Raw genomic sequence first — 57,671 nt, forward strand, 5'->3', positions numbered from 1 at the left:
TTTATCGTATTCATCAAGGTCTAGTGATTCATTAGTTCCTTCACCCACTTCTCTAAAGGTAATTTCTCTTAAACGACCTATTTCGTGTAAAATATTTGGAATTTTATCAGCTGTTACAAAGTAAACTTCATAATTCTTACTTTGCAATAAACGATAATCTCCTTCTTTTAAGAAAGCCATTTCTTCCAAAATTTCACTGTGATTTGCTGGTTTAGCAATTTGTTTTGGAGGTTTTGGAATTGATAACTTTGGCAAATGCATCTTATTGTCCTCTTCGTAGGCATTAGAAAGCATATAGGTTTTCTTTCTTAAGAATTCGCCATAACTTTCAATATCTTGATATTCGTTTTGTTCCGCAACTGAAATAGCTTTTCCAATACGAACTTTAATAACTCTGTTTTTTTGCGTATTTAATTCACTTGGTAGCTTAGCAGTTCTAAGCGTACTGTTGATTTTAGATAAAAAGTAAAACAAGCGGCTATTTTTAGCATGAAAATAGATGGGAACTACAGGAACTTGTGCTTTTCTAATAACTTTGATAGCACCTTCTTCCCAGGGTTTGTCCACAACTAATTTTCCGTCTTTATACGTAGAAACTTCACCAGCAGGAAATATCCCTAGTGGTTTCCCATCGCTCAAATGACGTAATGTTTCTTTAATTCCTACCACACTAGACTTAACATCCTTATGATTTTCAAAAGGATTCACCGGCATTATGTAAGGCTTAAGTGGCTCAATGCGATGTAGTAAAAAATTAGCTATAATCTTGAAATTGGGCTCTTTTTCAAGCATTAATTTCAATAACAAAATGCCATCAATTCCTCCTAATGGATGATTTGAAATGGTAATATAAGCACCGTCTTTCGGTAAACGTTTTAAATCTTCTTCTGGAATTTCGAACTTAATCTGTAAATCGTCTAAAATTGCATTCAAGAAAGCCACATCTTTTAAATGTTTGTGTCTGTCATACAATTTATTTAACGCAGAAATTTTAAGTACTTTCATCAATAGCCAGCCAGAAAAAGTTCCGAAAACTCCGTATTTATCAGCGTTAATCGCCTTTGCAACTTCTTTAGCAGTAACTAAACCCATTTATCAATTATTTTTGAGCAAGAAACAAAGATAATAATTATGTTGAATTGTTGGCTATAGGAACTCACAATTAAAAAGTCAATTTTATTATATTTTTTATTTTATTGATATCTAATTTGTTATAAATTCTATGATTTCAGGTTTTAGTATTCCATTCCTTTTTAGTACTTTTGGTCGAAAGCTAGAAAAAAAGATGAAAATTATATCCTATAATGTAAATGGAATTCGCGCAGCTATTACTAAAGGTTTTTTAGAATGGTTGCAACAAGCGAATCCTGATGTTATTTGTTTGCAAGAAATTAAAGCTAACGAAGATCAAATTCCAACCGAAGCGATTACTGCAGCGGGTTATCCGTACCAATATTATTTTTCTGCGCAAAAAAAAGGATATAGTGGTGTTGCGGTATTGTGTAAAACAGAGCCTAAAAACATTGTTTTCGGAACTGGAATTCCTCATATGGATTTTGAAGGACGAAATTTACGAGTAGATTTTGAGAACCTTTCTGTAATGAGTTTATATTTGCCTTCTGGTACGAATATAGATAGATTAGAACATAAGTTTACGTATATGGATGATTTCCATAATTACATTAATGAGTTAAAAATCGAAGTTCCAAATTTAGTAATTTGTGGCGATTATAACATTTGTCATGAAGCCATTGATATTCACGATCCTATTAGAAATGCAAAAGTATCTGGGTTTTTGCCCGAAGAACGTGCTTGGTTAGATGTTTTTATGAAAAATGGATTCATCGATACGTTTCGTATGTTCAACAAAGAGCCACACAATTACAGCTGGTGGAGTTACAGAGCGAATTCTCGAAACAATAATAAAGGATGGAGAATTGACTATTGTTTAGTAGCTGAGTCACTCAAAAGTAAAGTTCAAAGAGCATTAATTCTGCCCGAAGCGAAACATTCCGACCATTGCCCGGTTTTAGTGGAAATCAGTAATTAAGGGCTAAGCATAATCAGTAAAAAATAAAAATCATAATCTATTTCAACGTCAAACTTGAAACAAAACAAACCTGAAACAAAAAATCAAATGATCAGAAAAATTGCCCTAGCCTGCTTAGTTTTAAGTTTAACTACCTCTTGTGTTTCTAAAAAAATCTATCAAGATTTAGAAGACAAATATGCGGATTTAAAGAAAGAACACAATGCTTTATCAGATGAAAACGGAACTTTAAAAACCGATAAAAATCAGTTAGAGTTAGATAGAAATAAATTACAAACTGATTTTGATACAGCAAAAGCAGAACGTGATAAGTTAGCTGCTGATTACGCGGCAACGAAAAAGAATTATGATAATCTAAAATCTTCATACGCAGCTTTAGAAAAAGATAGTAACGAAGCATTGTCAGCAAATATTAACAAAAACCGTCAATTATTAGCTGATTTAGAAGCAAAACAAAAAGCATTGACAGCAGAGCAAGACCGTTTAAATAAATTGAAAAAAGATTTAGAAGAATCTTCTTCTCGTTTAGCGGAATTAGAAAAAATGATGGCGAAGCAAGAAGCTTCAATGACAAAGTTGAAGGAAACTTTATCAAAAGCTTTAAATGCATTTGAAGGTAAAGGGTTAACTGTAGAACACAGAAACGGGAAGGTTTATGTTTCTATGGAAAATAAATTATTGTTTGATTCAGGTAGTTGGATTGTAGGTTCGGAAGGTAAAAAAGCCGTAAAAGCACTAGGAGATGTACTAGGTCAAAATCAAGAGATTTCGGTTTTAATTGAAGGGCATACGGATAATGACAAAATTACTGGAACTATCGGCGGTGGTGTTGAGAATAACTGGGATTTATCTACAAAACGTGCTACAGCAATTGTAAATATTTTAGTAGAAAATAAATCAATTGATAAGAAAAACTTAACAGCTGCGGGTCGTGGTGAATTTGCACCTTTAATGACAAACGAAAGTGCTGAAGGAAAAGCTAAGAATAGAAGAATTGAAATCATATTAACACCTAAGTTAGATGAGATTTCTAAGATGTTGAATGATATGTAATATGTTTTAGCCGAAAGGTTATCACTTCTTATAAAATTTATAGTAGAAAGGTTCAGAGTTTACTTTGAGCCTTTTTTCTTTTTTAAAAACTAACGTCTTCGTATATTTACGGTTTGAAATCTATAAAATGAACTACACAACATTACCGAATACCGATATAAAAGTTAGTGAAATTTGTCTTGGGACCATGACTTTCGGAAATCAAAATTCTGAAAGCGAGTCACATTCGCAATTGGATTTTGCCATAGAGAAAGGAATTAATTTTATTGATACTGCTGAAATGTATCCAATAGGTGGCAACGCGCAAATCTTCGGAAGTACGGAGCGACACATTGGAACTTGGATTAAGAAAATTGGTCAAGCCGAAAGAGATAAATTGGTAATCGCGACAAAAATTGCTGGACCAAATAGGGGAATGGAGTACATCCGTAAACCGTTAGATTTCTCGAAGAAAAGCATTACCGAGGCTGTTGAGTTAAGTTTGAAGAACTTGCAAATTGATACCATCGATTTGTATCAAATGCACTGGCCGGAACGTATTATGAATATGTTCCAAAAAAGAGGTGTTCAGGAATTAGATACTAATTGGCAGGAAAATATATTTGATGTCCTTACGGTTTATGACGGTTTAATCAAGGAAGGTAAAATAAAGCATATTGGACTTTCGAATGAAAATCCTTGGGGCGTAATGCGTTTTTTAATGGAAAGTGAAAAACATGGCTTACCAAGAATTAGTACGATTCAAAATCCATTTTCGCTACTAAATAGATTATATGAAGTCGGTTTGTCCGAAATTGGAATGCGTGAAAACGTTGGTTTATTGGCTTATTCTCCATTAGCTTTTGGTGTTTTATCTGGAAAATATGCAAATGGTTTACCCGAAAACTCAAGGATGAAACTATTTCCAAATTTTGTGCGTTATACAAATGAGAATTCTTTCAAAGCAACAAAATTATACCATGAGTTGGCTAAGGATAATAACTTAACTTTAACGCAAATGGCGTTGGCTTTTGTGCATCGCCAAAAATTTGTAACTTCCACAATTATTGGAGCAACTACAATGGAACAATTGCAGGAGAATATTACAGCTTTTGAAACTGTTTTGTCAGAGGAAATTATTACGGAAATTGAGAGAATTCAAGAACTAATCCCTAATCCGGCACCTTAAATATTTTTTAATAATAATTTTAAATCTTTCTTTATGTTACGTAAATTAAATTTGTCTATAATCTTTGCTTTTGTTCTTTCCTTAAACATGTTCTCTCAGACAACTTCCACCACTACTAGTGGTTCGACTAAGTTTGATATTAATCAATTTCACGGTATTGTGGCAGAGCCTAAAGGGAGTTCTGTACAAGGTTCGCAGTATTATCAGGAAGAGTTTTTAGACGCCCATATTTCTGTTGTAAATAATCAAATTGTGGCAGTAAGATATAATGTTGTTAATGATGAGATGGAATTTGAAAGAGGGGGCCAGGTTTTACAGATGTATAAAACGGATAGTTTAACTGTTAGTTTTTTGAAGATAAATAAGGTTTTCAAAGTTGTAGAGTATGATTTTAAAGGGCAAACTAATAAGGGGTTCCTAATTGCGAATACACAAAATGACAAAGTTAATTTCTTTATGAAGGAAGTAATAACTTACGTTCCTTTTAAAGATGCGTTAAGCTCTTATACACAACCTGTATCGGCTCATTATAGAAAAGATAAGAATGCATATTTCATTGAGATAAATAATAAAATAACTGAAATGCCGAACAAGAAAAAGAGCTTGTTGAAGTTATTTCCTAACAATGTTGATGCAATAGAAAAATTTTTAAAGACATATAAGACTGATTTTGATAGTAAAAGCGATTTAATTACGCTAACTAATTTTTTAAATAAACTATAGGAGCTTATTAAAAACCTATTATTTTAAAAACTATAATGTTATGAAAACATAAAACCTGACCGATTTCTAAAATTGGTCAGGTTTTCTTCTTGTCCCTTATGTCATTCTGAACTCGTTTCAGAATCTTTTATTTAATTACTCTTTAGAAACTGGAACGAGTTCAGCTTGACAAGAATAGCTTTACACTACAAATTAGAAATAACTTTATCTTTCGGATATTCGACTATGTAGGTAATTCGGTATTTTTTGGATTCTCCAGCACTTAGTTTAATATCTCAAGTTAGGATTCCAGTTTCTGTATTTACTTTTGCTTTTCCGTTGTCTGTTAAAACTATGGTGATTTCTTTATCCGTGCTAATTGGATATTGGTCTTTTAACAACAATTCAATCGCTTCTTTCTTGTTGTTTTTCACCGTAATTTCATAAGTGAATGTTTGTTCTTTTTAACTTGAGAAGAATTTAGTTCCCGATTTATCAGCAATTTTTTCACGGTTCACCGCAATTTTCTTGTCTCTTCCCATGCTCAAATTCAAAGTATCTGAAGTTTGGTTCGGATTGATGTTCGTTTTTCCAACATACATGCCTTCAAAAATAATATTAGCTTCACCTGGCAACAGATTGAATTTTGAATAATCTTTAATTTCTGCCAATAAAAAGGCTTCTTTTTCAGCTTTCGGAACGGCGTAGTATTTGTAAGTTGCAGGTAATTTTAGATTTTTCAATGCTACACTATGTGCTTTTCCATTCGATAAAATGTCATAAGGAATATCAATATCAAACGAAACATTTAGTTGATTCATTTTAAGCTGTGTTTATCTGAATTATAATTGTAAGTTTGATATGTAAAACATGAATTGTTGCTAATTTCATCTTTTATTTTACTAAATTCATGTCGATATTTAAAAAAATTCACATAAATAAATATTAATCTTAAAACTTTTTAAAAATGAAAACAAAGGCAAAATTTTTAGTTTACGGTATGATGGCTTTGGCCTTACTAATTACTTCCTGTTCCAGTGATGGCGAAACGGGGCCAGCGGGTAGCAACGGAACAAACGGAACAGACGGGGCAGATGGCGTTGCCAATGTTTACTTCTCTGATAAATTTTTTCCGGACTGGAATGAAGTAGATGAGGTGCGGTCGAAAAGAATGAAAATAACCAATCCTAATTTCTCAAAAGTAAGTCAAGGAGGCGTAGCTGTATTTGTTTATTGGTCTACAAATAATGGGACTACTTATGTTTTACCTTATACACAATACAATAATGATGGCACTGTACGATCAACCAAATCTTATTTATTAAGGGGTGGTGATCAATTATTTTTGGATATTAAAAAATTTGGAGCAGACTTTCTACCAAATGAAACGGAAGGTAAGATAGGTACTGCTATTCATAATCAGATTCGCTACATAATTGTGCCCTCTGGAACCTTAATGGGTAGATCTCAAGGAAGTGAATCCAATTTAGATTATTCTAATTTTGAAGAGGTAAAAAAGTATTATAATATATCTGAGTAAATCGGTTGTTTTTCACAAAACCTAGGCATAAAGCCTAGGTTTTTTGGGTTCTAATTAAAATTTTTGCACATAACTTAGTTATGCCTAGCAATTTAATATTTCCGTTTTGATCGTTTAACTAGGGTTAATTATGTTTAAACTTTAAAAGCCTGGAAACTTAGTAACTGCTTGAAAAAAATCATATAAAACAATGACAGTCAGTTGTTAATATACAATATGTTTTGTAACTTGGTGGTAAATAATTAAATAGATATAAATGAAAACCTGAACAATTTTGGAAATTGGTCAGGTTTTCTTCTTGTTCTTTATGTCATTCTGAACTCGTTTCAGAATCTTTTATTTAATTACTCTTGAGAAACCGAAACGAGTTCATCTTGAAAAGAATAGATTTATACTACAAATTTGAAATAACTTTATCTTTCGGATATTTCACTTTATAGCTTATTCGATATTTTTTACTTTCTCCGGCACTTAGTTTTATATCCCAAGTTAGAATTCCAGTTTCTGCATTTACTTTTGCTTTTCCGTTGTCTGTTAATTCTATAGTAATTTCTTTGTCCGTGCTAATTGGATATTGGTCTTTTAACAACAATTCAATCGCTTCTTTTTTGTTGTTTTTCACCGTAATTTCATAAGTGAACGTTTGCTCTTTATAACTTGAAAAGAATTTAGTTCCCGATTTATCAGCAATTTTATCACGATTCACTGCAATTTTCTTATCTCTTCCCATACTTAAATTCAGAGTATCTGAAGTTTGGTTCGGGTTGATGTTGGTTTTTCCAACATACATGCCTTCAAAAATAATATTAGCTTCACCAGGCAACAGATTGAATTTTGAATACTCTTTAATTTCGGCCAATAAAAATGCCTCTTTTTCAGCTTTTGGAACGGCGTAATATTTGTAAGTTGCTGGTAATTTTAAGTCTTTCAACGCTACGCTATGTGCTTTTCCATTTGATAAAATATCATATGGAATATCAATGTCAAACGAAACATTTAGTTGGTTTTCACTGATGGTTGTGTAATCTGAAATCGAAGCGCGTGCTTTATCCTTTTTAATTCCAGAAACAGAACCAGTGATTACTACTTCATTTAACTGAGTGTCGGCATTCTTATAATCATAATTTACATTATTACCATAACGTAAAAACCAAGCTTGTAAAATAGGAGCGGTGTTGTTTTGATTTGGATTGCCACTAGATAAAGTCAGTTTTACTTTTTTCCAATCAATTCCTGTATTTTGAACCACTTTTGCTTTGTACAATAAGTTGATTGGTGAATTGATATTATCAGCACGCAAATCATAGAATGGAGTCCAAGAAGCATTATTTGTAATGTAATTAATATCGAAATTTACTGAACTAGCAACATCGGTCATTACTTGTAAAACTAATTTCCCTTGTGAGGATTTTTCAGCTTTTTGTGTATTCAGTTCTAACTTGGAATTCAATCGGGTTAACTTCTCGTTTAGCTTTGTTTCCTTTTCGTATAACGTATTTACGGTATTACTTAATTCGTTTCTTTTAGTTCTATAATAATCTACCAATTTCATTAATTCTGAAACATTTAAGCCCGAATTTTCTCCTGCGACAGTTTGATTTTTATCTAATAAATCAATAGTTTTCGAATACGATACTTTTTCATTAGCGATTTTACCCAATTCTTTCTGGACTAAAATAATACTGTCGCGTACTTTTTTAATCGCTGGGTTCGTTTCATCAACTTCATATTCCGAAATAAAATTTCGTGTAAACTGAACGGAAAGCACGGTTACATTTGCAGGAGCACCAATTTGAATTGTATTTTCATTGATGTAATCAGCGATGTTTTTAATAACAACTTCACTAGTGCCAGAAGGAATTGAAACTGATGCCGAGTGTATTAATTCAGCCGAATTGCTGTAAACCGTCGCGTTTTTGATTTTAGCAGCTGTAAAAATCGGTTTTTGGGCAAGCCCAATTACCGAAAGTAATAAGAGTGTAGTTACTAGTATCTTTTTCATAGTTATAAATTTTGTCGTTTATACTATAGAGCGAAGTTTTTATAAAAAGGTTGGGATGAGCCTTAATTAAAAACCTAAAATTACTTTAGCAATCGAGAAATAAATCAAAATTCCTAAGATATCATTACTTGTCGTGATAAAAGGACCAGTGGCTAATGCAGGGTCAATTCCGTATTTATTCAATGTAATAGGCACAAAAGTCCCGATTAAAGAAGCAATAAGAATTACGGATAATAAAGCTATCGCAACGGTTATGCTAATGCTATAATCAACGCCAATAATGAAATGACTTCCAAGCATTAATATTACGGCAAGAATTAGCCCGTTGAATAAACTGAGTTTTAATTCTTTAAATAATCGGTGCCAAATCGTTCCACCTAAAGTATTGTTGGCTAAACCTTGAACAATAATTGCAGAAGATTGTACACCTACATTTCCGGCCATCGCAGCAATTAATGGTGTGAAGAAGAATAAAACCGCATAATTTTCCATCGCACCTTCAAAAGTGCGCGAAACTTTTACCGCAACAAAACTTCCTAATAACGCTAAAACTAACCATGGTAAGCGTGCTTTTGTTAAAGCTAAAATACTATCGTCAGCCTCAACGTCTTTAGAAATACCCGCTGCTAACTGGTAATCCTTATCGGCTTCTTCTTTAATTACGTCAATAATATCGTCAATGGTAATTCTTCCCACTAATCGGCCTAATTCATCTACAACAGGAATGGCTTCTAAGTCGTATTTTTGCATTATTCGGGCAACTTCTACATCTTTAGTATCTACTTTTACGTAATCTACTTTTTTGATATAAACTTCGCTAATTGGTGTTCTTGTTGAAGTTGTCAATAAGTCTTTTAAAGACAAACGCCCCGTTAAACGCCCTTCATCATCCACAACATATATCGAATGAACTCGAGTTACATTTTCAGCTTGTGCACGCATTTCTTTTACACAAGTTAAAACGCTCCAGTTTTCATTTACTTGAACTAACTCTTTTCCCATTAAACCTCCGGCAGAATCTTCGTCATAACGCAATAAGTCTACAATGTCTTTTGCGTGTTCAACATCCTCTAACTCCGAAATTACTTGGTCTTTTATGTGTTTTGTTAACTCACCGATAATATCAGCGGCATCATCAGTACTTAACTCGTCAAGCTCTTCGGCAATTTCCTTCGGTGTTAAGTTTCTTAAGATTTTCTCTCGAACCTCTTCGTCTAACTCAAGTAGAATTTCGGCAGTTTTTTCAGAATCTAACGTATTAAAAATATAACCAGCACCAAAATCATCGAGTTCCCCCATAATTTCGGCAATATCAGCAAAGTGAATGTCCTCAAGAAGCAATAATAATTCTAATGATCTGTTTTCGCTTATAAGAGTTTCTATCTGAGATAGAAATTCATTGCTGATTTTAAATTCCATCGGCTCCTATTTTGTTGGTTATTTCTATGAATTGATCGACCGTAAGTTGCTCTGGTCTCAGGTCAAAGATAGTGTCTTCTTTTAAACTATCCGAAAAACCGAAGGACTTTAGGCTATTTCTTAACGTTTTCCTTCTTTGTTGGAACGCAGTTTTTACGACGCGAAAAAATAATTTCTCGTCACAATCTAATGTATAATTTTCTTTTCGTCTTAAACGTAAAACACCAGAATCTACTTTTGGTGGTGGATTAAAAACTTCGGGTGGAACGGTAAATAAATATTCAGCTTCATAAAAAGCTTGCGTTAAAACGGATAAAATCCCATAAACTTTACTTCCTTTTTTCTCACAAATACGTTGGGCAACTTCTTTCTGAAACATTCCAGCAAATTCTGGGATTTGATGCCTCATTTCTAAGGTTTTAAATACAATTTGTGTTGAAATATTGTAAGGGAAATTTCCAATAATTGCAAAAGGTTCGTCATTAAAAACTTCATTCAAATTATATTTCAAGAAGTCTTTCGAAATAATATGATCTTCTAATTTAGGATAATGAACTCCTAAATAGGTCACCGAATCTCTATCAATTTCAATGACAAAAGTTTCAGTGGGTTTGTCCAAAAGATATTTCGTTAAAACACCCATTCCTGGACCAATTTCTAATATTTTAGAATAACCTTCCAACGATAAAGTATCAGCAATATCTTTCGCGATGCTTTCGTCTTTTAGGAAATGTTGTCCTAAATGTTTTTTTGCGTGTACTTTTTCCATGTTAGTTTTCTATATGATAAAATTCGTCCATTACTTCTAATTCTGTTCTAAAGGCTAACATTTTATCAGCAAAAAGCGCTAAACCTTCTTGGCGTAATCTCGGTGCGTGATTCAAATAATAATCTTCTAATTTAGCTCTTGAATCTGTGAAATATTGCGCAGCGTAAGTTGTGCCTCCCATTTCTTCTTCCACCATTACTTTTACTAACTTAGCTTTGATAAATAATCCCGTTTTTAAGACATCACTAATGTGTTTGTTTTGCATCCAATTTAACCAATCGGTATGGATGCTTTCGTCTACGTTTACGGTTACGTTGTATATAATCATTTTTATAAAATTTCAAGTTTAAACCTAGATTGCACTGTCGCCTCTAAGTGTTCGGTATTGTTTTCTACTTTCGGTATAATACAAACTATCTGGATGTTCTAAAACCATTTTTTCGTAGAAGGCTTTTGCTTTTACATTATCCAAAAGGAATTTGCGATAAATTTCTGCAGAAAAGAACAAAGCTTCGTCAATATAAATTCCGTCCTTATGGTTGTCTAGAATATTTTGATAATACGTTAAAGCTTTCGTGTATTCTTTTTTCTGTTCGTAAATTTCGCCCACTTTTAAAAGCGTTCCGGCTTCGATACTTTCTCCTTTGTGTTTTTCTATAATTGCTAGAAAAGATTGTAGTGCTTCGTTATTTTTCTTTTGATACAATTGCAAATCTGCTTTTGCGTAAGCTTGAAGTGCCACTCTCAAACTGTCTTCGGCTGAATTATCTTGGATTAATAAAAACATTTCAATGGCATCATTCGCAATTAATAAACTCGAAGATTGTTTTAAGATTTTCACTTGTTGCAACGTCCAGTCGAAATCCCCTTTATAGAAGTTTGCAGTGGCTAATTTCATGCTTGCTTCATGAGCTAAAACATCATTTTTTAAGTTATCTTCAACTTGAGCATAATATAAAATCGCCTGGTTGAATTTTTCGTCATACACCATGATATCAGCTAAGTCCATTTTGACTTTAGCTTGATCTCTGATGTTCAATGATAACTTCAAGGTATTTTGCAGCAGATTTTTTGCCAATTCAGGCTGTTTCAAATAGAAAGCCTGAAAATTTGCAGTTAATAACTGTAGGTCTAAAGAATAAGGAGTAATGCCGAATTTTTTTAGTAACTCTGTTAATTTGTCATTTATTATTTTGTATTCCTCGGGAAGTGCCGATTCAATTTCCATTGTCATTAAAAAATGATGAGCTTGCATTTGTAATTCCAAATCCTGCGTATTTTCTAAGACGAAAGTTAAGATGTTTGAAGCGTCTTCATTCTGTTTCTCTGCCATTGCTAATCGGGCAAGACTAACAATCGTATAAAAGCTTTCTGGGTTTCTTTTGTAAACTGCTTTTTCTTGTATAAACGCTTTTCCGTATTCTTTTTGTTGCACAAACAACCAGCTCAGCGACTGATTCCAATAGATGTCTTGTGATTTTTGAATTTTAAGCAACAAACTTTTTCTTATGGATTCTGCAAAATTTCCGGTAGCGTCATCTGCTAAAAAACGAGTTAATTGATTGTAAACTAAAGCTGTATTTTCGGGATTTTTAAAACCATAATCTAGTAATTTTTCTAGCATGCTATCTAAATTTCCTAATTGTCCCTGAAGCATTGCCATTTGATAATCGAAATTAAGCGCGGGTTTTGCTTTTTGTGCGATTTCATAGGTTTTTATGGCCCAATCTAACAATACTTTTTTCTCAAAAGAACTTGCAATTTGATAAGCATAATTGGGTTCTTTCTCTACTTCTTTGAGTGCTAATTCATATTGTTTTTTCGCTTCCGCTTCCTTTTTCTGAAGTTTGAAATTATAGCCTAATTCTATTAAAAGAATCGGTTGATTGTATTTTGTTTTTCGTTCGGTAATCGCTTTTTCAACTTTATCATATTGCTGTAGTTCTTGCTGACATTCGATGATTTTCTGAAAAAAGTAGTAGTTTGATGGTTGTTTTTTAGCGTTTTCTTCAAAAATCGATAACGCTTTTTCAAACTCACCTTCTTCAAAATAATGCAACGCCAATTGTTCGTTTTGGGCCGTAACCAAAAAAGAAGACAAGAAAATGACGATAAAAGCAATTTTTTTCAGCATAAATTAAAATGAATAATGTACTAAAGTAACACTTTTTGGTGCCAACTTAGTACATTATTTTATAAAGATTAACGTTTAGTTAATAATATCAAATCCGGTATATTTTCTTAAAACTTCAGGAACTACAATACCTTCTGGCGTTTGGTAGTTTTCTAAAATTCCAGCTAATACTCTTGGTAAAGCCAATGAACTTCCGTTTAAAGTATGTGCCAATTGGTTTTTACCATCTTTATCTTTGAAACGCAATTTCAAACGATTTGCTTGGAAGGTTTCAAAGTTAGAAACTGAACTGATTTCTAACCAACGTTCTTGTGCGGTAGAAAACACTTCAAAATCATAGGTTAATGCCGAAGCAAAACTCATATCGCCACCACATAATCTTAAAATTCGGTAGGGTAATTTCAATTCTTGCAAAATTCCTTTAACATGTTCTACCATTCCGTCTAATGCTTTGTAAGAATTATCCGGGTGTTCAATACGTACGATTTCTACTTTATCAAATTGGTGTAAACGGTTCAAGCCACGAACGTGAGCTCCATAAGAACCTGCTTCTCTGCGGAAACAAGGCGTGTAAGCCGTACAAAGAACTGGTAATTCACTTTCATTCAATAAAACATCTCTGAAAATGTTAGTTACGGGAACTTCTGCTGTTGGAATTAAATATAAATCGTCAATTCCTGCGTGATACATTTGTCCTTCTTTGTCTGGCAATTGTCCTGTTCCAATTCCTGAAGCTTCGTTTACTAAATGAGGAACTTGGTATTCTAGATAACCTGCATCGGTATTTTTATCTAAGAAATAAGTGATTAAAGCACGTTGTAATTTCGCACATTTCCCTTTATAAACTGGAAAACCCGCTCCCGTAATTTTTACACCTAATTCAAAATCAATTAAATCGTATTTTTTTGCTAATTCCCAATGAGGCAATGCACCTTCGTGTAATTTTGGAATTTCACCTTCTTCGAAAATATTTAAATTTTCTTCCGGAGTTTTTCCAACAGGAACGATTTCTGCAGGTAAATTAGGTAATTTATATAATTCGTCTTGTAATTGAGCGGTAATATTATTTAAAACTTCGGTAAGTTCTTTGTCTTTTTCACGAAGTTGTACTGATTTTTCTCTTAAGATTTCAGCTTTCGCTTTTTCGCCACCTTTCATTAAATCACCAATATCTTTGGACAGCTTATTAGATTCTGATTTAATAGTTTCTAACGCTGATTGAGTAGCTCTTTTTTTCTCATCAAGAGTAATTACTTCATCAATTGCAGCTTTGGCGTCAATATTTCTTTTCGCCAACTTTTGCACTACTTCTTCTCTGTTTTCTCTAATGTACGCTATTTGTAACATAATATATTGGATTTTAAAGCAACAAATTTAAGAAAATGGATTCAGATAATCGACATAAAACAAAAATGCTGTTAAGTTTACTAATTAATATCTATTTCTTTATAAACGCATTCAAATTATAAGAATTTTGTATTATATTCGCTAAAATTTGAGTTTAATGGAATTTATTAAATTCTTTTACTAAAAAAACCAACTATTTATAGCTAATAAACGCGCAACTAATGAAAAAAAATCTGCTTTATTTATTACTTCTCTCTTGTGCTTTTGGGTTTGCCCAAGATGACACTGATGTGTTCGAGAGAATGGTGCAATCGGAAATGAGAACTGCTTCGTCACTTCAAAATTTTGTTGCGAATGCTAATACCGCTAATTATGATATAATTTATCACGAATTGCGTTTTACAGTTGATCCTTCAGTGAATTTTATTACTGGTAAAGTAACCTCTACTTTTAAGGCATTGGCTCCAATGAATAAAGTTACGTTTGATTTGACAAAACAATTGGTTGTTAGTTCTGTAAAGTCTGCAGGCGTTATATTGAATTTTGTTCAAAATACAAATAATGAATTAGTAATTACTTTACCTCGCACTTTAGCAACTGGAAATCCGGCAACTGTAGTTATCGAATATTCTGGAGTTCCTGCAAGTGGCCAACAAGCTTTTACTAAAACAACCCATAATGGAAATCCGATTATTTATACATTATCGGAGCCTTTTGGTGCTAGAGATTGGTGGCCTTGTAAGCAAGATCTGAAAGATAAAGTTGATAGTATTGATGTTTATATTACTAGTCCATCGCCCTATATCGGAGTAACCAATGGAAAGTTAGTAAGTTCAAGCACTCTTGGCGGAAAAATTACAAGACATTTTAAACACGGCTATCCAATTCCTGCTTATTTGATTTCATTAAACGTTTCTAATTTTGCTAGTTATAATTTTCAAGCAGGATTAGGTAACGCTGAACGTCCATTTTTCCCAATTATAAATTATTTATATCCGGAATCAAATACTGCAAACGTCAGGGCTGCAATTGATGTAACAGCTCCTATTATGAATGTATTTGAAGAGAAATTTGGTTTGTATCCTTACCGAAATGAACAGTATGGCCACGTGCAATTTGGTTGGGGTGGTGGCATGGAACATACTACCATGTCGTCGATGGGAAGTTTTGGAAGAAGTTTAATTGCACACGAATTAGGACATCAATGGTTTGGAAATAAAATAACCTGTGGCAGTTGGAAGGATGTATGGTTGAATGAAGGTTTAACGGAATATGCAGCCGGGATTGTGGTGGAAGAATTAGATGGAGCCGCGTCTTTCGTTTCTTGGAAAAATAATAAAATCAATACTATAACTTCTCAAAGCGGGGGAGCGGTTTATTTAACCGACGCCGAAGCGGAAAATGTAGATAGAATATTTAGTTCACGATTATCTTATGACAAAGGTGCGATGGTGACTCATATGTTGCGCTGGGTGATGGGTGATGTAAAGTTTTTTCAAGCTTTAAAAAGTTATTTGAATGACACTAATTTAGCATTTGGATATGCGCTAACGGGCGACTTAAAGGCGCATCTGGAAGCAGCTCACGGAAGCAGTTTAACCGAATTCTTCAATGATTGGATTTATAAACAAGGTTATCCAACATACAATGTTAATGCTCAAAATTGGGGTGCAGGACAAGCTAAAATAACTGTTGGACAAACGCAATCGAATTCAAGTGTTACTTTTTTTGAGATGCCGTTAGAAATCAGGTTGAAAGGCGCAGGCGGAGCAACGCATGATGTGGTGGTAAATAACACAACAAATAATCAACAGTTTATTGTTTCAGTTCCTTTTAAGGTGACAGGAGTTACTTTTGACCCGAACAAACATATTATTTCAAGAAGTAATAGTGCAGCTTTATCTAGGGCTGCTTTTGAGGTATCACAAACAGTTTCGGTGTATCCGAACCCAGCAAATGATCAAATCCACATCATGATGCCGTCAACACTACTTATAGAAAAGATTGAAATTTATAATACATTAGGACAATTAGTTGGGCAAGAAAAAACTAGTGATTTCTCAGTAAGTGAGTTATCCGCTGGGTTACACGTGCTTAAAATTTCTACTTCGGAAGGCGTAATTCATAAAAATTTTATAAAAAAATAGGTCACACATAAAATTATGATGAAAAGTAAGGTGAATACCTTACTTTTGTCGTTTAAATAAAAGCATAGAAATGATTCAAGTAGCTCAAATATTATTTATATTATCGGTTTTAGTAATTCTTCACGAATTAGGTCACTACATAGCAGCGAAAATATTCAAAGTTCGCGTTGAGAAATTTTACTTATTTATGGACGCTGGTTTTTCTTTGTTGAAAAAGAAAATTGGTGATACAGAATGGGGAATTGGTTGGTTGCCATTAGGAGGTTATGTAAAACTTTCGGGAATGATAGATGAAAGCATGGATACGGACCAAATGAATACGGAACCGCAACCTTGGGAATTCCGTTCAAAACCAGCTTGGCAACGTTTAATTATTATGTTAGGTGGAATTACAGTAAATATAATTTTAGCTTGGTTGATTTTTACTATTATGTATTCAACTGTTGGTCAGAAATTCATTGCAACAGAAAAAATTCAAGAAAACGGATTAGCTTTTGGAGATGTTGGTCATAAAGCCGGATTTGAAAACGGAGATAAAATTGTTTCAGTTGACGGAAAGTTTCAGCCGAGTTTCAACCGTATGACTTTAGATATTTTATTAGGAGATAAAGTTGAGGTAGAACGTGATGGTAAAATCATAGATGTGATTTTAACAGACGAGATGAAAGGTGAAATCATAAGTAAAGAAGGAAAAGAATTCTTAGGACCACGTTATACAAATTCAGTAGTAGATTCAGTTGTTCCAAAATCGGAAGCTGAAAAAGCAGGCTTATTGATGGGTGATAAAATAAAATCATTAAACGGAACTAATTTTGTTTATTACGATCAATTTAAAGATGGCGTTTCAAAACACAAAAATGATAGTATTGCTTTAGTAGTTTTGAGAGGAGAAAAAACAGTTGAATTAAAAGCTAAGGTAGACAAAGAAGGGAAGTTAGGTTTTTTTAATAAACCTTTAGATAAATTAGATTTCGAAGTAAACAATCAACTTACGTTTGGGCAAGCAGTTCCTGCAGCAGTGAAGGAATCTTGGTCTTTATTAGTGTACAACGTAAAACAGTTCAAATTAATTCTAAGACCCAAAACAGAGGCTTATAAACACGTTCAGAGTCCTATTGGAATTGCTCGTCGTTTGCCAGATACTTGGAATTGGGAGTTTATTTGGAACTTTACAGCCTTGTTTTCAATTGGATTGGCGTTCATGAACTTGTTACCAATACCAGGTTTAGATGGTGGACACGCCTTATTTACAATAGTTGAGATGATAACAGGCAAAAAATTGTCTGATAAAGCAGCAGGTTATGTGCAGACTGCCGGCATGATTATCTTGCTGACCTTAATGGCTTTAACCTTTGGAAAAGACATCTACCAATTAGTAGCAGATAAACTTTTCTAATTTTTTAGTCAAAATAATTTGCGATAACAAAAAATCAGTTTATATTTGCACTCGTTAAAAATAGCAATACCTTCCTTCTTAGCTCAGTTGGTTAGAGCATCTGACTGTTAATCAGAGGGTCCTTGGTTCGAGCCCAAGAGAGGGAGCAAATTTTTAACGAAAGCACATTTACCTTTTAGGTAATTCCTTCTTAGCTCAGTTGGTTAGAGCATCTGACTGTTAATCAGAGGGTCCTTGGTTCGAGCCCAAGAGAGGGAGCAAAAGAAAAGACTTTACAGCAATGTAAAGTCTTTTTTATTTATAGTTATTTTTAATTGACTATTATTTGTTCAGTTGGTTCCAGCCCAAAGCCTGTTCCGTTTTTTTCGGGAAGAGGGAGCAAAAGAAAAGACTTTACAGCAATGTAAAGTCTTTTTTATTTTAAAGCTATTTTGAATTGATTGTTATTTTTCAAAATGGTTGGAGCCCAAAGCCTGTCCCGTTTTTACGGGAAGAGGGAGCAAAAAAAAGACTTTATAGTAATGTAAAGTCTTTTTTGTTTTAGAGCAATTTTGAATTAGTTTTTATTTTTCAAATTGATTCCAGCCCAAAGCTTGTCCCGTTTTTTTCGGGAAGAGGGAGCAAAATGAAAGACTTTACAGCAATGTAAAGTCCTTTTTTTTTTAAAGCTATTTTGAATTAATTGTTATTTTTAAAAATGGTTGGAGCCCAAAGCCTGTGCCGTTTTTTACGGAAACAGGAAGTGAAAGAAAATACTTTAAAACCAACGTAGAGTTTTTTGTTTTAATCAATCCCTTCTCAACCATCCTGTAACACTCAATCTTGCTTTATTGGTTTCTAAAACCTCGTGAACCAACTCGTCACTTTTAAAGAAAACTGTTTTTCTATTGGTTGGTGCTACTTTCTGAACTTTCTCGTCGTCATAAATACACAATTCACCACCATCTTCCGGTTGCCAATTTTGGTTTAAATACGTAATCATCGAAAACTGTCGGCTTGAATTATCTTTAAACTGATCCAAATGCTTTCGGTAAAAACTTCCCTTATCAAATAAGGCAAAATGGAATTCATAACCTGTGATTCCGGTATAACAACTGCGGTTTAAATACGACACATAAGCATCCATTTGGTCTAAAAATTGATTTTCGAATTCATTGTTATTGTTTCGCTCTAACCAATAAATTTCGTCGCTTCTAATTTCGGCATTGTGCGTTAATTTGGCAACATTGCCTATTCCTGCCGCTTTTAATAAATTTTGTTCCTTTAAAGCAAACAGACGATCTATTAAATGTTGGGCCAATTCTTCCGAAACAAAATCGGCGACAATTCCCACTTTCGTATCTAAATAACTCGAAATTAACGTTTCAAAACAATCTTCCATTTTAGTATAGTTGTAAAATATCGCACAAAGATATAATTTAATTTGGGCGTTACCACAAGGGTCGGGCTGTCCGTTTCAATCTTTATTTTATAAAATTTTTGTAATTTTATAAAATAAAGGATTTGCTCTCCCATCCCTAACGCAACCCTAGTTTTCAAATAAAAAATGTAATTTTACGAAAACCTTTCGAAATGGAAAATAAATTAGAACTTTCAAGAGACACTCAATCAATATGGCAAAAAGAAACAATCGAACACCGACTTTCATTTTTACCACAACTAGCCAAAATACTTTCAGACAATAAACAAAAATACGCGGAATGCATCACCAATGAAATGCATAAACCCATAACTCAAGCAATCGCTGAGGTGGAAAAATGTGCATTATTATGTACGTATTATTATGAAAACGCTGCTCAATTTTTGGCAACAAAACATATAAAAACAGATGCTTCTGAAAGTTTTGTTACTTATGAACCTTTAGGCGTGCTTTTGGGAGTTATGCCTTGGAATTTTCCGTTTTGGCAAGTTTTCCGATTCGCAGTTCCATCAGTAATGGCGGGAAATACCGTTTTAGTCAAACATGCAAGTAACGTTCCGAAATCGGCTAAGCTAATCCAAACTATTTTTGAAGAAGCTGGTTTTCCAAAAGGATGTTATCAAGATTTACCTATTCCAAGTGATGAGGTTGCTGAAGTTATTGCGAATCCAATCATAAAAGCAGTTTCACTAACCGGAAGTGAGCAAGCCGGAATAGCCGTTGCCACCGAAGCCGGAAAACACTTGAAAAAATGTGTGCTAGAATTAGGTGGAAACAATGCCTTTATTGTTTTAGAAGATGCAAATCTTGAAAAAACTGTTGCAATAGCCGTAAATGCACGAATGCAAAACGCGGGACAAAGTTGTATCGCATCAAAACGATTTCTACTACATGAAAACGTTGCCGATGCTTTCGTGTCTCAACTAAAAACAGCCATCCAAAAGTTGAAAACAGGAAATCCATTAGATAAAACCACAGAAATAGGCTCATTAGCCCGAGAAGATTTGGCGGAAGAATTAGAAGTGCAAGTAAATAAATCGATTGAAATGGGAGCAAAGCTAGTTTGTGGTGGCAAAAGAACAGAAGCTTTCTACGAACCTACAATTTTGACAAATGTTTCAGTAGAAATGCCTGTTTTTAAAGAAGAAACCTTTGGTCCAGTTGTGGCAGTTACGACCTTTAAAACACTCGAAGAAGCTATTGAGTTAAGTAATACTTCTGAATTCGGATTAGGTGTTTCCGTTTTTACACAAGATATTGAAAACATCAAAAAACACATCAGTTCTTTTAATGAAGGAGCCGTTTTTATCAATGAAATGGTAAAATCAGATCCAAGATTGCCTTTTGGTGGCGTAAAAAAATCAGGCTATGGTAGAGAGTTATCGGAAAACGGAATCAAAGAATTCGTAAACGTAAAAACAGTTGTGATTAATAATTAAGTTTTTTTAACTTCCCCTCCTTTGGAGGGGTGCCTGAAAGGCGGGGTGGTTTTTCTGATGTAAATAAAACAATATAAATGCAAGAGGAAATCTTAACAATAATTCATGGCATCTCAATTAAGAGAAATTTCGTTTTAAATTTACCTTATAATCCTTTATTAAAAACTAGAGCAAAGGCACTCAGGAAAGCAGGTAATTTTTCGGAAGTTGTGTTTTGGAAAGAAGTAAGGAACAAATCATTTTGGAATATCGATTTTGATCGGCAAAGAATAATTGGTAACTATATTGTGGATTTTTATGTAAAAGCTCTCGGTTTAGTTGTTGAAATTGATGGTGAAATTCATAATTCTCAAGAAGAGTATGATAAAAAAAGAGAAATGTATCTTAAGAATTTAGATTTGAAAGTTTTTAGAATTTCAACTTCAAAAATTTTATATTATGTTGAAAACGGTATGAAAGATTTAGAGCAATTTATTATTACTGAATTTAAAAGTAAGGTTAACCACCCCGCCCAAGGGCACCCCTCCAAAGGAGGTGAAAACGAATAAAAAGAAAATAAAAAACCATGAAAAAACTATCGTTATTACTTCTAGCAATATTAGCTTTCTCATGCAAACCGTGTGAGAATACAATTCAAAGAGTAGACAAACAAACAATCGCAACAATTCTTGATAACTGGCACAAAGCTGCTTCGGAAGCAAATTATAATGATTATTTCAATACAATGGCAGATGAATCTGTATTCATAGGAACAGATGCAACTGAAAATTGGAATAAAAAAGACTTTCAAACTTATGCAAAACCCCATTTTGACAAAGGGAAAGCTTGGAGTTTTAAAGCTATCGAACGCAACATCTATATAAGTGCCGCTAATAAAACGGTTTGGTTTGATGAATTACTGGATACGCAAATGAAAATTTGTAGAGGTTCAGGCATTTTAGTTTTTGAAAACGGAAATTGGAAAATAAAGCAATACGTGCTTTCCATGACCATTCCTAATCAAATATCAAAAGACGTGATTCCCTTGAAAATAGCAATTGAAGATAAAATCATACAAGAAAAGAAAAAGTAAAACCAATTATGGTAATTAAACCCGAGCAATTTGTCTCGGGTTTTTTTATGTCCAAATGTTAAAATTTAATCTTTTTTCATTTTCAGAAAACCAAGCCGTTTCATTTTGCGTAAATGCTACTAAACAAACATAAAATGAAAACAAATAAAATTTTAAAAATCGCAGGAGGAAGTGTTCTTGGAGTTTTCCTGATTCTTACTACAGTTTTAGTAGTTCATATTGCAAATGCTAAACCATTGGTTGTGGATAATGCTTCTTTGCAGATCAGCAGAATAGACTTTAAAGAATCGATTGACTCTTTAAAAGCGAAAGAAATCCACAGAAATTTAAAATCAATTCCAGGCGTAAAAACGGACCGATTGAATATGGAAACGGGTGTATTGGTTTATTTCCATGATATGAAAGTCGCGAATTCAGAATACGTTTATAATAAATTAGTAGCCTTAGGAAATTATAATGCAGAGCGTTATGTCTTACCGCAAGAATTAGCAAATAAAACCGCCTGCCCGGTTATGAGTGAAGACAGCTTTAGCTACAAGTTTTCAAGAGGCATTCAACGAATTTTTAATTAATTTACAAATACTATTACTATGAAAAATCTTTCAAAATTAGCCTACTTGGCTTTGTTTATTGCTTCAGGAACTTTCGTCACTTCTTGTAGCGACGATGATAATGCTGTTGATGCTCCAATGGAACCAACCTCTTTATATGCAAAATTAGGGGGAACCACAAAAGTTGCAGACCCTAACAATCCAGGGCAAATGATTGAACAAGGACGTTTAAGCTATCGTTCAGTGGTTGATTCAACGATTACCTTAATTGTTTCTGATGCTATTACTGATGCGCCAGGAAATCTATCAGCACACTTCGCGCCGGTTCTTTCTGAAGCCTTAAGTGGAAACACTACAAATGTTGCTATTTTAAGTAAAAACCTTACTGATTTCTTTTCTGCAAATACAGGTGGTGGTGCTACAAATACTTATTCGGGTTTAAATATGGTTAAAACGCATGACCCGGCTCAAAACCCACGTATGGGAAAAAAAATTAACGATACTGAGTATGATAAATTCATTGGATACATCGGTCAATCTGCAGGTTTAAATGGAGTTACAGATCCAATGTTGATTGGTGAGGTTGTAGATGTTTTAGAATCATTAAGAGCTCCTATAGTTCAAGAATAGTTTGTTTTTTGTTTAACGAAAGACGCCCCGATTTATCGAGGCGTTTTTTTATTTGTTATAAATGTGTTTTTTTAAATTTTCAAACATATCTACTGTCATATTTTCTAAGTCGAAATCATTTTTCCAACCCCAATCTGTTCGTGCCGTTTCATCATCAATACTTGCAGGCCAGCTGTCAGCAATTTTCTGACGGAAGTCGGGCTCGTAGTCCAATTCAAATTTTGGATAATGCTTTTTAATCTCTTCTCCAATTTGCTTTGGTGTAAAACTCATTGCGGCTAAATTGTAGGAAGAGCGTATTTTTATTTGTGCTGCTGGAGCTTGCATAATGCTAATCGTAGCTTTGATCGCATCATCCATATACATCATTGGAAGTTCTGTGTCTTCAGATAAAAAACTTGTGAATTTTCCGTCTGTAATAGCTTTGTGATAAATATCTACAGCATAATCTGTAGTTCCTCCACCAGCTTCTGTACTCCAACTAATTAAACCTGGATAACGGATACTTCTAACATCTACACCATATTGTTTGTTATAATATTCAGCCCATCTTTCACCTGTTTGTTTTGAAATTCCATAAACCGTTGAAGGTTCCATTATCGTATACTGAGGCGTATTTTGTCTTGGTGTAGTAGGTCCAAAAACGGCAATACTTGATGGCCAGAAAATTTTCTTAATCTTTCCTGCTTTGGCTAAATTTAAAACGTGAAACAAAGAATTCATGTTCAAGTCCCATGCAAATGCAGGATTTTTTTCGGCTGTAGCCGAAAGTAAAGCAGCCATTAAATAAACATCTGTAATTTGATATTGCTCAATTAAATGTTCAATTTGGTTGTAATCTAAAGCATTAACTACTTCAAAAATACCATTATTAACTACATCATTGTTCAGTTTTCTAATGTCTGAAGCAATTACATTGTTAACGCCATAAGTTGCTCTAAGCTTTGCAGTAAGTTCAGTACCTATTTGACCACAAGCACCAATAATTAAAATTTTTGTATCCATTTTATTGAATTAAATAGACAGCAAATATACCATTTTAGCCTGAGTTTTTGTGATGCAGTATTGTTATATTTTTACTAAAACAATAGTTTCAGTTCGCTTTTAATAAAAAAGAATGGATTTAGTAAGAATTCATGAAAAGCCAACGTCTTGCTTTTCAAACAACTGTTAAGAAAATATTAGTTTTACGTATTAGTTTTATAAACATTTGTACCTTTGGTTCTTTAAAATAAAAAATGAAAAGTTTTATAGCAATTGTACTGGTTTTTTCTTTAAGTCTAATGTCGTGCGAGAAGGACTCCCAACAGCAGTTAGAAGCCGAAAAACTAACTCAAAAAAACGAGGCTGTTTTTAAAAATATTTCTAAAATGTGGCAGTTCCATTTCCCTAATCCTAAGCCAGAAATTAAGGCTAATTTGAGCAGTTGGAATCAGTGGAGACAATTTGAAATTGAAATGCTTCAAAACCCAAAATCTAACTTATTGGCTTTCCAGCTAAAGACTAAAAATATTGCTGTAAAGGCTGATAGTTTAGCAATAACGGCACCATTAGAGTATCAAATACCTCAAGTTTTAAGTCGATTAACTACCTTGACTACAAAAATAAAATCTTTGGAAACTTTCATGAATTTAGAAGTTATTCCTGAAGCTAGGATTGCTAAATTGATTCCTGAAATTAACGAAGAAATCAAAGGTTTATACAATCAATGGGATGAAATTGTTATTAAAAAAGCTATTCCTAAGGAATTTGGAGAGGAGCAGATGTTGCAAGCATTAGATACTACAAGAAATGCTAGACCAAAACAAATGATAGAGAAAATGCAAATTTCAGATCAAATAAAAGACGAATAGTATTGAGCAAGTCAGACATTATTTCAATTTACGATAAGTCACCAAAAATTGCTGTTTTAGAAAGCACTTTTGCGTCACGAAAAAAATCCCATGCTAGCGGTTTGGTGGGTTCTGCATTGTCTTTTGTAATGTATTCTTTGTTTAAAAAATCGGAATTACCATTACTGATTTTATTTAGAAATAAGGAAGAAGCTGCTTATTATTTAAACGATTTAGAACAATTGTTAAATACGGAAGATGTACTTTTTTATCCAAGTTCCTACCGAAGACCTTACCAAATTGAAGAAACGGATAACGCCAATATTTTATTACGTGCCGAAGTTTTGAATCGGATTAATTCTCGTAAAAAACCCGCAATTATTGTTTCTTATGCGGAAGCGATTTTTGAGAAAGTAGTGACTCGAAAAGAATTAGAAAAAAATACGTTGAAATTAGCGGTGAGTGATAATTTATCGATAGATTTTATCAACGAAACTCTATTTGAATATAATTTTAAACGCGTTGATTTCGTTACAGAACCTGGAGAATTTTCGGTTCGTGGTGGAATTATAGATGTGTTTTCATTCTCGAATGATAATCCGTACCGAATCGAGTTTTTCGGTAACGAAGTAGATAGCATTCGAAGTTTTGATGTGGAAACGCAATTGTCCATCGAAAAGTTAAAAAAGATTTCGATTATACCGAATGTTGAAAACAAATTATTACAAGAAAACCGTGAGAGTTTCTTAGATTATATCAGTGAAAAAACTGTTATTGTAATCCAAAACACAGAAAGTTTAGGGGAACAATTAGATAAATTATTTGATAAAGCAAAGGAAGCATTTGGTGCTTTGTCTTCAGATATTAAACATGCTCCGCCAGAAGAGTTATTCGTCAATCAGAAGCAATTCTTACGAAGAGCCTTAGATTTTTCGGTAGTGGAGTTGCAAGCAAAAGCAGTTTTTAAGATTGACAAATCGGTGGAATTTCATATCCAACCTCAACCTTCGTTCAACAAACAATTCGATTTGTTGTTGAATAACCTTAGTGAGAACCATTTCAACGGCTATAAAAATTATTTATGTTGTTCAAATGAAAATCAAGCGAGTCGTTTTCATGATATTTTTGCTGACATGGACGAAGCCAATTCGGAAAGTATTCGCAAGCAATATAAAACCTTGGTATTGCCTTTGTATGAAGGTTTTATTGATGAAGAAAATCAAATAGCATGTTATACCGATCATCAGATTTTTGAGCGTTATCACAAATTTTCTATCAAAAGTAATTATTCAAAAAAGCAAACGATTACTTTAAAAGAACTGACTTCATTGTCGGTTGGCGATTATGTAACGCACATTGATCACGGAATTGGGAAATTTGGTGGTTTGCAAAAAATTCAAGTCGAAGGCAAAACGCAAGAAGCCATTAAATTGGTTTATGCTGATAACGACATTGTTTATGTAAGCATTCATTCGCTGCATAAAATTTCGAAATATAACGGAAAAGACGGAGCACCACCTAAAATTTATAAATTAGGAAGCAATGCGTGGAAGGTTTTAAAACAGAAAACAAAAGCTCGTGTAAAACATATAGCCTTCAACTTAATTCAGTTGTATGCGAAGCGACGATTAGACAAAGGTTTTCAGTTTGCACCGGATAGTTATTTGCAAAAAGAATTAGAAAGTTCTTTCATTTACGAAGATACACCCGATCAAATTACGGCTACAGCCGATGTAAAAGCGGACATGGAAAATGAACGTCCGATGGACCGATTGGTTTGTGGTGATGTTGGTTTTGGAAAGACAGAAGTTGCAATTCGTGCTGCTTTTAAAGCTGTTGATAATGGTAAACAAGTCGCAATCTTAGTTCCAACTACAATTTTAGCATACCAACATTATAGAACTTTTACCGAACGATTGAAAGATATGCCCGTTACGGTAAGTTATTTAAATCGATTCAGAACGGCGAAACAAAAATCTGAGACACTTCAGGATTTAACAGCAGGAAAAGTTGATATTTTGATTGGAACGCATCAATTGGTAAATAAAAATGTAATTTTTAAAGATTTAGGTTTACTAATTATTGATGAAGAGCAAAAATTCGGAGTAAACGTAAAAGATAAATTAAAAACGATTGCCACAAATGTGGATACTTTGACATTAACAGCAACTCCGATTCCGAGAACTTTACAGTTTTCATTGATGGCTGCTCGAGATTTATCGGTAATTACGACTCCTCCGCCAAATCGTTATCCTATTGAAACAAACGTTGTTCGTTTTAACGAAGAGCAAATTCGTGATGCTATTTCGTATGAAATTCAGCGTGGCGGACAAGTTTTTTTCATCAACAATCGAATTGAAAACATTAAAGAAGTTGCTGGAATGATTCAGCGTTTGGTTCCTGGAGCGAAAGTTGGAATCGGACACGGACAAATGGATGGCAAGAAACTGGAAGAACTGATGTTGGCTTTTATGGAAGGCGATTTTGATGTTTTAGTCGCGACAACTATTATAGAAAGTGGTTTAGATGTGCCCAATGCGAATACAATTTTCATCAACAATGCGAATAATTTCGGATTATCAGATTTGCATCAAATGCGTGGTCGAGTAGGAAGAAGTAATAAAAAAGCATTTTGTTATTTCATCACACCGCCATATTCAATCATGACAGGTGAAGCCCAAAAGCGTATTAATGCATTGGAACAGTTCAGCGAATTAGGAAGTGGTTTCAACATTGCGATGAAGGATTTGGAAATTCGTGGTGCTGGAGATTTATTAGGTGGCGAACAAAGCGGTTTCATCAATGATATTGGTTTTGATACTTATCAGAAGATTATGAACGAAGCCATTGACGAATTGAAAGAAAACGAATTTAAAGATTTATATCAGGAAGAAAATGATATCGAAACTAAAGAGTTTGTAAAAGATATTCAAATTGATACCGATTTTGAATTGTTGTTTCCAGATGAATATATAAACAATGTTGCTGAACGGTTGATTTTATATAGCGAATTAGGTCAGATTAAAAACGAAGAGACCTTACAAAAATTCGAACAGAAACTAATTGATAGGTTTGGTGCTTTGCCAAGACCAGCTATTGCTTTATTGAATAGTGTTCGGATAAAATGGAAAGCCACTTCAATTGGATTAGAACGTCTGTTGATGAAACAAGGCAAAATGATTGGTTATTTTATTGGCGATCAACAAAGTAGTTTTTATCAATCCAATCGTTTTATAAAAGTAATGCAGTTTGCTCAACACAATGGAAACATCTGTAAAATCAAAGAAAAAGAGACTAAAACAGGATTAAAATTGTTGATTACTTTCGAAAATGTAAAATCGATTAATAAAGCTTTGGAATTGATGGAAAGAATGTAAAATTATCAAATTTTGATATTTTATTATTGTAATACAATAATTTTTTATACTTTTGAATTTCTTAAATGAATCAAAATATGAAAAAATTAAATTTTCTTAAAGCGATTATAGATTTTGTTTGGATAATGGCGATGGTTACTATTCCAATTATTCTATTCTTAAGTGGTTATATTATTTTTGGATATGAATCTTTTGATCTTCCCATTAAAATCAATGGAAACGAATTGTTAGTTGTTGACTTAGAATCCAAAATTATTTTAGCTTGCTTTATGATTTCAAGCTTACTGATAATTTATTCTCTTTACCTGTTTAAAAAATTATTGCGATTATTTCAACTGAAGATCATTTTTGACTTGGAAGTAGTTCAATTGCTAAATAAAATTGGTTTGATCTTAATTTCTTCAGCTATAATTTCTGGAGTTTCAGGTTTTATTTTTAATTTCTTAAAGCGAAATATTTCGTTGAGTTTTGAGCTAAATTCAAATGTTTTATTATTTTCTTTGGGCTTGTTTTTTATAATATTAAGTGAAGTATTTATAATTGCAAAAAGCCTAAAAGAAGAAAACGACTTAACATTTTAATTATGCCAATTATCATAAACTTGGATGTAATGTTAGCCAAACGAAAAATGCGTTCTACGGAATTAGCAGAGAAACTTGGTATAACAACAGCGAATTTATCAATCATCAAAACAGGAAAGGCAAAAGCAATTCGATTAACTACATTGGAAGCTATTTGTGAAATTTTAGATTGCCAACCAGCAGATATTTTAGAATATGTAAAAGGAGAGGAGTAATTACTGATAAAATATACTAACTAAATCCACTTCAGTTAACGAATAATTATCCATAATAAACAATAAAGCCGACTAAATAATTTTAGTCGGCTTTATTATAAAATTTTGATCGTTATCTATTTGTGTAAGTTCCAATCATATTCCATGAAACTTATTTTAGCGTCTTCTGCAATTGTTGTATTTGAAAATCCGTTGATAAAAGATATAAGAGTATTAGCTCCCATAAAATCTGTAACGTTCCATTCAAAAATTTTAGAAAGTGAACACTTTTTAGCAGTTATATTGTTTTTTGTAATATCATTGATATAAACATTAGTTGCTACATTCAAATCATCCTCAATAGTTTCTGCAATGTACGCTGTATTTCTTAAAACAGGAGAAGAGATCGCTGTTGTGTATAATACAAAGTTAACTCTAGGATCATTAAGTGGTTTAAGAATCTCATTTGAGATATGATCTAGAGATATTTTTTCACCATCAAAAGAAATGAATTTCATTTGGAAAGGATCTCTAATGTAGTTTATGCTTTTCAACGGATAGTTTTCTGCGAAAAGTTTAACAACGTTAATGTTGTAAACGTTAATCCAGAATGTTTTAACTTCATTTTCTGTCCAGCTCTTGTTAGGAGAAATTTTAGAAAAATTTGAAGAGATCAAATTTATTTGGTCCATGTTTTTCAAAACCTTGTCGTAATCAACTACTCCTATCGGAGAAACGTGTTTCTTCAAGAAATCGTTACATAATTTGTAATCAATTGTCTGACTATTTGCTAAATAACTAACAAAAAATACAACTAGTAATAATTTTTTCATAATAATCTTCTTTATAAATTAATCGAAGTTCTTTTTTTAACTCCAAACGGGGCTGCAAAGATATATAAAATTTATTTTCCTATCAAGTATTTGTTAAAATTAGTTTTCAGCCAAACAATTCACTTACAACATCCTCAATCTTAGCTACTAAGATTACTTTAATTCCAGGATTTTTTACCGATATCTTATTATGCTTAGAAACCAAGATAGTGGTAAAGCCCAGTTTTTCAGCTTCTTGGATGCGTTGTTCAATACGGTTCACAGGTCGTATTTCGCCAGAAAGGCCCACTTCTCCTGCAAAACAAAATCCTTCAGGAATAGCAATATCTTCGTTCGAAGAAAGAATTGCGGCTACAACGGCTAGGTCTATCGCGGTGTCTTCTACAGAAATCCCACCTGTAATGTTTAAGAATACATCTTTGGTCCCTAATCTAAATCCGGCTCTTTTTTCTAACACAGCCAAAATCATATTTAATCGTTTGGCGTTGTATCCTGTTGTGCTACGTTGTGGTGTTCCATAAACAGCGCTACTAACTAAAGCTTGAATTTCTAACATCAATGGGCGCATTCCTTCTAAGGTAACAGCTATTGCAGTTCCAGAAAGTTGTTCGTCTTTGTGCGAAATTAATATTTCTGATGGATTATCAACTTCTCGCAATCCTGAACCTTGCATTTCATAAATTCCTAATTCAGCAGTAGATCCAAATCTATTTTTTAAGGAACGTAAAATTCTATACACGTGATTTCTGTCGCCTTCAAATTGTAAAACGGTGTCTACCATATGTTCCAAAATCTTTGGTCCGGCAATAGTTCCGTCTTTTGTAATATGTCCAATTAGTAAAACAGGTGTATTGGTTTCTTTGGCATATTTAATCAATTCTGCTGTGCATTCTCTAATCTGTGAAATACTTCCGGCAGAAGATTCAATATAATCTGTGTGCAATGTCTGAATTGAATCGATTATTACAATATCAGGTTCAATTTCTAGAATTTGTCTAAAAATATTTTGCGTTTTCGTTTCCGTTAGAATATAACAATTGTCTAAGCTTGAAGTAATACGCTCAGCGCGCATTTTAATCTGCTTCTGACTTTCTTCACCAGAAACGTATAATGTTTTATAGGGTAATTTTAATGCTATTTGTAATAAAAGCGTACTTTTTCCAATTCCAGGTTCTCCACCTAAAAGTATTAATGAACCTGGAACTATTCCACCACCTAGAACCCGATTTAGTTCATTATCTGTGGTATTCATTCGAACTTCTTGTGCAGTGTCAATTTCGCTAATTCGCAAAGGTTTTGTAGCCGCTTTTGTGGAAGTAGATGTAGTTTTCCAAGCTGCTTTCTCTTCTTTTTGAACCAATTCTTCTACTATCGTATTCCATTCTTTGCAGGCATTGCATTGTCCTTGCCATTTTGAATATTGGGTACCACATTTTTGACAAAAGAAAGCTGTTTTAACTTTACTCATTTGTGTTATTCTTGTTTAGAATTGTATTTATTCTGTTGGTGTGTCAGCCGGAGCTTCTTCAATAACATCTGCTGGTTTTTCATCTTTTCCTTTTAAAGCTTCTGCTCTGTTCATCATTAAATCTTTGGTTAATTCTCTGATAGCTTCTAGTGTGAATGATTTTTGGTATTCTTTTATCGCTTTTTTATAATTACCTGTTTTTTCAAAATACATTGCTTGGTGATAGGTTCCTAATGTAGTTTTTGGGTAAATTTTATTAGCATAATTAGACAAAGTCTGAAATTCGCCGTAAGCTTTGTTTTTCATAATTGCCGCTTCAATAGCTTTAAAATCACTTAATCTTGGTTTAATTTGTAAGCCTAATTTTGTGTTGATGTCATCGTATTTGTTAATTAAATAGTCGGTGTAACCTGATTCTAATTTTACGATTTTTGTTTGAAATTCTATCATTGAAATAGGTTGATAGCCATCGAAAATAAAATATAATGCGTTTGGAATAGCTTTTGCCACAAGTGAATAATGCGAAGCGCCTGCAAATGCATCGTTATGATATTTAAAACTCGGATTCTGAATAGCTTTAATATTAGTATCTAAAGCATCGGCGTTCTCGTTGATTTCTTGTAAATCAGCCTCGCCAGTTGCTTGATAGTAATAAAGAGGTTTCGTAATTTTAGCCAAGCGCGCTGCAACTCTTACTTCCATTTCTGGAGCCATTTCTGGAGCTAGTGAAATATAAGCGTTGAAAACCGGATTGTCTTTGTATAAATAGAAGTTTAAAAACCCTGCAGTTGTATCATGTCCAGCTATGATTCTAAAAGGTAATGTTCTGTATTTCGCTTCTATGTAAGGGTATAATTCGGCTCCTATAAATTCAAAAAAATCGGCACCAGAACCAGATGGTAAACCTGCTTCATCAAACTTACTGTCTGTGTAACGCATTTCTTCGTTTCCTTGGTTAATTGCGATAATGATCATTTCAGGTAAATCATCCCAATAGTTACCATACTTTATAACGCCTTCAAAAGGGTCTAGTAAATAGTCCCCGTCTAAGATTACCAAAGTAGGATATTTCTTGCCTGGATTCGACTCATATGATGGAGGAGTTACAACAGTAAATGTGCGTGTTCCAATTTTTTTTGTCTTAATCGACTCGGGTGATCGTTGCGCAAAAAGGCTTGTTGTAACTAATAAGATTAGTATAAATAATTTCGATTTCATCTTGAAATTGTTAGGTTAAAAAGAAGGGCAATTTACTAATTTATTTCTTATTCAAGAGTGGTAAAAATAAATAAGATAGTAAACCCAGGAAAATAGTCAAAAGTGTTTGTGATGTCCAAACTAACCAACCAAAGGCCGTTCCTACATCATCAGATATTCCAAAAAGAGAGAAAATTAATGCAATTGCTAACGGATAAGCACCTAAGCCACCATTTGTAAATCCGATGGCGAGTGTCCCAAAAATAAATCCCATAAGAACAACATCAAAGCTCATGTTTTCTGTTTCAGGTAAAGCATAAATAGTTACATAAAACATCAGTAGATAAGAAAACCAAATGAAAAAAGAATGAAATATGTAGCTCCATTTGTTTTTCATTTTCACAATGCTTTGCATGCCTTCAATTAAACCTGATAATTTCTGTTTTACTTTTAGTATTATTTTCCATTCGGCATAAATCCAAACTAAAACAAATAATACAAAGAGCACAAATCCTATAATTGTAAACCAGATTATAGTTTCAAATTGTATATTTTCATCTAGTAAAAATTGATAGAGTCGATCAAATTGAGATATAAATCCAACCGTTACAAAAAGTAAGAAAATAAGCATGTCAACTATTCTTTCGGCTACTATTGTTCCGAAACCTTTGTCAAAAGGTACGTTTTCGTATTTTTTGATTAAAGCTGCTCTTGTGATTTCGCCCGAACGAGGAATGGTTAAATTGACTAAATAGGAAACACAAACAGACATTAACGTATTGTGAAATTTAGTTTGATACCCTAAATGACGCAATGCAAATTGCCATCGGTAAGCTCGAGACCAATATCCGAAAAGCGCTATAAAAAGTGATAAGAAAACGAAAAGATAATCTGCTTTAAGGAAGCTAATTTTAATTTTTTCTATTTCGTCAGCAGTCAACGTCGTAAATTGATAATATATAATACCAATCCCAATTAGTAAGGGAATTGTAAGACTTAAGAATTTACGAAGAGACGCTTTCAAACTATGTTAAGGAGTTGTCTTTTTCATTTGGGAAAACCAAAGAAGGTTTGAAGGTTTTTGCTTCTTCAAAATCCATTAGCCCGTATGAAATGATAATGATGATATCGCCTCTATGTACTTTGCGCGCTGCAGGCCCGTTTAAAGTGATTTCGCCACTGTTTCTTGGTCCTTTGATCGCATAAGTTTCTAATCGTTCACCATTATTGATGTTTACGATTTGTACTTTTTCGCCCTCTAAAATATTAGAAGCTTCTAGTAAAGCTTCGTCAATAGTGATGCTTCCTATGTAATTCAAATCAGCACCTGTAACAGTTACTCTATGAATTTTTGATTTTACTACTTGAATTTGCATGGTGCAAAGTTAATTAATTTAGTGAAATATTGTCTATTAATCTAATATTCTCGATGAAAACGGCAACGAAACCACGATATTTCTTGTTTTCATCTTTATCCTCAGATGATAAAAGTGTTTCTTCATCTGCGATTTCAAAATATTCTAATTCGAATTCTGGATATTTTTTAAATGCTTCGGTTACAGTTTCGATTGTTTCTTTTATAGAATGGCTTTTAAAGTGGGTTTTTGCATCATTTAATATTGAAAAAATCAATGCGGACTTAGCTTTTCCTTCGGGCGAAAGCCTTTCATTTCTAGAGCTCATGGCTAAGCCACTGGTTTCTCTAAAAATGGCACAACCAATTACGGCTATAGGCATTTCGTACTTTGAAACTAATTTTTTTACAATCTGAAGTTGCTGAAAATCTTTTTCACCAAAGTAAGCTTTTGTTGGTTGGACGATTTCAAACAAACGTTTTACAATTGTTCCCACACCGTCAAAATGGCCAGGACGATGTTGTCCTTCCATTTGGTGTTCCAGTCCGTCATACTCAAAAGCTTGAGAAGTTGTGTTTCCTTCGTAGATATCTTCAACCGTTGGCGCATAAACGATTATGTTTTTGCTCACGGCGCTCATTTTTTCGACATCTTTCTCTAAAGTTCTTGGATATTTTTCCAAATCTTCGGAATTATTGAATTGCGTTGGATTCACGAAAATACTCATCACAGTAATATCGTTTTCCGCTAGCGATTTTTCAAGTAGTGACAAGTGTCCTTCGTGCAAAGCGCCCATTGTTGGTACAAATCCAATGGTTTTATTTTGGCTGATTAAAGGGCTTAGAAAAGCAGTCAAATTTGACTTTTTATTGAAAATAAGCATTTTTATAACGGTTAATTTGGGTGCAAACTTACTATTTTAGTGGTTAAATCCATAAAATTTCGTAAATTTGCAAGGTTTTTTACAAACAATAATTAACTAGAAACTTATGGAAGACAAGAGGATATTGTATGTATCATCTGAAGTGGTGCCTTATTTAGCTGAAAACGAAGTGTCGTTGCAATCGTATGAAATGCCGAAAATGATTAATGAATTAAAAGGTCAGATTCGGATTTTTATGCCTAGATATGGTAATATTAACGAGAGAAGACATCAATTACACGAAGTTATCCGTTTATCAGGAATGAATTTAGTGGTAAACGATATGGATATGCCTCTAATTATTAAAGTGGCTTCGATTCCTAAGGAAAGAATTCAAGTTTATTTTATTGATAACGATGAATATTTTAAACGTAAAGCTACTTTTTCTGATGAAGAAGGTGTGATGTATCCAGATAATGACGAAAGAGCAATTTTCTTTGCAAAAGGAGTTGTTGAAACCGTTAAAAAGTTGAACTGGGTTCCAGATGTTATTCATGTTCATGGATGGATGGCTGCTTTGTTGCCTGTATATTTGAAACAGTACTACAAAGACGAAGGTATTTTTGCAGAAACAAAAATTATTTCTTCGGTTTATGAACAAGGTTTTGATGGAGAATTGGATTCAGGATTATTGGATAAAATTTTATTTGATAACATTGATAAAAGTGCAATAGATGTAATTGAAAAGCCAACTTACGAAAACATAATGAAGCTTTCAATTATGCATTCAGATGCTATCGTTGTTGGTTCTGAAGCGCTTTCTCCAACTTTAACAAAATTTATAGAAAGTTCAAACAAACCTTTTTTACCTTTCGCACCGAAAGAAACTATCAAAGAAGCTTACACTTCGTTTATTAAAAATCACGTATTATAAAAAGGGTTATATTGTTATGAAAAGAAACTTTTTAAAGATAACAGTAGCGTTAGCTATTGTATTTACAACACTGTCTTGTGATAAAGATTATAATTCTGTAGGATCTGATATTGTCGGAGACGATCATTTTGATCTTGAAAAATATGAAGTTGAAAACCTTATTGCTTATTCAAAAGCAACAGGAGCAGTTCAATCTAATAATTTGCCAATAAATTCTTTGGGTGTTTACGAAAATCCAGCTTTAGGAACTACTACAGCTAGTTTTGTTACCCAACTTCAGCTGGCACGCAACTATGAGCGTCCGGAAACAATAATTGGAACTAATATTACAATGAAATCTACGGATTCTGTGTATTTGTATATTCCTTATTTTTCGCAAAATACGCGTGTAATTGACGAGAATACGAAGCTTAATGTTTTTAAGTTGGAATCCATTTACGGAAGTTCAGCTACTGCGTTTGATTTAAAGATTTACGAAAACGGTTATTATTTAGGTGATTTCGGTCCTTCTGACGATTTTATTAATGGTCAAAAACATTATTCTGATGAGTCAGCCAAGTTTGACAATAATATAGGGAGTCAGCTCAATACAAGTTCTGATCCAACCCAAAACACTGCATTTAAGTTTAGTGATAAAGAGATTGCTTTATACAAGTCAAAGTTGAAAGATGATGGAACTTATGTTTTTGTTGATAAAGCTGGAGTGGAATTAACTAATCAATTCGAGCCTTCTTTAAGAGTTATTAAAGAAAGAATGGATCCGGGAATGTGGATTGCTTTAGATAAGAATGTTATAAAAAGCAGGATTTTAGATGGGTCTTTAAACGGAAAATTATACAATAATAATGTATTTAAAGAGTACTTTAAAGGTTTGTACTTTAAAGCGCAACAAACTGCTGGCGGTTCTGGAGCTATGGCTATGTTAGATTTTTCTAAAGGTTACGTTGTTGTACAGTATCATTCTGATATTGCAACGACGGATAGTGAAAATGTTGTGACGATAAAAAACGAAAAACGAACTTTAAAATTGAACTTTAAAGGAAATACAGTCAATTTAATTGATCATCTAAAAAGTTCAACCTATCAAGTTGCTGTAGATGCTTCTAATAGTGTTCTTGGAGAAGAAAAATTATGGATAAAAGGTAATGATGGTTCTGTTGCTTTTATCGATTTATTTGGAGTGGATGAAAAAGAAATTAATAGTGATGACATTTTAGTTGATGTTGTTGGTGGTAATGGTGTGCCAGATGAGTTAGATGAGTTACGATTGGCTACCAAATTAAACAAATGGTTAGTGAATGATGCGTTCTTAACTTTTTATGTTGACAAGACGTCAATGAGTAATACGTCAATTTCTGAGCCAAGAAGAATTCTGCTTTTTGATGCTACTAATAACAGACCTATTTTAGATTATGTTATTGATATGAGTACAGCGCAAGATCCAAAAAACAACAAAGTTAATTTTGGTGGTATAGTAGAAGTAGAGAATGTAGATAACGGGAGAGCTGTTAAATATCAAATAAGAATTGCTAACCATATTAGAAATCTAATTAAAGGTACTGATTTGGTTGCTAGTAAAAATATTAGATTAGGACTGTGCGTTACTGAAAATATTAATATTGCAGGCAATGTTTCTTTAAAGACTCCAATCTCAATCAGCACTGATGTGGTTAAGTATATTCCGGTAGGTAATGTATTGAATCCGTTAGGGACTGTTTTATATGGTAACAACGTTGCGCCAGCAAATGAAGATAAAAAATTAAAATTACAAATATTTTTTACTAAACCTAACTAATATTATATGTGTGGAATTGTAGGTTATATAGGTCATAGAGATGCTTATCCTTTAATTATTAAGGGATTACATCGTCTAGAGTATAGAGGTTATGATAGTGCGGGAATCGTTTTATATGACGGTAACGATTTAAAATTATCTAAGACTAAAGGAAAGGTTTCTGATTTAGAACTGAGAGCTGAAAGTGATAAAAACACTTTTGGAAATGTTGGAATGGGTCATACGCGTTGGGCAACTCATGGAGTTCCTAATGATGTAAATTCACATCCTCATTTTTCAAACTCAGGAAAATTAGTAATTATCCATAATGGAATCATTGAAAATTATGAGCCATTAAAACAAGAGTTGATTAAGAGAGGTTATATTTTTAAATCTGACACAGATACAGAAGTTTTAATTAACTTAATTGAAGAAGTTAAGAAAAATGAAAACTGTAAATTAGGAAAAGCAGTGCAAATTGCATTAAACCAAGTTGTAGGTGCTTACGCTATTGCAGTAATTGATGTAGATAAGCCAGATGAAATTGTGGCGGCTCGTTTAGGAAGTCCGTTGGCAATTGGAATTGGAGAAAATGAATTTTTCATTGCTTCTGATGCTACACCTTTTATCGAATATACTTCAAATGCTATTTATTTAGAAGATGAAGAAATGGCAATCGTGCGTTTGCATAAGCCTTTAAAAATTAGAAAAATTAAAGATGATTCATTGGTAAATCCTTACATTCAAGAACTTCAAATGAACTTGGAGCAAATTGAAAAAGGAGGCTATGATCATTTCATGTTGAAAGAAATCTATGAACAGCCAAGTGTAATCAAAGATACTTACAGAGGAAGGCTCTTGGCAAATCAAGGGATCGTTCGTATGGCAGGTGTAGAAGATAATTTGGAAAAGTTTACAAACGCAAAACGAATCCTTATCATAGCATGTGGTACTTCGTGGCACGCAGGATTAGTAGCAGAGTATATCATTGAAGAATTTGCAAGAATTCCAGTTGAAGTAGAATATGCATCAGAATTTAGATATAGAAACCCTATTGTTTATAAGGACGATGTTGTTATTGCAATTTCACAATCAGGTGAAACAGCAGATACTTTAGCGGCTATTAAATTAGCTAAAGAAAAAGGTGCATTTGTATTCGGTGTTTGTAACGTCGTTGGCTCTTCTATTTCTCGTGAAACTCATGCAGGAGCTTATACTCACGCTGGTCCAGAAATCGGAGTAGCTTCTACAAAAGCATTTACTACTCAAATTACGGTGTTGACTATGTTGGCATTGCGTTTGGCAAAAGTAAAAGGAACAATGTCTACTTCAGAGCACCAGCGTTATTTGTTGGAATTAGAATTAATGCCAGAAAAAGTAGAAGAAGCTTTAGCTTCAAATGAAGTAACAAAACAAATTGCAGCAATTTATAAAGATGCTCCAAATTGTCTTTATTTAGGGAGAGGTTATAATTTCCCAGTAGCTTTAGAAGGTGCTTTAAAATTAAAAGAAATTTCATATATCCATGCAGAAGGATATCCAGCAGCAGAAATGAAGCACGGGCCAATTGCATTGATAGATGAATCTATGCCAGTTATTGTAATTGCTCCTAATAACGGACATTATGATAAAGTGGTAAGTAATATTCAAGAAATCAAAGCGCGTAGCGGAAAAATCATTGCTGTAGTTACTAAAGGTGATACACAAGTAAGAGCCTTAGCTGATCACGTAATTGAAATTCCTGAAACAAGTGAGCCGTTTACTCCGTTGTTAACTACAATTCCTTTGCAATTATTATCATACCATATTGCAGTTATGAGAGGATGTAATGTAGACCAACCTAGGAATTTAGCAAAATCGGTAACGGTAGAATAACATATTTAAAGCGAAATCGAAAGGTTTCGCTTTTTTATTATCAAAATTCGAAAAATTAATTGTGAAATTGTTTTAATAAAAACTATCTTTGCACTTTGAAGAATACATCATTTTTTGAACATTAATTAGCTATTAAATAAATACATAAGCAATGTCTAGAATCACAGGAAAAGTTGCACAAATTATCGGGCCAGTTGTTGACGTCGTTTTTAATGACTCAAATAACGTATTACCTAAAATTTACGATTCATTAGAAATCATCAAAAAAGACGGTACATTATTAGTACTTGAAGTTCAATCTCACATCGGTGAAAACACGGTACGTACCATTTCAATGGACTCTACAGACGGTTTAGCTAGAGGTGTTGAAGTTGTGGCTACTGGAGCACAAATTCATATGCCAGTTGGAGATGCAGTTTTTGGTCGTTTGTTTAATGTTATTGGTGATGCAATTGATGGTTTAGGAGATTTACCTAAAACAGGTGCTAATGGTTTACCAATCCATAGATCAGCTCCAAAATTTGAAGACTTATCAACTTCTACTGAAGTTTTATTTACAGGTATTAAAGTAATCGACCTTATTGAGCCTTACGCAAAAGGAGGGAAAATTGGATTATTTGGTGGTGCTGGAGTAGGTAAAACAGTATTAATTCAGGAGTTGATTAATAATATCGCAAAAGGTCACGGTGGACTTTCTGTATTCGCAGGAGTAGGAGAAAGAACACGTGAAGGAAATGACCTTTTAAGAGAAATGTTAGAATCAGGAATTATCAAATATGGTGACGATTTCATGCACTCTATGGAAAATGGAGGATGGGATTTATCTGTAGTAGATAAAGAATTAATGAAAGATTCTAAAGCAACATTCGTATTCGGACAAATGAATGAGCCACCTGGAGCACGTGCACGTGTTGCATTATCTGGTTTAACAATTGCTGAATATTTCCGTGATGGAGCAGGAGACGGACAAGGAAAAGACGTTCTTTTCTTCGTTGACAACATCTTCCGTTTTACACAAGCAGGTTCTGAAGTATCTGCACTTTTAGGTCGTATGCCATCTGCGGTAGGTTACCAACCTACATTAGCAACTGAGATGGGAGCGATGCAAGAGCGTATTACTTCTACAAAAACAGGTTCTATTACTTCGGTTCAAGCGGTTTACGTTCCTGCCGATGACTTAACTGACCCTGCACCAGCAACAACCTTTGCTCACTTAGATGCTACAACTGTATTGTCTCGTAAAATTGCTGAGTTAGGAATTTATCCTGCAGTAGATCCATTAGATTCTACTTCTCGTATCTTAACACCAGAAATCTTAGGAGCAGAACACTACGATTGTGCACAAAGAGTAAAAGAGATCTTACAGAAATACAAACAATTACAAGATATTATCGCGATTTTAGGTATGGAAGAATTGTCTGAAGAAGACAAATTAGCTGTATCAAGAGCACGTCGTGTACAACGTTTCTTATCACAACCTTTCCACGTAGCTGAACAGTTTACAGGATTAAAAGGAGTTTTAGTTGATATTAAAGATACTATCAAAGGATTTAATATGATTATGGACGGTGAATTAGATCACTTACCAGAAGCAGCATTTAACCTTAAAGGTACTATCGAAGAAGCAATCGAAGCAGGACAAAAAATGTTAGCTGAAGCATAATCTAGTATTCAGTATTCAGTCGCAGTGTTCAGAACTGAGACCGTAAACTGAAACTGTAAACTAATTAAAAGTATGATTTTAGAAATAGTATCACCAGAAGCTACATTATTCAAAGGAGAAGTTACCTCAGTAATTGTTCCGGGTATAAATGGTGAGTTTCAAATGCTAAATAATCACGCGGCTATTGTTTCATTATTAACAAAAGGAAACGTGAAAATCACTGCTCAAAACATTAAAATTGATAAAGATTTTCTTCCTCAATTCACTAAAGTAAACGAGCAAACCTATTGGTTACCTGTAAATTCAGGAACAATAGAAATGAATGAAAATAAAGTTATTATTTTAGCCGACTAAAGTAATACAACTTCATAAAAAAAGCCAAGCAGTAATGTTTGGCTTTTTTGTTTAGGAGCTATTTCCAGCTGTCCACTATATCTTTTTTCAAACCTACCAGGTTTTTGCAACCTGTTAGGTTTAAAAAAAGGATGCCGTTCACATCTGGGCTAGGGCAGTAAGCTTATATAAAAATTATTCTTTTATATATTCCAAAATATCGCCGGGCTGACAATCTAAAGCTTCACATATTGCTTCTAAGGTAGAAAACCGAATTGCCTTTGCTTTGCCTGTTTTTAAGATAGATAAATTAGCCAAAGTAATGCCTACTTTTTCCGCTAATTCATTACTTCTTATTTTTCGTTTGGCTAGCATAACGTCCAAATTTATAATGATAGCCATGGTTAAATTGTTAATTCGTTTTCTTCTTGATATCCTCTGCCTAATTGCACAATATCACTTATAGCATAGATAAATAACCCTAAAATTATTACTAGAAAGTAAAAAGCTAGACTAATTGCGGAAACTTCCTTACTTGTTGTGGAGTAATTTAATGTAATTAGGAGGGTATGAGTTATCGAAGAAACTATTAGAAGCAGGGCGCTTTTGTTAAAGTAGAAGTTGCTTTTGTTAGTAAAGGAGTTTTGTTTTTTAATTATTGTAAAGCCCAGATGTGCGTAATACAAACCGATATAAAATAAAATATTAGCTACAATAGAAAGCCAAAACTGAAAATTAGTTGGTGAATAGTTGCTGTGCGAAAAATACTTCGTTCCTATATTGCCAACCATTCCTGCAATTGAGATAACAATCAAAACCAACAAAAACCTTCTTAGTAAATTTAATTTTTTCATTATTTTATTTTTTTTTATTTCTACAAATATATAATATTTATCGATTAACAATAAATATTTATTCATAAATAATAAAATTAAATATTATGCAGTACTAAATCGTATGCTTCTTTCAATTTTTGCACCACAATTTCAATTTCGTCTTTGTTCAAATGTCCAAATCCAAAACGAATCGCACAAGTATTCTTGTCTTGGTACAAAATAGTTTTTGGAAGAAAAAGATCCAGTTGTTCGGCTTGTTTCGCCAATTCAACTAAAGATATTTTCGGACTAAATCCAATCCAAAGTGCCAATCCACCGCTCGCTTTATTGAATTGTATTTTGTCTTTGAGGTTTTGCGTTAAACATTCACACAAAAAATCACGTCTTTGTTTGTAAATGATTCCGTTTTTCTTCAACAAACGATGCATTTCACCTTCATAAATTAATTCGGAAAGCATTTGTTCCTGAATCAAGTCGCCTTGTCGATCTAGCATTTGAAGGTAATTTTTTGCTTCCGAAATCAGATTTTCAGGAGCCACTACAAATCCGGTTTGGAAACTTGGAAATAAAGATTGGCCTAATTTTCCTAAATAAATCACCAATCCATTCGCATCCGAAATCGCCATTGGCAACATAGCCGAACCTTCGAACTGAAAATCATAATCAAAATCATCTTCAATTATCGCAAATTGAAAAGCTTTGGCAAGTTGTAGCAATTCCAATCGTCGTTCAGCACTTAATGTTGTAGTAGTTGGATAATCTCTATTCGAACAAACATAAACACAGCTAATACTTCCTTTCGTAAAGTTCTTTCTAATAAATTCTACATCTAAACCTTGTTCATCAACTGGAATCGTTTTAATTTGAGCACCTGATTGCTGAAAAATCATATTTGAAGCATAATGGCTCAAATTTCCAACCAACACCAAATCATTCGGACGAAGTAAAACTTGCGAAATAATGTACAAACTCATTTCCGTACTTCTCGTACTAATTAAATTATTCGGCTGAATATGAAAACCTCGCGTAGCATTCAAATAATTACACAACTGATTTTCAAAAACGGAATGCGTATTTTTTGCAGTTGGTTTCCATTTAGAAATTAAAGTTTTTCGTTTCATCGAAGCACCATACCATTTCGAAAATTCATGAATAGGATGCAATCTCAAATCGGGTTGGCCGTCATTTATCACATATTTAGCTTCCGAAAACTCATTGGTAGAAGCCAAATGAAAAGAAGTCTGAAATGGAAATCCGGTAGTTTTAGCATAAGTATTAATTTCTCCAATCGGGTTGGATGTTGCTTTTATGGTAGCGGTTTTCTGTTCGGGAAGCAATATAAATGTTCCTTTATTCGGTAAAATTTCAACCCAACCTTGCGACGCCAATTCATCATAAACCGCAACAGCAGTATTTCTGTGGATTTTCAACAACTGACCAAATACTCGAGTTCCGGGCAAAGCGGTGCTTTTCCTCAAATAGCCACGTTGAATAGCATTGATGATTTGTTGGGAAATTTGTATGTAAACCGCTGTAGCACTTGATTTTTCAAAGCGAATTAGCTCTTTTAGTAACGAATTAACCGGACTATCTGTCATTTTAAAACTGGACTATAGTATTAGTCCGGAAAGTTACGAATTTTGCACCGTTAAAAATAAACCCAATTACCCTAATAATGAAAAATAAATTTGCCTTATTCGCACTCGCTTTGAGTTCTTTTTACGGTTATGCTCAAGAAAAAACCAGAACGGATTCGCTAAAAGAAGTAATCGTTTCTTCTTCTCGCATCGATTTGCCTTTTGATGAGAACTCAAGAACTATTCAAATTGTGACTGCAGAAGATATCAAAAAACTCGGAATCACTAACGTAGCAGACGCTTTGCAACAAGTGGCTGGAATAGATGTTCGTCGCCAAGGAACAAGTGGAATGCAAGCCGACTTATACATTCGTGGTGGTGGATTCGATCAAACTTTGTTATTAATTGACGGAATTAAAGTGGACGATGCACAAACGGGACATCATACTTTAAATTTAGCTTTGCCTATTGAAGTTATTCAAAGAATCGAAGTAATCAAAGGACCAGCCGCAAGAATCTTCGGTCCAAATGCATTTACTGGTGCGGTTAATATTGTAACAAAAGATGTTTTCGAAAACTCATTAATCGCTAAAGTTCAAGCCGGATATTTTGGACAATTTAACGTCGAAACAACGGGTGCGATTAATTTGGAAGAAAGCAGTCACATCGTACATTTCTCTAAACACAGTTCAGAAGGATATCGTTATAATTCTGATTTTGAAAATACCAATTATGTCTTAAAAAGTCAGTTCAACAAAAAGAATTTGCCTATCGAATTACTTTCTTCTTATGCAGAACGAAAATTTGGAGCAAACGGATTTTATGGAATTCCAACGGCAACGGATCAATATGAAGAAACGCAAGCAAGTTTAGTAGGTTTGTCAACCGTGATTAAAAACGGAAATTTCACGTGGAAACCAAGAGTTTATTGGCGAAGAAACCAAGACGAATACGATTATGTGAGAAGTAATCCTTCGGCTTATCGAAATGTGCATATCACAAATAAAATTGCTACAGAGTTAAATGGTTCTTATGAATCAAAAGTCGGAACTACTGGTTTTGGTGTTGAAATGGCTAAATATTTGATTTCGAGCAATCGTTTAGGAGATAATTCAAGAGAAACGGCTTCGTTATTTTTTGAACACCGTTTTCAATTTTTCGACACTAAGTTTGATGTTACGCCAGGCGTTGCTTTTTCTTATTTCTCAGATTTTGACAATAAAGCTTTTCCAGGATTAGATTTGGGTTACCAATTAGCTTCGAACCTTAGAGTTTATGGAAATATTGGTTATACGTATCGCGTTCCTACTTATACTGATTTATATTACATTGGACCACAAGCAATTGGAAATGAAAATTTACAACCAGAAGATGCTTTGTCACAAGAAATTGGTTTGAAATGGTATACCTCAAGATTTAATTTTGATATCGCAGCTTTCAACAGAGATTCAAATGATTTGATAGATTATGTTAGACTAACTGAAGCTGATGTGGTTTTTACACCTTTCAATATTCAAGATGTAAATACCAAAGGATTTGAAGCCCAAATGGAATATCGCTTTTCTGTAAACACATTGCCACAAAAAATTAGATTAGGCTACACTTTTATTGAAGATGAAGTAAAAAGTACGAGTGCTGCTTATTCGAGATATGCTATAAATTCACTGAAACATCAAGTGGTTGGTGCTTACACTATGGAATGGTTTAAAAACTTTAGTAATTCCTTGGCTTATCGTTATGTAGAAAGAACCTCAGGGGTTAGTTACACGATTTACGATCTAAGTGCTTCGTACCAATTAAAGGCATTAGAATTATCGATCTACGCAAATAATATATTTAACACGGAATACCAGGAAGCCGGAATGATTCCAATGCCAAAAGGAAATGTTTTATTCGGGTTGAAATATATATTTAAATAGAATTAATTACGATAATATTCGATAAAGGATTACAATTTCGTAATCCTTTATGATTGTTTTTTTTAAGAATAAAGTACAAATATTCGATATTTAAATAGTAGGAACAATCAAATACTTTAAGATTTGGAGTTAAATGCATTCTCGTTTTCTTTCTGATAAATTCTAAAAATTGTTAAAACTATTTTATATAAAAACCTGAAGTTTAAAATAATTGAAATATGATAAATACAACAAGACATAACTGGACAAAAGAAGAAATTATAGCTTTATATAAAAAACCAATGATGGATTTATTGTATGAAGCAGCAACGATTCATCGAGTAAATCACGATCCAAACGTAGTTCAAGTTTCGACATTATTATCGATTAAAACTGGAGGCTGTCCTGAAGATTGTGGTTATTGTCCGCAAGCTGCTAGATATCATACGAAGATTTCTACTAATGAATTAATGTCAGTGGATGAAGTAAAAGCACAAGCTTTAAGTGCTAAATTATCTGGCTCTTCGCGAGTTTGTATGGGTGCGGCTTGGCGAAATGTTAAAGATGGTCCAGACTTTGAACAAGTATTGGAAATGGTAAGAACCATTAATAAATTAGATATGGAAGTGTGTTGTACTTTAGGTATGATTACTGAAAATCAAGCCCATCGTTTAGCTGAAGCAGGTTTGTATGCTTACAATCACAATTTAGATTCATCAGAGGAATACTATAAAGAAGTAATTTCGACAAGAGGTTATGAAGACCGTTTAGAAACGATAGCTAATGTAAGAAAAACAAATGTAACCGTTTGCAGTGGTGGAATTATAGGAATGGGAGAATCTGTAGAAGATAGGGTAGGAATGTTAGTTGCGTTGGCGTCTTTGAATCCACAACCTGAATCAGTTCCAATTAATGCATTAGTTACCGTTGAAGGAACGCCCTTAGAAAACGAAAAACCTGTTGAAATATGGGATATGATTCGAATGGTTGCAACTACCAGAATTGTTATGCCAGACACACAAGTTCGATTGTCAGCGGGGAGAACCCAAATGACAAGAGAAGGACAAGCAATGTGTTTCTTTGCGGGAGCGAATTCTATTTTTGCAGGAGACAAATTATTAACCACTCCAAATCCTGATGTTAATGAAGATATGAAAATGTTTGAAATGTTAGGGTTAAGGCCTCAAAAACCATTTATCAAAAAGATGCAACCCGAAACTATTGAAGCTGAAGATTCAGTATATCAACCATTAGGAGAAAAACCAAAATGGACTAGACCGGGACATAAAATTGAGAAAAATATTGAAGCGTCTGCTAGCAAGAAGTAAATAATGCTTTATATAAACACAAAAAAGAGTTGCATTAATGGAACTCTTTTTTGTTGAAATAGAAATTTCATAAAACTATAGCACAAAAAAAAGTCCCGATTATATCGGGACTTTTACTTTCTAGGTAGTCAAAAAATATTTTATATTATTCGATTATTGCAACTTGTGCAGCAACTTTACCTTTTCTTCCTTCTTCTTCTTCGTAGCTCACTGAATCACCTTCGTTTAAAGATTCGATGCTCATTCCGCTAGCGTGTACGAAAATGTCTTTTCCTGTTTCGTCATCTGTAATAAATCCGTAACCTTTAGATTCATTGAAGAACTTAACTTTACCTGTTCTCATTGTGTATTGTAAATAATTAATAATAACCAAAGATATACTTAATTATAATACAAAAATAAAAAACTTGGTTTTTTTTTGAAATTATTGATTCTCAGGCTCTTTAATCTTCTTTAAATCAAAGTTAAACATGCGATCTCTAGTTGCTTTATTTCTGAACCGTGAGTATAAAAATAAGGGCATCACAACGAATGTTAAGATCAAAATTCCAATTCCAATCCATTTAGCACCACCGTCTTGATCGTTACTTAGAAAGTTTCCAAAAACAACAAATCCAAGAACAATTACCAGTAAACCAATCAGAATCTTATTCATTTTATCTCAATTTTATATGTAATTCTTGCAATTGTGACTCGTCAATCGTCGAAGGAGCATCGATCATTACGTCTCTTCCTGAGTTATTTTTAGGGAAAGCAATGAAATCGCGAATCGTTTCTTGACCGCCTAAAATAGCAACTAATCTGTCTAATCCAAAAGCTAACCCTCCGTGTGGTGGTGCTCCATATTGGAAAGCGCTCATTAAGAAACCAAATTGTGCTTCTGCTTGTTCTGGCGTAAAGCCCAGCAACGTGAACATGCGGCTCTGTAAATCTCTATCGTGAATACGAATTGATCCACCACCAATTTCATTTCCGTTTAAAACCATGTCATAAGCATTCGCACGCACTTTTCCAGGGTCAGTGTCAATTAACGCCATATCTTCTGGCTTTGGCGACGTAAATGGGTGATGCATTGCGTGATATCTGCCACTTTCTTCGTCCCATTCTAGTAAAGGGAAGTCTACAACCCATAAAGGTGCAAATTCGTCTGATTTTCTTAAACCTAATCGCGTAGCAACTTCCATACGAAGTGCTGACAACTGCGTTCTTACTTTATGTGCATTTCCAGATAAGATTAAAATTAAATCTCCTGCTTTTGCATTTGTGGCTTCCGCCCAATTTTTTAAATCTTCTTGATCGTAGAATTTATCCACTGATGATTTGAAAGTTCCATCCGCTTCACATTTTACGTAAACCATTCCTGATGCACCAACTTGTGGACGTTTAACCCAATCAATTAAAGCATCAATTTCTTTTCTTGTATACGCGGCGCAACCTGGAGCAGCAATTCCTACTACTAATTCAGCGGCATTAAATACAGGAAATTCTTTATGTTTTGCTACTTCATTTAACTCCCCAAATTTCATTTCAAAACGAATGTCTGGTTTGTCATTTCCGTAGGTTTTCATGGCATAATCATAAGTTATTCTCGGGAATTTCTCTACAGTAACTCCTTTGATTTCTTGTAATAAATGACGCGTTAAGCCTTCGAACATATCTAAAATATCTTCTTGCTCTACGAATGCCATTTCACAATCAATTTGTGTAAATTCCGGCTGACGGTCTGCACGCAAATCCTCATCACGGAAACATTTCACAATTTGGAAATATTTATCCATTCCACCAATCATCAAAAGTTGTTTAAACGTTTGAGGTGACTGCGGTAAAGCATAAAACTGTCCTTCATTCATTCTACTTGGTACCACAAAGTCACGAGCACCTTCTGGCGTAGATTTAATTAAATAAGGGGTTTCTACATCACAAAAGCCTTGGTCTGAAAGATATTTTCTAACTTCCATTGACACTTTATGACGGAATAATAAGTTGTTTTTTACCGGATTTCTTCTAATATCTAAATAACGATATTTCATTCGAATATCTTCACCACCATCTGTTTCATCTTCAATAGTGAAAGGCGGCGTGTGCGATTCGTTTAAAACTGTAAGTTCGGTAACTAAGATTTCAACGTCTCCAGTTGCCATATTAGCGTTTTTAGATTCACGCTCAATAACGGTTCCTTTTACCTGAATTACGAATTCTCTTCCAAGTGATTTTGCTTTTTCAAAAACAGCTTTATCAGTTCTTTTTTCATCAAAGATTAATTGAGTAATTCCGTAACGATCACGTAGATCAACCCAAATCATAAAACCTTTATCTCTTGATTTCTGAACCCAACCTGCAAGGGTAACTTCTATATTAATATTTGAAGCGTTCAATTCGCCACAATCATGACTTCTATACATTGTAAAAATATTTTATGCAAATGTAGTAACAAATATCAATTTTATAGGTCTAATTTTAGTAGATTTGATACTACAAAAAATATAAAAAGGTAAAATATGAAAAAATTAATCACATTGTTATTACTAACAGTAGTTTCAACGTATGGTCAAAAAGCTGGTGAAAAGCTTAGTTTCACGGCAAAAATCGAAAATAGAAATTCAGATTCGATAGTTATTCGTTCAAGAGTCTTTAGTAAGACGATCAAAATTAACAAAAAAGGAGAATTTAAAGATTCCTTTGAAGTAACGGAAGGAATGTATCAGTTTTTTGATGGGATGGAAAGTTCTACTTTGTTTTTGAAAAACGGGTATGATTTGAACTTGAAGATGAATGCAAAAGAATTTGATGAATCTATCGTTTACACTGGTACAGGTTCTAAAGAAAATAATTTTTTAGCACAAAAAGCGTTGGCAGATGAAAATTTTGAAATGAAATTGGAATCACTTTTAGATGCAGATGAGGCTACATTCAAAGCGGCTTTAGAAGATAAAAAATCAAGAGATTTAGCTGTTTTAGAAAAATCAGGGATTGATGAAAAATTAGCAGGTTATATAAAACCATCAATTGTTCAAGAAGGAATGATGTTAACGCAGTATTACAATCAAAAAGTAGCAGCCAAAAAAGTAGAAGGAACACTTTCTCCAAGTTTTGATTATGAAAATTTCAATGGTGGTAAAACGAAGTTAGAAGATTTAAGAGGCAAATATGTTTATATTGATGTTTGGGCAACTTGGTGTGGTCCTTGTATCGCTGAGATTCCAAGTTTGAAAAAAGTAGAAGAGAAGTACCACGGTAAAAACATCGTATTTGTAGGTATTTCTGTCGACGTAGATAAAGACCATGAGAAATGGCAAAAATTTGTGAAAGCGAAAGAATTAGCTGGAGTTCAATTGTTTGCTGATAAAAACTGGAATTCAGATTTTATTAAAGCTTTTGGAATCAATGCTATTCCAAGATTTTTACTAATTGGTCCAGACGGAAAAGTAGTTAAAGCGGATGCTCCAAGACCTTCTTCGCCACAATTGGTTGAATTGTTAGATCAATTGTTGAAATAATATAATTTTCGTTTCTATAAAACGGAGTCCTAAAAGATTTTGAAAACCTGTTAGGTAAAAAAAAAGTCCCGATGAAATTTCATTGGGACTTTTTTGGTTTTATACTATTTTTAGAATTTCTCTTCTAGCAATTTTATTTCTTTATTTCCTCTGTTCTTGATTCTGATTTTCATTCTGTTTAGTAAGTAGAACATCACAGGAACAATAATCAAGGTTAAGAATGTTGCAAATATTAATCCGTAAATAACTGTTTTTGCTAATGGACCCCAGAATACAACGTTATCTCCACCCATATAAATATTTGGATTGTAATTGATGAACAAGCCAAAGAAGTCTATGTTTAGTCCAATTGCTAAAGGAATTAATCCTAAAACAGTCGTAATTGCTGTTAATAGGACCGGACGTAATCTTGAACGACCTCCTTCAATAATAGCATCAAAATAATCTTGTTTGCTTAAAATTGAACCTTCTTCTAATCCCAATTCGTTAATTCTTCGATCTAACAACAACTGGGTATAATCAATCAATACAATTCCGTTGTTTACTACAATTCCCGCTAAGGAAATAATTCCCATCATCGTCATAATAATTACGAAGTCATTTTGGAAAATTACCAATCCAAGGAACACTCCAATGAAACTCAATACTACCGTAAACATAATAATGATAGGTTTCGAAATAGAATTAAACTGAGCAACCATCACTAAAATAATTCCCCCCATTGCAATTAACAACGCTTTTAATAAGAACGAAGAGTTTTTTGCTTGCTCTTCCTGTTCTCCAGTAAATTTGAAGGTAGTATCTTTTGGCATTTTGTACGATGCCATTTCTTTTTTCAAAGTAGTAACAATTTCGTTTCCGTTTGAACCTTCTAAAACATTTGAATAAACGGTAATTACTCTTTTTAAGTTCTTACGTTTGATGGTATTAAAAGATGATGTATTTGTTTTTTCGATTAAGGTTGAAATGGGAACTTGTTGTAATTTCCCTGTGGCTTGATCTCTAAAAGTTACCGGCTGGTTGAAAATTGCATTGTTGTCATTTTTCAATTCCTGGTTAAAACGTACATTGATTTCGAAATCGTCTTTGTCTTCTTTAAAAGTAGAAATCTTTTCACCATAAACCGAACGACGCAATGTTTGTCCTACTTGAGCGGTTGTAACACCAAGTTGCCCCGCAACTTTTCGGTCAACGATAACTTCTACTCCAGGTTTAGATTTATTTACATCTAACTTTAATTCCTCAATTCCAGCAATATTTTTAGAGTTAATGAAGTCTTTTACTTTTTCAGCTTCGACTAACATATCATTATAATTCTCACCGGTAATTTCAATATTTATTGGGTAACCTGAAGGTGGACCGTTTTGATCTTTTTCAACAATAATAGAAACGCCTGGATATCCTTTTACAACACCACGAATTTCATTCATCAAATCACTACTATTTACACCTTTTCTATATTTGTATTCTCGCATTGAAAGTGTTACTTTTCCTCTGTGTGGCATCTCGTTTTGAGCACCACCATCCGTTTGAGGATTTCCTGCACCTTCACCCACTTGCGTTACGCCTGATTCTACCATAAAGTTGAAATTCTCTTCATCGGTATATTTATTGGCAACAGCATATACTTTTTTCTCTACTTCTTTAGTGAAAGCATTGGTTTTAGCAATATCAGTTCCTTCCGGAAATTCGATGTAAGTTATAATTTGGTTTGGCTGATTTTCTGGAAAAAACAAGACTTTTGGTTGAACAAGTCCTACTAATACAACTGAGAAAACTAAAAGTCCAACTGTTCCAAATAAGAATACATAAGGTTTCTTTCCTGAAAGGACATAACTCAAAATAGATTTATATTTATTTTCTAGTTTAACCAAGAAAACATCCATAAAATAAATTTGTGCTCGCGACAAGTAATATTTATAAACCCAAAGCATAATAGCGAAAAACACCATTAAATTTCCGATTCCTTTAAAACCATCAATATTAGCTACAAAACCTAAAATCACTAAAACAATTCCTAAACCTCCAAGAATTCCACTATAACGAATTAATGTTTTTTGCGACATTTCTTCTTCTTCCAATTTCATAAATTCAGCCGTAATCATGGCATTGATAATTAATGCTACGAATAAAGAGGAGAATAATACCACAGAAAGTGTCATGGGGAAGTAAATCATAAATTTACCGGTAGTTCCTGGCCACAATCCCAATGGAAAAAACGCGGCTAAAGTAGTTGCTGTTGAAGCGATAATAGGCCAAGCAATTTCACCAACTCCTTCAATAGCAGCTTGTTTTCGGGTTAACCCTTGACTCATTAAAGAATGCACGTTTTCTACTACAACAATTCCATTATCTACGAGCATTCCTAGCCCCATTACTAAGGCGAAAAGTACCATCGTATTTAATGTAACTCCAAAAGAAGCCAAAATAATATACGACATAAACATAGAAAGTGGAATAGCAAAACCTACGAACAATGCACTTCTAAAACCTAAGAAAAACATCAAAACTCCGATTACTAAAAGTACTCCAAAAATGATATTATTAACTAAATCATCAACTTGATTAATGGTTCTTGTAGATTGATCATTTGCCATTGAAATTTTTAAATTCTTTGGAAAATAATTGTCTTGTGCTTCTTTTACAATTTCTTTAATGCTCTCAGTAGCTTCAATCATATTACTACCACTACGCTTTTTGATATCTAGCATCACTACCGGATTGCTATATTCTCTTGCGTAAGTTGTAGCTTCTTTAGGTTGAAATCTTATGGTTGCGATGTCTTTTAAATAGACTACACCATCTTGTTTTTTAACAACGATATCTTCTAATTCTGATGGATTGCTGATTTCTCCAACAACACGAATATTTTTCTTAATTCCGTTGTTTACGACACTTCCACCTGAAATCGTCGTGTTTTCTCTTGAAACTGCTCCAACAATGTCATCAAAACTTACTTGAGCAGCCGTCATTTTATAAATATCAACGGCAATTTCCACTTCTTTATCTTGAGCACCACGAATGGCAGCTTCTTTAATTTGTGGTAATCTTTCGATTTTATCTTCTAAATATTCAGCGTAATCTTTTAATTTTTGTAAAGGAATATCTCCTGATAAATTAATATTTAAAATTGGTTGTTCTTCTGCAATATTTAGGTCGAAAACATTTGGCTCTACTTTGTCACCACCTGGCATTGTTGGCCAGTCAGTTTCTGATTTCGCTAAATCAACTTTATCTTTTACTTTTTGTTTGGCTGCTTCTACTGTAATATCTTCGTCAAATTCCACCAAAATCATTGAGTAATCTTGTAGTGTATTTGAAGTAATTTTCGTTACACCTGAGATGTTGTTGAATTCTTCTTCAAGTTTTTTAGTGATTAATTTCTCAACATCTTCGGCGGCGTTTCCAGGATTAATAGAACTAACATATATTTTAGTTTCTATAATTTCAGGAAAATCCTCACGAGGCATCGAATAATACGAAAGTAATCCACCTAATAAAATAATAGCCGTGATAACATATACGGTCATTTTATTATTAATAGCCCAAGTGGAAATCCCGAAACTCTTAGTTATTTTATTGCTCATAATAATCTATTTTGCTACTGCTTATTTTTAAGAATTTCTACAAGATCGCCGTCTTGAACGCTTCTTGCTCCATCAATAATGACAACTTCTCCCTTTTTTAAGCCCGATTTTACTTCAATATTTGATCCTGAAGTTAAACCAACTTCAATTATTTTTCTAACTGCTTTTGGTTCTTTTCCTTCTGTATTAACAACAAATATGATTTTTTCGCCAGTTGCATTTTCAGTAACGATACTTTCAGGAACCAAAATAGCATTTGGCTTTCTATAATCTTCGATCTTAAGAACAGCAACTTGATTTGGACGTAATAATTTATCCGTATTTGGCACTGCAATTTCAATACTAAAGTTTCTGTTGTTTGGATTGATATAATTCCCAATCTGTCTCACTTTTCCTTGGTATGTTTTTCCGATAGATTTAATTAAAACATCTACAACAGCACCGTTTGTAATCTTTCCGATGAAACTCTCAGGAACATTCGCCGTAACATACATATCAGATAAATTCACAATACGCATTAACGGTTGACCCGGACCTACAACCTGACCTCTTTCAATAATAACCTCATCAATAACTCCAGTAAATGGTGCTTTTACAACTGTTTTTGAAACTTGCGCTTTCATTTGTGCAACAGATTTCAATTGAGCTTCATAATTTGTTTTGGCTTGTAAATATTGAATTTCTGAACCAATTTTTTGATCCCAAAGGTTTCTTTGACGTTCAAACGTAGTTTTAGCTAACGCCGCTTGAGTTTCTATTTGTGCCAATTGATTTCCTAAACCACCATCATCAATACGTGCTAAAGTTTGACCTTTAGTAACATTCTGACCTGATTTTACAAAAACCTGTGATAAAACTCCTGAAAACTCAGGATAAATAATCAAGTTTTGTTTGGTGTCAATACTTCCTTGAATCTCAATATAATGTGAGAAGACATTATCTTTAACAATTGATGTAGTAACGATTGATGTTTTCTTTAATGTATCTAATTCGGTTAGTGCCAAATCTAATTTTGCTAATTCAGCTCCAACCGCATCGTATTGCTTTTGAATTTGTGCTCTTGTATCTTTTATTTTGGTAATGTTTTTCGAGGCAATCGCTTTGTCTACAGAAGCTGTTTTTGCATCTCCACTACAAGCTGTAATCAATAAGCCTAATAAACTGATGTATACTATTTTTTTCATTTGTAGTTTTATTTTTTGTTCGTTAATTTGTCTAAGGTTGCTTTTTTGTTCATTACGTCAATCATTGCTTGCAAGTAATTCTGTTGTGCAGTGTATAATTGGCGTTGGGCTTCGGTAAATTCAAAACTGCTCGAAATCCCTTCTTTAAATTTAATTTGTTGTTTCCCTTCTATACGTTCGGCTAATTTTAAATTACTTTTTGAAGCGCTATATTCTTCAATGCTGTATTCGTAATCTGTTTTAGCTTGCTGATATTGCAATTTTAAACGTTGTTCGGTTTCGGTAAGTTGCGTTTTAGATTGGTCGTAAGCAATTTTAGCTTGTTGCGTTCTTGCTCGGTCTCTAAAACTACTGAATATTGGTAAACTGATATTTACGCCAAAGTTTGAATAGTTATACCATTTTTGATCTGTTGTTAAGAAATCAAATTTATTTGCGAATGTATTTGCACCATAATTTAATTGTGCACCAATTGTTGGTAAAGCTCTAAAACGTTCTAATTTCAACATCAAACGTTTTACTTCTTGTTCATTTTTTTGAATTCTAAAATCAATTGAATTTTCTGAATCAAATGTTTCAGAAAGCACTGTTAAATCTACATTTTGCATAGCCAAATCATCTAGTTTTTCTGTAAGAATTACTTCTGATTCGATGTCAATTCCCATGGCTATTTTTAAAAGATTAAGTGCGATTTCAGCTCTTTTAGTTGCATTAGAAAGTGAACTATTTAATTGTGTCAACGTGATTTGTAGTTGCTCTACATTTTCTTCTTCAACTAAACCATTTTTAAAAGTTTCTGTAGTTTCAAACAATGTTTTATCTAAAGTAGTCTTGTTTTTATCTAAAATTAAAATACTTTCTTTCGCTAACAAAACGTTTCCGTAAGCATTTGTTACCATCTCTTTAATTTCAAAAGCTGTTTTTTCTTTAGCGTTTTGAGAAACTTGTAGATATACTTTAGCGGATTGTAACGCTACAATATAGGAACCATCAAAAATCAACTGATTCAAAGTTGCTGAAGCATTCATATTGTGTTTTGTTCCAAAAGCAATTGTTGAAATCGCATTTGGATCACCATTAGGATCAAACGCATTTCCTGAAACACCCTGAACTTGAAAATCTAAGTTGTTTAGGTATTGTAAGTTACTCGTGATTTGGGGAAGACCAGAAGCGGTTGTTTCCCATTTTTTTTGCTTGGCAATTTCTATATCACGATTCGCATTGATGGCTGCATAATTATTTTCAACAGCGTGTTCAATCGCTTGTTGCAATGTAAAACTATAAGTTGTTTTCTTTTCTTGGGCATTTCCTAAAAAAGAAAGCAACAATAAAGTTACTATCAGTTTTTCTTTCATAGCTGTATTTCTATTTTTGCAAAGGTACATTCGAAATTTGAATTTCAAATAATTTATTATTTTGACCACTATTCAAACTAATAGCCGCAACAAGCGGCCATTAATAATTAATATTTAAAGTATGAATTAATGTTTCGGGGTGAAGCCGTCATCACTAATTTCTTTATGTTCATAATCTGCAACCATTAGATTTTTGTAATCTACCACTTCGTCTTTCCCGAATTTGCGTTTTATGCTTTCGAAAATTGCATAAACAACAGGCACAATAATTAAGGTTAAGAACAATGAAGATAATAATCCTCCGATAATTACCCAAGCTAATCCGTTATTCATTTCGGCAGCTGCTCCATCAGCTAATGCAATTGGCACCATTCCTATAACCATCGCAATCGTTGTCATCAAAATAGGACGTAAACGTGCGTGATTTGCTTGCACTAAAGCATCGAAAGTAGATTCACCTTCCGCTTTTCTGTGGTTAGCAAAGTCAACTAGTAAAATAGCATTCTTGGTAACGAGACCAATCAACATAATAATACCTAAAATGGTGAAAATGTTTAAAGAGTTGTTAGTTAAAGCTAAAGCAAGCAAAGCTCCAATAAACGATAGCGGAATGGAAAACAATACTACGAAAGGTGTAACGAAATCATCATACAAAGCAACCATTACTAAATATACTAATACAATTGCTGCTAACAAAGCTATTCCTAAAGTACCAAATCCTTCCGACTGGTTTTCTTTGTCGCCACCCCAAACGTAGTTTACACCTGTAGGACGTTCCATTTTAGAGAATACATCTTCCCATTCAGTTGCAATTGTTCCTGAAGGTTTTCCTACAGATTGTGCTTCGATTGTAATTGCTGTACTTTTATCTCTTCGCTCTAATATACTTGGACCGGAACTTTCAATAATATCTGCAAATTGAGATAGCTTTACTTGTTGTCCTTGATTGTTGATGAAAATTAAATTATTTACATTATCAATGTTTGAACGATCATACTCATTAAAACGAATGTTGATGTCATATTCATATTCACCTGCTCTGTATTTTCCATCGGTATTTCCGTTGAAAGCAGTTTGCATTGTCATTCCCACAGTTTGAAGGTTTAAACCTAAAGACGCCATTTTATCGCGGTTTACTTCCACTTTAATCTCTGGATTTCCAGCTTCTGAAGTTAATTTCACTTCCGAAGAACCTGGGATCTTTTTCAATTCAGCTGCCGCTTTTTCAGCAAATAACATTACATCATCAAAATTTGGACCTGTAACAGTTAATGCAATCGGCGCTTTATCAG

Annotated in this window: 49 protein-coding genes, 2 tRNA genes and 1 pseudogene (2 of these 52 running past the window's edge); 26 read left to right on the top strand and 26 right to left on the bottom strand. The window is 33.5% G+C overall.

The features are described 5' to 3' along the window. Positions 1 to 1,092: the 5' portion of a GNAT family N-acyltransferase gene (locus ACFSX9_RS08325; RefSeq protein ID WP_379806559.1), read on the bottom strand. 699 nt of this gene lie to the left of the window's left edge; only the first 1,092 of its 1,791 coding nucleotides appear in the window; it begins with the start codon at positions 1,090 to 1,092; the stop codon falls past the left edge of the window. A 193-nt stretch (positions 1,093 to 1,285) separates the two neighbouring features. Between ACFSX9_RS08325 and ACFSX9_RS08330 the strand changes: the two genes are divergently transcribed. The 4 genes from ACFSX9_RS08330 (at position 1,286) to ACFSX9_RS08345 (ending at position 4,994) form a co-directional block, all read left to right on the top strand. After that, positions 1,286 to 2,050, top strand: coding sequence for an exodeoxyribonuclease III (locus ACFSX9_RS08330; RefSeq protein WP_379806561.1), 765 nt, complete (start codon positions 1,286 to 1,288; stop codon positions 2,048 to 2,050). Positions 2,051 to 2,137: 87 nt separating this feature from the next. Beyond that, a complete protein-coding gene (locus ACFSX9_RS08335) occupies positions 2,138 to 3,103 on the top strand; it encodes an OmpA family protein (protein ID WP_379807067.1) in 966 nt (321 codons plus the stop codon). 127 nt (positions 3,104 to 3,230) lie between these two features. Then, entirely contained in the window at positions 3,231 to 4,271 is a 1,041-nt protein-coding gene (locus tag ACFSX9_RS08340) for an aldo/keto reductase (RefSeq protein WP_379806562.1), read from the top strand. Between the two features lie 33 nt (positions 4,272 to 4,304). Beyond that, positions 4,305 to 4,994 carry a hypothetical protein gene (locus ACFSX9_RS08345; protein ID WP_379806563.1) on the top strand — a complete coding sequence of 230 codons (690 nt, stop codon included), beginning with the start codon at positions 4,305 to 4,307 and terminating at the stop codon, positions 4,992 to 4,994. 185 nt (positions 4,995 to 5,179) lie between these two features. Here ACFSX9_RS08345 and ACFSX9_RS08350 read toward each other — a convergent pair. Next, positions 5,180 to 5,806, bottom strand: a pseudogene (locus ACFSX9_RS08350) (DUF4139 domain-containing protein); the annotation flags it as partial. A gap of 134 nt (positions 5,807 to 5,940) precedes the next feature. Between ACFSX9_RS08350 and ACFSX9_RS08355 the strand changes: the two are divergent. Then, the gene (locus tag ACFSX9_RS08355; protein WP_379806565.1) at positions 5,941 to 6,513 is read left to right on the top strand and encodes a hypothetical protein; all 573 of its coding nucleotides are present in this window, start codon (positions 5,941 to 5,943) and stop codon (positions 6,511 to 6,513) included. Positions 6,514 to 6,907: 394 nt separating this feature from the next. Here the strand turns inward: ACFSX9_RS08355 and ACFSX9_RS08360 are convergent, their stop codons facing one another. The 6 genes from ACFSX9_RS08360 to serS form a co-directional block, all read right to left on the bottom strand. Further along, positions 6,908 to 8,515: a DUF4139 domain-containing protein gene (locus tag ACFSX9_RS08360; protein WP_379806567.1), complete on the bottom strand. Its 1,608-nt coding sequence runs from the start codon at positions 8,513 to 8,515 to the stop codon at positions 6,908 to 6,910. A gap of 66 nt (positions 8,516 to 8,581) precedes the next feature. Then, positions 8,582 to 9,934, bottom strand: a complete 1,353-nt coding sequence (gene mgtE / locus ACFSX9_RS08365; protein WP_379806569.1) for a magnesium transporter — start codon at positions 9,932 to 9,934, stop codon at positions 8,582 to 8,584. Further along, positions 9,924 to 10,703, bottom strand: a complete 780-nt coding sequence (gene rsmA, locus ACFSX9_RS08370; RefSeq protein ID WP_379806571.1) for a 16S rRNA (adenine(1518)-N(6)/adenine(1519)-N(6))-dimethyltransferase RsmA — start codon at positions 10,701 to 10,703, stop codon at positions 9,924 to 9,926. The genes mgtE and rsmA overlap by 11 nt, the downstream gene beginning before the upstream one ends. A gap of 1 nt (position 10,704) precedes the next feature. Then, complete coding sequence (locus ACFSX9_RS08375; RefSeq protein WP_379806573.1) at positions 10,705 to 11,031, bottom strand: DUF4286 family protein; 327 nt, start codon at positions 11,029 to 11,031, stop codon at positions 10,705 to 10,707. A 24-nt stretch (positions 11,032 to 11,055) separates the two neighbouring features. Next, positions 11,056 to 12,837 (bottom strand): tetratricopeptide repeat protein, encoded by a 1,782-nt coding sequence (locus tag ACFSX9_RS08380; protein ID WP_379806575.1) that lies wholly within the window; start codon positions 12,835 to 12,837, stop codon positions 11,056 to 11,058. Between the two features lie 75 nt (positions 12,838 to 12,912). Next, positions 12,913 to 14,184 (bottom strand): serine--tRNA ligase, encoded by a 1,272-nt coding sequence (gene serS, locus ACFSX9_RS08385; RefSeq protein ID WP_379806577.1) that lies wholly within the window; start codon positions 14,182 to 14,184, stop codon positions 12,913 to 12,915. Between the two features lie 221 nt (positions 14,185 to 14,405). Between serS and ACFSX9_RS08390 the strand changes: the two genes are divergently transcribed. The 4 genes from ACFSX9_RS08390 (at position 14,406) to ACFSX9_RS08405 (ending at position 17,985) form a co-directional block, all read left to right on the top strand. Continuing rightward, the gene (locus ACFSX9_RS08390) at positions 14,406 to 16,331 is read left to right on the top strand and encodes a M1 family aminopeptidase (protein WP_379806579.1); all 1,926 of its coding nucleotides are present in this window, start codon (positions 14,406 to 14,408) and stop codon (positions 16,329 to 16,331) included. Between the two features lie 70 nt (positions 16,332 to 16,401). Beyond that, positions 16,402 to 17,727 carry an RIP metalloprotease RseP gene (gene rseP, locus ACFSX9_RS08395; RefSeq protein ID WP_379806581.1) on the top strand — a complete coding sequence of 442 codons (1,326 nt, stop codon included), beginning with the start codon at positions 16,402 to 16,404 and terminating at the stop codon, positions 17,725 to 17,727. 72 nt (positions 17,728 to 17,799) lie between these two features. Beyond that, positions 17,800 to 17,873, top strand: a tRNA-Asn gene (locus tag ACFSX9_RS08400). A 38-nt stretch (positions 17,874 to 17,911) separates the two neighbouring features. Beyond that, positions 17,912 to 17,985: transfer RNA gene (locus tag ACFSX9_RS08405), tRNA-Asn, on the top strand. 529 nt (positions 17,986 to 18,514) lie between these two features. Here ACFSX9_RS08405 and ACFSX9_RS08410 read toward each other — a convergent pair. Beyond that, positions 18,515 to 19,108: a 2OG-Fe(II) oxygenase gene (locus ACFSX9_RS08410; RefSeq protein WP_379806583.1), complete on the bottom strand. Its 594-nt coding sequence runs from the start codon at positions 19,106 to 19,108 to the stop codon at positions 18,515 to 18,517. Positions 19,109 to 19,299: 191 nt separating this feature from the next. Here ACFSX9_RS08410 and ACFSX9_RS08415 point away from each other — a divergent pair, with 191 nt between their 5' ends. The 5 genes from ACFSX9_RS08415 to ACFSX9_RS08435 all read left to right on the top strand — a co-directional run bounded on the left by ACFSX9_RS08415 (position 19,300) and on the right by ACFSX9_RS08435 (position 22,839). Then, positions 19,300 to 20,586, top strand: a complete 1,287-nt coding sequence (locus tag ACFSX9_RS08415; RefSeq protein WP_379806585.1) for an NAD-dependent succinate-semialdehyde dehydrogenase — start codon at positions 19,300 to 19,302, stop codon at positions 20,584 to 20,586. 77 nt (positions 20,587 to 20,663) lie between these two features. Then, on the top strand, positions 20,664 to 21,134 hold the full coding sequence (locus tag ACFSX9_RS08420) for an endonuclease domain-containing protein (protein ID WP_379806587.1): 471 nt from the start codon (positions 20,664 to 20,666) through the stop codon (positions 21,132 to 21,134). 17 nt (positions 21,135 to 21,151) lie between these two features. After that, the gene (locus tag ACFSX9_RS08425; protein ID WP_379806589.1) at positions 21,152 to 21,658 is read left to right on the top strand and encodes a nuclear transport factor 2 family protein; all 507 of its coding nucleotides are present in this window, start codon (positions 21,152 to 21,154) and stop codon (positions 21,656 to 21,658) included. A gap of 134 nt (positions 21,659 to 21,792) precedes the next feature. Then, positions 21,793 to 22,230: a hypothetical protein gene (locus ACFSX9_RS08430; RefSeq protein WP_379806591.1), complete on the top strand. Its 438-nt coding sequence runs from the start codon at positions 21,793 to 21,795 to the stop codon at positions 22,228 to 22,230. An 18-nt stretch (positions 22,231 to 22,248) separates the two neighbouring features. After that, on the top strand, positions 22,249 to 22,839 hold the full coding sequence (locus ACFSX9_RS08435; RefSeq protein ID WP_379806593.1) for a globin family protein: 591 nt from the start codon (positions 22,249 to 22,251) through the stop codon (positions 22,837 to 22,839). 48 nt (positions 22,840 to 22,887) lie between these two features. Here the strand turns inward: ACFSX9_RS08435 and ACFSX9_RS08440 are convergent, their stop codons facing one another. Continuing rightward, positions 22,888 to 23,844: an NAD-dependent epimerase/dehydratase family protein gene (locus ACFSX9_RS08440; protein ID WP_379806595.1), complete on the bottom strand. Its 957-nt coding sequence runs from the start codon at positions 23,842 to 23,844 to the stop codon at positions 22,888 to 22,890. A gap of 233 nt (positions 23,845 to 24,077) precedes the next feature. Between ACFSX9_RS08440 and ACFSX9_RS08445 the strand changes: the two genes are divergently transcribed. The 4 genes from ACFSX9_RS08445 to ACFSX9_RS08460 all read left to right on the top strand — a co-directional run bounded on the left by ACFSX9_RS08445 (position 24,078) and on the right by ACFSX9_RS08460 (position 28,844). After that, positions 24,078 to 24,692: a hypothetical protein gene (locus tag ACFSX9_RS08445; RefSeq protein WP_379806597.1), complete on the top strand. Its 615-nt coding sequence runs from the start codon at positions 24,078 to 24,080 to the stop codon at positions 24,690 to 24,692. A gap of 128 nt (positions 24,693 to 24,820) precedes the next feature. Beyond that, entirely contained in the window at positions 24,821 to 28,048 is a 3,228-nt protein-coding gene (mfd, locus tag ACFSX9_RS08450) for a transcription-repair coupling factor (protein ID WP_379807069.1), read from the top strand. Between the two features lie 77 nt (positions 28,049 to 28,125). Continuing rightward, positions 28,126 to 28,629 carry a DUF2975 domain-containing protein gene (locus ACFSX9_RS08455; RefSeq protein WP_379806599.1) on the top strand — a complete coding sequence of 168 codons (504 nt, stop codon included), beginning with the start codon at positions 28,126 to 28,128 and terminating at the stop codon, positions 28,627 to 28,629. 2 nt (positions 28,630 to 28,631) lie between these two features. After that, positions 28,632 to 28,844: a helix-turn-helix domain-containing protein gene (locus tag ACFSX9_RS08460; RefSeq protein WP_379806601.1), complete on the top strand. Its 213-nt coding sequence runs from the start codon at positions 28,632 to 28,634 to the stop codon at positions 28,842 to 28,844. Positions 28,845 to 28,960: 116 nt separating this feature from the next. Here ACFSX9_RS08460 and ACFSX9_RS08465 read toward each other — a convergent pair whose 3' ends face one another. The 6 genes from ACFSX9_RS08465 to panC all read right to left on the bottom strand — a co-directional run bounded on the left by ACFSX9_RS08465 (position 28,961) and on the right by panC (position 34,559). Next, a complete protein-coding gene (locus ACFSX9_RS08465) occupies positions 28,961 to 29,656 on the bottom strand; it encodes a DUF547 domain-containing protein (protein WP_379806603.1) in 696 nt (231 codons plus the stop codon). 106 nt (positions 29,657 to 29,762) lie between these two features. Continuing rightward, positions 29,763 to 31,124, bottom strand: a complete 1,362-nt coding sequence (gene radA / locus ACFSX9_RS08470) for a DNA repair protein RadA (protein WP_379806605.1) — start codon at positions 31,122 to 31,124, stop codon at positions 29,763 to 29,765. 27 nt (positions 31,125 to 31,151) lie between these two features. Further along, positions 31,152 to 32,342 (bottom strand): alpha/beta hydrolase, encoded by a 1,191-nt coding sequence (locus ACFSX9_RS08475; protein WP_379806607.1) that lies wholly within the window; start codon positions 32,340 to 32,342, stop codon positions 31,152 to 31,154. 40 nt (positions 32,343 to 32,382) lie between these two features. Then, positions 32,383 to 33,345 carry a lysylphosphatidylglycerol synthase transmembrane domain-containing protein gene (locus ACFSX9_RS08480; protein WP_379806609.1) on the bottom strand — a complete coding sequence of 321 codons (963 nt, stop codon included), beginning with the start codon at positions 33,343 to 33,345 and terminating at the stop codon, positions 32,383 to 32,385. Between the two features lies 1 nt (position 33,346). Continuing rightward, entirely contained in the window at positions 33,347 to 33,697 is a 351-nt protein-coding gene (panD, locus tag ACFSX9_RS08485) for an aspartate 1-decarboxylase (RefSeq protein WP_379806611.1), read from the bottom strand. 13 nt (positions 33,698 to 33,710) lie between these two features. Then, positions 33,711 to 34,559, bottom strand: coding sequence for a pantoate--beta-alanine ligase (gene panC, locus ACFSX9_RS08490; RefSeq protein ID WP_379806613.1), 849 nt, complete (start codon positions 34,557 to 34,559; stop codon positions 33,711 to 33,713). 106 nt (positions 34,560 to 34,665) lie between these two features. Between panC and ACFSX9_RS08495 the strand changes: the two genes are divergently transcribed. The 5 genes from ACFSX9_RS08495 (at position 34,666) to ACFSX9_RS08515 (ending at position 41,138) form a co-directional block, all read left to right on the top strand. Beyond that, a complete protein-coding gene (locus ACFSX9_RS08495) occupies positions 34,666 to 35,472 on the top strand; it encodes a glycogen/starch synthase (protein ID WP_379806615.1) in 807 nt (268 codons plus the stop codon). A 16-nt stretch (positions 35,473 to 35,488) separates the two neighbouring features. Beyond that, positions 35,489 to 37,267: a DUF4270 domain-containing protein gene (locus ACFSX9_RS08500; RefSeq protein ID WP_379806617.1), complete on the top strand. Its 1,779-nt coding sequence runs from the start codon at positions 35,489 to 35,491 to the stop codon at positions 37,265 to 37,267. A 6-nt stretch (positions 37,268 to 37,273) separates the two neighbouring features. Continuing rightward, positions 37,274 to 39,121, top strand: coding sequence for a glutamine--fructose-6-phosphate transaminase (isomerizing) (glmS, locus tag ACFSX9_RS08505; RefSeq protein ID WP_379806619.1), 1,848 nt, complete (start codon positions 37,274 to 37,276; stop codon positions 39,119 to 39,121). Between the two features lie 151 nt (positions 39,122 to 39,272). After that, on the top strand, positions 39,273 to 40,784 hold the full coding sequence (gene atpD, locus ACFSX9_RS08510) for a F0F1 ATP synthase subunit beta (RefSeq protein WP_379806621.1): 1,512 nt from the start codon (positions 39,273 to 39,275) through the stop codon (positions 40,782 to 40,784). Between the two features lie 72 nt (positions 40,785 to 40,856). Beyond that, entirely contained in the window at positions 40,857 to 41,138 is a 282-nt protein-coding gene (locus ACFSX9_RS08515; RefSeq protein WP_379806623.1) for a F0F1 ATP synthase subunit epsilon, read from the top strand. Positions 41,139 to 41,312: 174 nt separating this feature from the next. On the opposite strand, the gene ACFSX9_RS08520 is transcribed toward ACFSX9_RS08515, so the two are convergent. From ACFSX9_RS08520 to ACFSX9_RS08530, 3 genes are all read right to left on the bottom strand, one after another. Then, entirely contained in the window at positions 41,313 to 41,519 is a 207-nt protein-coding gene (locus tag ACFSX9_RS08520) for a helix-turn-helix domain-containing protein (RefSeq protein ID WP_379806625.1), read from the bottom strand. A 2-nt stretch (positions 41,520 to 41,521) separates the two neighbouring features. Then, positions 41,522 to 41,971, bottom strand: coding sequence for a DUF2975 domain-containing protein (locus ACFSX9_RS08525; RefSeq protein ID WP_379806627.1), 450 nt, complete (start codon positions 41,969 to 41,971; stop codon positions 41,522 to 41,524). Positions 41,972 to 42,048: 77 nt separating this feature from the next. Then, the gene (locus ACFSX9_RS08530) at positions 42,049 to 43,551 is read right to left on the bottom strand and encodes an aminotransferase-like domain-containing protein (protein WP_379806629.1); all 1,503 of its coding nucleotides are present in this window, start codon (positions 43,549 to 43,551) and stop codon (positions 42,049 to 42,051) included. Between the two features lie 77 nt (positions 43,552 to 43,628). Between ACFSX9_RS08530 and ACFSX9_RS08535 the strand changes: the two genes are divergently transcribed. Further along, positions 43,629 to 45,449 (top strand): TonB-dependent receptor plug domain-containing protein, encoded by a 1,821-nt coding sequence (locus ACFSX9_RS08535; protein ID WP_379806631.1) that lies wholly within the window; start codon positions 43,629 to 43,631, stop codon positions 45,447 to 45,449. A 221-nt stretch (positions 45,450 to 45,670) separates the two neighbouring features. After that, on the top strand, positions 45,671 to 46,756 hold the full coding sequence (gene bioB / locus ACFSX9_RS08540) for a biotin synthase BioB (protein WP_379807071.1): 1,086 nt from the start codon (positions 45,671 to 45,673) through the stop codon (positions 46,754 to 46,756). 145 nt (positions 46,757 to 46,901) lie between these two features. On the opposite strand, the gene ACFSX9_RS08545 is transcribed toward bioB, so the two are convergent. The 3 genes from ACFSX9_RS08545 to aspS all read right to left on the bottom strand — a co-directional run bounded on the left by ACFSX9_RS08545 (position 46,902) and on the right by aspS (position 49,158). Further along, positions 46,902 to 47,099 (bottom strand): cold-shock protein, encoded by a 198-nt coding sequence (locus ACFSX9_RS08545; RefSeq protein ID WP_322551352.1) that lies wholly within the window; start codon positions 47,097 to 47,099, stop codon positions 46,902 to 46,904. A gap of 81 nt (positions 47,100 to 47,180) precedes the next feature. Beyond that, a complete protein-coding gene (locus ACFSX9_RS08550) occupies positions 47,181 to 47,411 on the bottom strand; it encodes a hypothetical protein (protein ID WP_379806633.1) in 231 nt (76 codons plus the stop codon). 1 nt (position 47,412) lies between these two features. Continuing rightward, positions 47,413 to 49,158: an aspartate--tRNA ligase gene (gene aspS, locus ACFSX9_RS08555; protein ID WP_379806635.1), complete on the bottom strand. Its 1,746-nt coding sequence runs from the start codon at positions 49,156 to 49,158 to the stop codon at positions 47,413 to 47,415. Positions 49,159 to 49,254: 96 nt separating this feature from the next. Here aspS and ACFSX9_RS08560 point away from each other — a divergent pair, with 96 nt between their 5' ends. Then, entirely contained in the window at positions 49,255 to 50,253 is a 999-nt protein-coding gene (locus tag ACFSX9_RS08560) for a TlpA family protein disulfide reductase (protein ID WP_379806637.1), read from the top strand. A 110-nt stretch (positions 50,254 to 50,363) separates the two neighbouring features. On the opposite strand, the gene ACFSX9_RS08565 is transcribed toward ACFSX9_RS08560, so the two are convergent. The 4 genes from ACFSX9_RS08565 to ACFSX9_RS08580 form a co-directional block, all read right to left on the bottom strand. Next, positions 50,364 to 53,840, bottom strand: coding sequence for an efflux RND transporter permease subunit (locus ACFSX9_RS08565; protein ID WP_379806639.1), 3,477 nt, complete (start codon positions 53,838 to 53,840; stop codon positions 50,364 to 50,366). Positions 53,841 to 53,854: 14 nt separating this feature from the next. Further along, positions 53,855 to 55,024: an efflux RND transporter periplasmic adaptor subunit gene (locus ACFSX9_RS08570; protein ID WP_379806641.1), complete on the bottom strand. Its 1,170-nt coding sequence runs from the start codon at positions 55,022 to 55,024 to the stop codon at positions 53,855 to 53,857. Between the two features lie 8 nt (positions 55,025 to 55,032). Further along, the gene (locus ACFSX9_RS08575; protein WP_379806643.1) at positions 55,033 to 56,379 is read right to left on the bottom strand and encodes a TolC family protein; all 1,347 of its coding nucleotides are present in this window, start codon (positions 56,377 to 56,379) and stop codon (positions 55,033 to 55,035) included. A gap of 126 nt (positions 56,380 to 56,505) precedes the next feature. Next, positions 56,506 to 57,671, bottom strand: the 3' end of a protein-coding gene (locus ACFSX9_RS08580; RefSeq protein ID WP_379806645.1) for an efflux RND transporter permease subunit. The gene runs 2,002 nt beyond the window's last position; only the last 1,166 of its 3,168 coding nucleotides appear in the window; its start codon lies beyond the right edge, outside the window; the stop codon is at positions 56,506 to 56,508.

The sequence above is a fragment of the Flavobacterium ardleyense genome (assembly GCF_042686085.1).
GTDB classification, from domain to species: domain Bacteria; phylum Bacteroidota; class Bacteroidia; order Flavobacteriales; family Flavobacteriaceae; genus Flavobacterium; species Flavobacterium ardleyense.

What these genes read in the sequence shown, in the direction of transcription:
- ACFSX9_RS08545 (WP_322551352.1), bottom strand. Translation starts at nt 47,099, where the DNA reads ATGAGAACAGGTAAAGTTAAGTTCTTCAATGAATCTAAAGGTTACGGA.
- rseP (WP_379806581.1), top strand. Translation starts at nt 16,402, where the DNA reads ATGATTCAAGTAGCTCAAATATTATTTATATTATCGGTTTTAGTAATT.
- ACFSX9_RS08425 (WP_379806589.1), top strand. Translation starts at nt 21,152, where the DNA reads ATGAAAAAACTATCGTTATTACTTCTAGCAATATTAGCTTTCTCATGC.
- ACFSX9_RS08475 (WP_379806607.1), bottom strand. Translation starts at nt 32,342, where the DNA reads ATGAAATCGAAATTATTTATACTAATCTTATTAGTTACAACAAGCCTT.
- ACFSX9_RS08330 (WP_379806561.1), top strand. Translation starts at nt 1,286, where the DNA reads ATGAAAATTATATCCTATAATGTAAATGGAATTCGCGCAGCTATTACT.
- serS (WP_379806577.1), bottom strand. Translation starts at nt 14,184, where the DNA reads ATGTTACAAATAGCGTACATTAGAGAAAACAGAGAAGAAGTAGTGCAA.
- ACFSX9_RS08465 (WP_379806603.1), bottom strand. Translation starts at nt 29,656, where the DNA reads ATGAAAAAATTATTACTAGTTGTATTTTTTGTTAGTTATTTAGCAAAT.
- ACFSX9_RS08560 (WP_379806637.1), top strand. Translation starts at nt 49,255, where the DNA reads ATGAAAAAATTAATCACATTGTTATTACTAACAGTAGTTTCAACGTAT.
- ACFSX9_RS08415 (WP_379806585.1), top strand. Translation starts at nt 19,300, where the DNA reads ATGGAAAATAAATTAGAACTTTCAAGAGACACTCAATCAATATGGCAA.
- rsmA (WP_379806571.1), bottom strand. Translation starts at nt 10,703, where the DNA reads ATGGAAAAAGTACACGCAAAAAAACATTTAGGACAACATTTCCTAAAA.
- ACFSX9_RS08340 (WP_379806562.1), top strand. Translation starts at nt 3,231, where the DNA reads ATGAACTACACAACATTACCGAATACCGATATAAAAGTTAGTGAAATT.
- ACFSX9_RS08530 (WP_379806629.1), bottom strand. Translation starts at nt 43,551, where the DNA reads ATGACAGATAGTCCGGTTAATTCGTTACTAAAAGAGCTAATTCGCTTT.
- ACFSX9_RS08375 (WP_379806573.1), bottom strand. Translation starts at nt 11,031, where the DNA reads ATGATTATATACAACGTAACCGTAAACGTAGACGAAAGCATCCATACC.
- panC (WP_379806613.1), bottom strand. Translation starts at nt 34,559, where the DNA reads ATGCTTATTTTCAATAAAAAGTCAAATTTGACTGCTTTTCTAAGCCCT.
- ACFSX9_RS08410 (WP_379806583.1), bottom strand. Translation starts at nt 19,108, where the DNA reads ATGGAAGATTGTTTTGAAACGTTAATTTCGAGTTATTTAGATACGAAA.
- ACFSX9_RS08500 (WP_379806617.1), top strand. Translation starts at nt 35,489, where the DNA reads ATGAAAAGAAACTTTTTAAAGATAACAGTAGCGTTAGCTATTGTATTT.
- ACFSX9_RS08520 (WP_379806625.1), bottom strand. Translation starts at nt 41,519, where the DNA reads ATGGCTATCATTATAAATTTGGACGTTATGCTAGCCAAACGAAAAATA.
- ACFSX9_RS08495 (WP_379806615.1), top strand. Translation starts at nt 34,666, where the DNA reads ATGGAAGACAAGAGGATATTGTATGTATCATCTGAAGTGGTGCCTTAT.
- ACFSX9_RS08515 (WP_379806623.1), top strand. Translation starts at nt 40,857, where the DNA reads ATGATTTTAGAAATAGTATCACCAGAAGCTACATTATTCAAAGGAGAA.
- ACFSX9_RS08420 (WP_379806587.1), top strand. Translation starts at nt 20,664, where the DNA reads ATGCAAGAGGAAATCTTAACAATAATTCATGGCATCTCAATTAAGAGA.
- ACFSX9_RS08460 (WP_379806601.1), top strand. Translation starts at nt 28,632, where the DNA reads ATGCCAATTATCATAAACTTGGATGTAATGTTAGCCAAACGAAAAATG.
- ACFSX9_RS08435 (WP_379806593.1), top strand. Translation starts at nt 22,249, where the DNA reads ATGAAAAATCTTTCAAAATTAGCCTACTTGGCTTTGTTTATTGCTTCA.
- ACFSX9_RS08360 (WP_379806567.1), bottom strand. Translation starts at nt 8,515, where the DNA reads ATGAAAAAGATACTAGTAACTACACTCTTATTACTTTCGGTAATTGGG.
- radA (WP_379806605.1), bottom strand. Translation starts at nt 31,124, where the DNA reads ATGAGTAAAGTTAAAACAGCTTTCTTTTGTCAAAAATGTGGTACCCAA.
- ACFSX9_RS08550 (WP_379806633.1), bottom strand. Translation starts at nt 47,411, where the DNA reads ATGAATAAGATTCTGATTGGTTTACTGGTAATTGTTCTTGGATTTGTT.
- ACFSX9_RS08535 (WP_379806631.1), top strand. Translation starts at nt 43,629, where the DNA reads ATGAAAAATAAATTTGCCTTATTCGCACTCGCTTTGAGTTCTTTTTAC.
- panD (WP_379806611.1), bottom strand. Translation starts at nt 33,697, where the DNA reads ATGCAAATTCAAGTAGTAAAATCAAAAATTCATAGAGTAACTGTTACA.
- ACFSX9_RS08525 (WP_379806627.1), bottom strand. Translation starts at nt 41,971, where the DNA reads ATGAAAAAATTAAATTTACTAAGAAGGTTTTTGTTGGTTTTGATTGTT.
- mfd (WP_379807069.1), top strand. Translation starts at nt 24,821, where the DNA reads ATGTATTCTTTGTTTAAAAAATCGGAATTACCATTACTGATTTTATTT.
- glmS (WP_379806619.1), top strand. Translation starts at nt 37,274, where the DNA reads ATGTGTGGAATTGTAGGTTATATAGGTCATAGAGATGCTTATCCTTTA.
- ACFSX9_RS08345 (WP_379806563.1), top strand. Translation starts at nt 4,305, where the DNA reads ATGTTACGTAAATTAAATTTGTCTATAATCTTTGCTTTTGTTCTTTCC.
- ACFSX9_RS08430 (WP_379806591.1), top strand. Translation starts at nt 21,793, where the DNA reads ATGAAAACAAATAAAATTTTAAAAATCGCAGGAGGAAGTGTTCTTGGA.
- ACFSX9_RS08565 (WP_379806639.1), bottom strand. Translation starts at nt 53,840, where the DNA reads ATGAGCAATAAAATAACTAAGAGTTTCGGGATTTCCACTTGGGCTATT.
- ACFSX9_RS08380 (WP_379806575.1), bottom strand. Translation starts at nt 12,837, where the DNA reads ATGCTGAAAAAAATTGCTTTTATCGTCATTTTCTTGTCTTCTTTTTTG.
- ACFSX9_RS08570 (WP_379806641.1), bottom strand. Translation starts at nt 55,024, where the DNA reads ATGAAAAAAATAGTATACATCAGTTTATTAGGCTTATTGATTACAGCT.
- ACFSX9_RS08335 (WP_379807067.1), top strand. Translation starts at nt 2,138, where the DNA reads ATGATCAGAAAAATTGCCCTAGCCTGCTTAGTTTTAAGTTTAACTACC.
- ACFSX9_RS08355 (WP_379806565.1), top strand. Translation starts at nt 5,941, where the DNA reads ATGAAAACAAAGGCAAAATTTTTAGTTTACGGTATGATGGCTTTGGCC.
- mgtE (WP_379806569.1), bottom strand. Translation starts at nt 9,934, where the DNA reads ATGGAATTTAAAATCAGCAATGAATTTCTATCTCAGATAGAAACTCTT.
- ACFSX9_RS08575 (WP_379806643.1), bottom strand. Translation starts at nt 56,379, where the DNA reads ATGAAAGAAAAACTGATAGTAACTTTATTGTTGCTTTCTTTTTTAGGA.
- ACFSX9_RS08445 (WP_379806597.1), top strand. Translation starts at nt 24,078, where the DNA reads ATGAAAAGTTTTATAGCAATTGTACTGGTTTTTTCTTTAAGTCTAATG.
- atpD (WP_379806621.1), top strand. Translation starts at nt 39,273, where the DNA reads ATGTCTAGAATCACAGGAAAAGTTGCACAAATTATCGGGCCAGTTGTT.
- ACFSX9_RS08455 (WP_379806599.1), top strand. Translation starts at nt 28,126, where the DNA reads ATGAAAAAATTAAATTTTCTTAAAGCGATTATAGATTTTGTTTGGATA.
- ACFSX9_RS08440 (WP_379806595.1), bottom strand. Translation starts at nt 23,844, where the DNA reads ATGGATACAAAAATTTTAATTATTGGTGCTTGTGGTCAAATAGGTACT.
- ACFSX9_RS08390 (WP_379806579.1), top strand. Translation starts at nt 14,406, where the DNA reads ATGAAAAAAAATCTGCTTTATTTATTACTTCTCTCTTGTGCTTTTGGG.
- aspS (WP_379806635.1), bottom strand. Translation starts at nt 49,158, where the DNA reads ATGTATAGAAGTCATGATTGTGGCGAATTGAACGCTTCAAATATTAAT.